The 53,557-nt window shown below is 45.2% G+C and carries 78 protein-coding genes and 1 tRNA gene (1 of these 79 cut by a window edge); 38 read left to right on the top strand and 41 right to left on the bottom strand.

The window, feature by feature from the left end; all coding sequences use genetic code 11:
- From IM509_RS05665 to IM509_RS05480, 38 genes are all read left to right on the top strand, one after another.
- Nucleotides 1-463: the 3' portion of a hypothetical protein gene (locus IM509_RS05665; RefSeq protein WP_287716658.1), read on the top strand. The gene continues 416 nt to the left of window position 1, outside the view; the window shows 463 of its 879 coding nt (coding positions 417-879); its start codon lies beyond the left edge, outside the window; the stop codon is at nucleotides 461-463.
- Nucleotides 460-717: a gamma-glutamyl-gamma-aminobutyrate hydrolase family protein gene (locus IM509_RS05660; RefSeq protein ID WP_287716656.1), complete on the top strand. Its 258-nt coding sequence runs from the start codon at nucleotides 460-462 to the stop codon at nucleotides 715-717. Before IM509_RS05665 ends, IM509_RS05660 begins: the two co-directional genes overlap by 4 nt.
- A 344-nt stretch (nucleotides 718-1,061) precedes the next feature.
- On the top strand, nucleotides 1,062-1,424 hold the full coding sequence (locus IM509_RS05655; RefSeq protein ID WP_287716655.1) for a hypothetical protein: 363 nt from the start codon (nucleotides 1,062-1,064) through the stop codon (nucleotides 1,422-1,424).
- A 3-nt stretch (nucleotides 1,425-1,427) separates the two neighbouring features.
- The gene (locus tag IM509_RS05650) at nucleotides 1,428-2,861 is read left to right on the top strand and encodes a class II glutamine amidotransferase (protein ID WP_287716653.1); all 1,434 of its coding nucleotides are present in this window, start codon (nucleotides 1,428-1,430) and stop codon (nucleotides 2,859-2,861) included.
- A 1-nt stretch (nucleotide 2,862) separates the two neighbouring features.
- A complete protein-coding gene (locus IM509_RS05645) occupies nucleotides 2,863-3,714 on the top strand; it encodes a putative amidoligase domain-containing protein (RefSeq protein ID WP_287716651.1) in 852 nt (283 codons plus the stop codon).
- Nucleotides 3,715-4,290 carry a hypothetical protein gene (locus IM509_RS05640; protein ID WP_287716649.1) on the top strand — a complete coding sequence of 192 codons (576 nt, stop codon included), beginning with the start codon at nucleotides 3,715-3,717 and terminating at the stop codon, nucleotides 4,288-4,290. It abuts the gene before it with no gap.
- The gene (locus tag IM509_RS05635; protein WP_287716648.1) at nucleotides 4,274-5,113 is read left to right on the top strand and encodes an amidoligase family protein; all 840 of its coding nucleotides are present in this window, start codon (nucleotides 4,274-4,276) and stop codon (nucleotides 5,111-5,113) included. The genes IM509_RS05640 and IM509_RS05635 overlap by 17 nt, the downstream gene beginning before the upstream one ends.
- Before the next feature lies 1 nt (nucleotide 5,114).
- Nucleotides 5,115-5,360, top strand: a complete 246-nt coding sequence (locus tag IM509_RS05630) for a hypothetical protein (RefSeq protein WP_287716647.1) — start codon at nucleotides 5,115-5,117, stop codon at nucleotides 5,358-5,360.
- Nucleotides 5,360-6,250 (top strand): RNA ligase family protein, encoded by an 891-nt coding sequence (locus tag IM509_RS05625; RefSeq protein WP_287716645.1) that lies wholly within the window; start codon nucleotides 5,360-5,362, stop codon nucleotides 6,248-6,250. Before IM509_RS05630 ends, IM509_RS05625 begins: the two co-directional genes overlap by 1 nt.
- A complete protein-coding gene (locus tag IM509_RS05620; RefSeq protein ID WP_287716644.1) occupies nucleotides 6,250-6,522 on the top strand; it encodes a hypothetical protein in 273 nt (90 codons plus the stop codon). Before IM509_RS05625 ends, IM509_RS05620 begins: the two co-directional genes overlap by 1 nt.
- Nucleotides 6,523-7,028: 506 nt before the next feature.
- Nucleotides 7,029-8,717 (top strand): DnaB-like helicase C-terminal domain-containing protein, encoded by a 1,689-nt coding sequence (locus tag IM509_RS05615; protein ID WP_287716642.1) that lies wholly within the window; start codon nucleotides 7,029-7,031, stop codon nucleotides 8,715-8,717.
- A complete protein-coding gene (locus IM509_RS05610) occupies nucleotides 8,714-9,025 on the top strand; it encodes a hypothetical protein (RefSeq protein WP_287716640.1) in 312 nt (103 codons plus the stop codon). The genes IM509_RS05615 and IM509_RS05610 overlap by 4 nt, the downstream gene beginning before the upstream one ends.
- Before the next feature lie 36 nt (nucleotides 9,026-9,061).
- The gene (locus IM509_RS05605) at nucleotides 9,062-9,553 is read left to right on the top strand and encodes an RNA polymerase sigma factor (protein WP_287716638.1); all 492 of its coding nucleotides are present in this window, start codon (nucleotides 9,062-9,064) and stop codon (nucleotides 9,551-9,553) included.
- Nucleotides 9,550-9,831, top strand: coding sequence for a hypothetical protein (locus tag IM509_RS05600; RefSeq protein WP_287716637.1), 282 nt, complete (start codon nucleotides 9,550-9,552; stop codon nucleotides 9,829-9,831). Before IM509_RS05605 ends, IM509_RS05600 begins: the two co-directional genes overlap by 4 nt.
- Nucleotides 9,831-10,058, top strand: a complete 228-nt coding sequence (locus IM509_RS05595; RefSeq protein WP_287716636.1) for a hypothetical protein — start codon at nucleotides 9,831-9,833, stop codon at nucleotides 10,056-10,058. The genes IM509_RS05600 and IM509_RS05595 overlap by 1 nt, the downstream gene beginning before the upstream one ends.
- Entirely contained in the window at nucleotides 10,058-10,345 is a 288-nt protein-coding gene (locus tag IM509_RS05590; protein ID WP_287716635.1) for a hypothetical protein, read from the top strand. Before IM509_RS05595 ends, IM509_RS05590 begins: the two co-directional genes overlap by 1 nt.
- 257 nt (nucleotides 10,346-10,602) lie before the next feature.
- Nucleotides 10,603-12,471, top strand: coding sequence for a DNA polymerase (locus tag IM509_RS05585; protein ID WP_287716633.1), 1,869 nt, complete (start codon nucleotides 10,603-10,605; stop codon nucleotides 12,469-12,471).
- 10 nt (nucleotides 12,472-12,481) lie between these two features.
- Nucleotides 12,482-13,198 carry a phage replication initiation protein, NGO0469 family gene (locus IM509_RS05580; RefSeq protein WP_287716631.1) on the top strand — a complete coding sequence of 239 codons (717 nt, stop codon included), beginning with the start codon at nucleotides 12,482-12,484 and terminating at the stop codon, nucleotides 13,196-13,198.
- Nucleotides 13,195-13,419, top strand: coding sequence for a hypothetical protein (locus tag IM509_RS05575; RefSeq protein WP_287716630.1), 225 nt, complete (start codon nucleotides 13,195-13,197; stop codon nucleotides 13,417-13,419). Before IM509_RS05580 ends, IM509_RS05575 begins: the two co-directional genes overlap by 4 nt.
- Before the next feature lie 18 nt (nucleotides 13,420-13,437).
- Nucleotides 13,438-14,307, top strand: a complete 870-nt coding sequence (locus IM509_RS05570) for a hypothetical protein (RefSeq protein ID WP_287716628.1) — start codon at nucleotides 13,438-13,440, stop codon at nucleotides 14,305-14,307.
- Between the two features lie 280 nt (nucleotides 14,308-14,587).
- On the top strand, nucleotides 14,588-15,103 hold the full coding sequence (locus tag IM509_RS05565) for a metallophosphoesterase family protein (RefSeq protein ID WP_353847197.1): 516 nt from the start codon (nucleotides 14,588-14,590) through the stop codon (nucleotides 15,101-15,103).
- A 138-nt stretch (nucleotides 15,104-15,241) separates the two neighbouring features.
- Nucleotides 15,242-15,364: a hypothetical protein gene (locus IM509_RS05560; protein WP_287716625.1), complete on the top strand. Its 123-nt coding sequence runs from the start codon at nucleotides 15,242-15,244 to the stop codon at nucleotides 15,362-15,364.
- Nucleotides 15,357-15,527, top strand: a complete 171-nt coding sequence (locus IM509_RS05555) for a hypothetical protein (protein WP_287716624.1) — start codon at nucleotides 15,357-15,359, stop codon at nucleotides 15,525-15,527. The genes IM509_RS05560 and IM509_RS05555 overlap by 8 nt, the downstream gene beginning before the upstream one ends.
- Nucleotides 15,524-15,715, top strand: a complete 192-nt coding sequence (locus tag IM509_RS05550; RefSeq protein ID WP_287716623.1) for a hypothetical protein — start codon at nucleotides 15,524-15,526, stop codon at nucleotides 15,713-15,715. The genes IM509_RS05555 and IM509_RS05550 overlap by 4 nt, the downstream gene beginning before the upstream one ends.
- A gap of 222 nt (nucleotides 15,716-15,937) precedes the next feature.
- Nucleotides 15,938-16,150, top strand: coding sequence for a hypothetical protein (locus tag IM509_RS05545; protein WP_287716622.1), 213 nt, complete (start codon nucleotides 15,938-15,940; stop codon nucleotides 16,148-16,150).
- Nucleotides 16,147-16,557, top strand: coding sequence for an HNH endonuclease signature motif containing protein (locus tag IM509_RS05540; RefSeq protein WP_287716621.1), 411 nt, complete (start codon nucleotides 16,147-16,149; stop codon nucleotides 16,555-16,557). Before IM509_RS05545 ends, IM509_RS05540 begins: the two co-directional genes overlap by 4 nt.
- The gene (locus IM509_RS05535; protein WP_287716620.1) at nucleotides 16,550-16,795 is read left to right on the top strand and encodes a hypothetical protein; all 246 of its coding nucleotides are present in this window, start codon (nucleotides 16,550-16,552) and stop codon (nucleotides 16,793-16,795) included. Before IM509_RS05540 ends, IM509_RS05535 begins: the two co-directional genes overlap by 8 nt.
- Nucleotides 16,788-16,988, top strand: coding sequence for a hypothetical protein (locus IM509_RS05530; RefSeq protein ID WP_287716618.1), 201 nt, complete (start codon nucleotides 16,788-16,790; stop codon nucleotides 16,986-16,988). Before IM509_RS05535 ends, IM509_RS05530 begins: the two co-directional genes overlap by 8 nt.
- The gene (locus IM509_RS05525) at nucleotides 16,988-17,761 is read left to right on the top strand and encodes a hypothetical protein (RefSeq protein ID WP_287716617.1); all 774 of its coding nucleotides are present in this window, start codon (nucleotides 16,988-16,990) and stop codon (nucleotides 17,759-17,761) included. Before IM509_RS05530 ends, IM509_RS05525 begins: the two co-directional genes overlap by 1 nt.
- A gap of 195 nt (nucleotides 17,762-17,956) precedes the next feature.
- The gene (thyX, locus tag IM509_RS05520) at nucleotides 17,957-18,655 is read left to right on the top strand and encodes an FAD-dependent thymidylate synthase (RefSeq protein WP_287716615.1); all 699 of its coding nucleotides are present in this window, start codon (nucleotides 17,957-17,959) and stop codon (nucleotides 18,653-18,655) included.
- Nucleotides 18,642-18,821, top strand: coding sequence for a hypothetical protein (locus IM509_RS05515; RefSeq protein WP_287716613.1), 180 nt, complete (start codon nucleotides 18,642-18,644; stop codon nucleotides 18,819-18,821). The genes thyX and IM509_RS05515 overlap by 14 nt, the downstream gene beginning before the upstream one ends.
- A 59-nt stretch (nucleotides 18,822-18,880) precedes the next feature.
- Entirely contained in the window at nucleotides 18,881-19,018 is a 138-nt protein-coding gene (locus IM509_RS05510; protein ID WP_287716611.1) for a hypothetical protein, read from the top strand.
- Nucleotides 19,002-19,250: a hypothetical protein gene (locus tag IM509_RS05505; protein ID WP_287716609.1), complete on the top strand. Its 249-nt coding sequence runs from the start codon at nucleotides 19,002-19,004 to the stop codon at nucleotides 19,248-19,250. The genes IM509_RS05510 and IM509_RS05505 overlap by 17 nt, the downstream gene beginning before the upstream one ends.
- A 40-nt stretch (nucleotides 19,251-19,290) precedes the next feature.
- Nucleotides 19,291-19,689, top strand: coding sequence for a pyrophosphohydrolase domain-containing protein (locus tag IM509_RS05500; protein ID WP_287716607.1), 399 nt, complete (start codon nucleotides 19,291-19,293; stop codon nucleotides 19,687-19,689).
- Between the two features lie 8 nt (nucleotides 19,690-19,697).
- A complete protein-coding gene (locus IM509_RS05495; protein WP_287716605.1) occupies nucleotides 19,698-20,009 on the top strand; it encodes a hypothetical protein in 312 nt (103 codons plus the stop codon).
- Between the two features lie 87 nt (nucleotides 20,010-20,096).
- Complete coding sequence (locus tag IM509_RS05490; RefSeq protein WP_287716603.1) at nucleotides 20,097-21,998, top strand: glycyl radical enzyme family protein; 1,902 nt, start codon at nucleotides 20,097-20,099, stop codon at nucleotides 21,996-21,998.
- 147 nt (nucleotides 21,999-22,145) lie between these two features.
- Nucleotides 22,146-22,577 (top strand): dATP/dGTP diphosphohydrolase domain-containing protein, encoded by a 432-nt coding sequence (locus IM509_RS05485; RefSeq protein WP_287716601.1) that lies wholly within the window; start codon nucleotides 22,146-22,148, stop codon nucleotides 22,575-22,577.
- 197 nt (nucleotides 22,578-22,774) lie between these two features.
- Complete coding sequence (locus tag IM509_RS05480) at nucleotides 22,775-22,963, top strand: hypothetical protein (protein WP_287716600.1); 189 nt, start codon at nucleotides 22,775-22,777, stop codon at nucleotides 22,961-22,963.
- Between the two features lie 54 nt (nucleotides 22,964-23,017).
- Here the strand turns inward: IM509_RS05480 and IM509_RS05475 are convergent, their stop codons facing one another.
- From IM509_RS05475 to IM509_RS05285, 41 genes are all read right to left on the bottom strand, one after another.
- Entirely contained in the window at nucleotides 23,018-26,605 is a 3,588-nt protein-coding gene (locus IM509_RS05475) for a hypothetical protein (protein ID WP_287716598.1), read from the bottom strand.
- A gap of 1 nt (nucleotide 26,606) precedes the next feature.
- Nucleotides 26,607-28,028: a hypothetical protein gene (locus IM509_RS05470; RefSeq protein WP_287716596.1), complete on the bottom strand. Its 1,422-nt coding sequence runs from the start codon at nucleotides 28,026-28,028 to the stop codon at nucleotides 26,607-26,609.
- The gene (locus IM509_RS05465; protein WP_287716594.1) at nucleotides 28,028-28,540 is read right to left on the bottom strand and encodes a hypothetical protein; all 513 of its coding nucleotides are present in this window, start codon (nucleotides 28,538-28,540) and stop codon (nucleotides 28,028-28,030) included. Before IM509_RS05465 ends, IM509_RS05470 begins: the two co-directional genes overlap by 1 nt.
- A 5-nt stretch (nucleotides 28,541-28,545) precedes the next feature.
- Entirely contained in the window at nucleotides 28,546-29,358 is an 813-nt protein-coding gene (locus IM509_RS05460; protein ID WP_287716592.1) for a hypothetical protein, read from the bottom strand.
- Between the two features lie 5 nt (nucleotides 29,359-29,363).
- Nucleotides 29,364-30,434, bottom strand: coding sequence for a hypothetical protein (locus IM509_RS05455; RefSeq protein WP_287716590.1), 1,071 nt, complete (start codon nucleotides 30,432-30,434; stop codon nucleotides 29,364-29,366).
- Nucleotides 30,434-30,628: a hypothetical protein gene (locus IM509_RS05450; RefSeq protein ID WP_287716588.1), complete on the bottom strand. Its 195-nt coding sequence runs from the start codon at nucleotides 30,626-30,628 to the stop codon at nucleotides 30,434-30,436. The genes IM509_RS05455 and IM509_RS05450 overlap by 1 nt, the downstream gene beginning before the upstream one ends.
- Nucleotides 30,629-30,814: 186 nt before the next feature.
- Nucleotides 30,815-31,060, bottom strand: a complete 246-nt coding sequence (locus IM509_RS05445) for a hypothetical protein (protein ID WP_287716587.1) — start codon at nucleotides 31,058-31,060, stop codon at nucleotides 30,815-30,817.
- A gap of 2 nt (nucleotides 31,061-31,062) precedes the next feature.
- Nucleotides 31,063-31,701 carry a hypothetical protein gene (locus tag IM509_RS05440; RefSeq protein WP_287716586.1) on the bottom strand — a complete coding sequence of 213 codons (639 nt, stop codon included), beginning with the start codon at nucleotides 31,699-31,701 and terminating at the stop codon, nucleotides 31,063-31,065.
- A 13-nt stretch (nucleotides 31,702-31,714) separates the two neighbouring features.
- Nucleotides 31,715-32,056: a hypothetical protein gene (locus IM509_RS05435; RefSeq protein WP_287716585.1), complete on the bottom strand. Its 342-nt coding sequence runs from the start codon at nucleotides 32,054-32,056 to the stop codon at nucleotides 31,715-31,717.
- A complete protein-coding gene (locus IM509_RS05430) occupies nucleotides 32,053-32,568 on the bottom strand; it encodes a hypothetical protein (protein WP_287716584.1) in 516 nt (171 codons plus the stop codon). Before IM509_RS05430 ends, IM509_RS05435 begins: the two co-directional genes overlap by 4 nt.
- Before the next feature lie 26 nt (nucleotides 32,569-32,594).
- A complete protein-coding gene (locus IM509_RS05425; RefSeq protein ID WP_287716583.1) occupies nucleotides 32,595-32,909 on the bottom strand; it encodes a hypothetical protein in 315 nt (104 codons plus the stop codon).
- Nucleotides 32,906-34,294, bottom strand: coding sequence for a hypothetical protein (locus IM509_RS05420; RefSeq protein ID WP_287716581.1), 1,389 nt, complete (start codon nucleotides 34,292-34,294; stop codon nucleotides 32,906-32,908). Before IM509_RS05420 ends, IM509_RS05425 begins: the two co-directional genes overlap by 4 nt.
- Before the next feature lie 2 nt (nucleotides 34,295-34,296).
- A complete protein-coding gene (locus tag IM509_RS05415) occupies nucleotides 34,297-35,766 on the bottom strand; it encodes a hypothetical protein (protein ID WP_287716580.1) in 1,470 nt (489 codons plus the stop codon).
- 47 nt (nucleotides 35,767-35,813) lie between these two features.
- Nucleotides 35,814-36,527 (bottom strand): phage adaptor protein, encoded by a 714-nt coding sequence (locus tag IM509_RS05410; RefSeq protein WP_287716579.1) that lies wholly within the window; start codon nucleotides 36,525-36,527, stop codon nucleotides 35,814-35,816.
- Nucleotides 36,528-36,583: 56 nt separating this feature from the next.
- Nucleotides 36,584-37,036: a hypothetical protein gene (locus IM509_RS05405; protein ID WP_287716577.1), complete on the bottom strand. Its 453-nt coding sequence runs from the start codon at nucleotides 37,034-37,036 to the stop codon at nucleotides 36,584-36,586.
- 14 nt (nucleotides 37,037-37,050) lie between these two features.
- Nucleotides 37,051-37,473: an endonuclease VII domain-containing protein gene (locus IM509_RS05400; RefSeq protein WP_287716575.1), complete on the bottom strand. Its 423-nt coding sequence runs from the start codon at nucleotides 37,471-37,473 to the stop codon at nucleotides 37,051-37,053.
- Nucleotides 37,474-37,502: 29 nt separating this feature from the next.
- Nucleotides 37,503-38,255: a phage major capsid protein gene (locus IM509_RS05395; protein WP_287716574.1), complete on the bottom strand. Its 753-nt coding sequence runs from the start codon at nucleotides 38,253-38,255 to the stop codon at nucleotides 37,503-37,505.
- 204 nt (nucleotides 38,256-38,459) lie between these two features.
- The gene (locus IM509_RS05390; RefSeq protein WP_287716573.1) at nucleotides 38,460-38,957 is read right to left on the bottom strand and encodes a hypothetical protein; all 498 of its coding nucleotides are present in this window, start codon (nucleotides 38,955-38,957) and stop codon (nucleotides 38,460-38,462) included.
- An 85-nt stretch (nucleotides 38,958-39,042) separates the two neighbouring features.
- Complete coding sequence (locus IM509_RS05385) at nucleotides 39,043-39,204, bottom strand: hypothetical protein (RefSeq protein ID WP_287716571.1); 162 nt, start codon at nucleotides 39,202-39,204, stop codon at nucleotides 39,043-39,045.
- Nucleotides 39,205-39,253: 49 nt separating this feature from the next.
- Nucleotides 39,254-39,952: a hypothetical protein gene (locus IM509_RS05380; protein ID WP_287716569.1), complete on the bottom strand. Its 699-nt coding sequence runs from the start codon at nucleotides 39,950-39,952 to the stop codon at nucleotides 39,254-39,256.
- Between the two features lie 165 nt (nucleotides 39,953-40,117).
- On the bottom strand, nucleotides 40,118-40,249 hold the full coding sequence (locus IM509_RS05375; RefSeq protein WP_287716567.1) for a hypothetical protein: 132 nt from the start codon (nucleotides 40,247-40,249) through the stop codon (nucleotides 40,118-40,120).
- 170 nt (nucleotides 40,250-40,419) lie between these two features.
- Complete coding sequence (locus IM509_RS05370) at nucleotides 40,420-41,262, bottom strand: hypothetical protein (protein WP_287716566.1); 843 nt, start codon at nucleotides 41,260-41,262, stop codon at nucleotides 40,420-40,422.
- A gap of 38 nt (nucleotides 41,263-41,300) precedes the next feature.
- Nucleotides 41,301-42,383, bottom strand: coding sequence for a hypothetical protein (locus tag IM509_RS05365; protein ID WP_287716565.1), 1,083 nt, complete (start codon nucleotides 42,381-42,383; stop codon nucleotides 41,301-41,303).
- A 10-nt stretch (nucleotides 42,384-42,393) separates the two neighbouring features.
- On the bottom strand, nucleotides 42,394-42,600 hold the full coding sequence (locus IM509_RS05360) for a hypothetical protein (RefSeq protein ID WP_287716564.1): 207 nt from the start codon (nucleotides 42,598-42,600) through the stop codon (nucleotides 42,394-42,396).
- Nucleotides 42,600-44,720 (bottom strand): portal protein, encoded by a 2,121-nt coding sequence (locus IM509_RS05355; RefSeq protein ID WP_287716563.1) that lies wholly within the window; start codon nucleotides 44,718-44,720, stop codon nucleotides 42,600-42,602. Before IM509_RS05355 ends, IM509_RS05360 begins: the two co-directional genes overlap by 1 nt.
- 8 nt (nucleotides 44,721-44,728) lie before the next feature.
- The gene (locus IM509_RS05350; protein ID WP_287716561.1) at nucleotides 44,729-46,210 is read right to left on the bottom strand and encodes a terminase large subunit domain-containing protein; all 1,482 of its coding nucleotides are present in this window, start codon (nucleotides 46,208-46,210) and stop codon (nucleotides 44,729-44,731) included.
- Nucleotides 46,164-46,595, bottom strand: coding sequence for a hypothetical protein (locus IM509_RS05345; RefSeq protein ID WP_287716559.1), 432 nt, complete (start codon nucleotides 46,593-46,595; stop codon nucleotides 46,164-46,166). The genes IM509_RS05350 and IM509_RS05345 overlap by 47 nt, the downstream gene beginning before the upstream one ends.
- A gap of 2 nt (nucleotides 46,596-46,597) precedes the next feature.
- Nucleotides 46,598-46,738 carry an HNH endonuclease gene (locus IM509_RS24030; protein WP_353847196.1) on the bottom strand — a complete coding sequence of 47 codons (141 nt, stop codon included), beginning with the start codon at nucleotides 46,736-46,738 and terminating at the stop codon, nucleotides 46,598-46,600.
- Nucleotides 46,739-46,842: 104 nt separating this feature from the next.
- Nucleotides 46,843-47,487, bottom strand: a complete 645-nt coding sequence (locus IM509_RS05340) for a hypothetical protein (protein ID WP_287716557.1) — start codon at nucleotides 47,485-47,487, stop codon at nucleotides 46,843-46,845.
- Nucleotides 47,488-47,520: 33 nt separating this feature from the next.
- Complete coding sequence (locus IM509_RS05335; protein WP_287716555.1) at nucleotides 47,521-47,913, bottom strand: hypothetical protein; 393 nt, start codon at nucleotides 47,911-47,913, stop codon at nucleotides 47,521-47,523.
- A gap of 234 nt (nucleotides 47,914-48,147) precedes the next feature.
- Nucleotides 48,148-48,840, bottom strand: coding sequence for a hypothetical protein (locus IM509_RS05330; RefSeq protein WP_287716554.1), 693 nt, complete (start codon nucleotides 48,838-48,840; stop codon nucleotides 48,148-48,150).
- A 32-nt stretch (nucleotides 48,841-48,872) separates the two neighbouring features.
- Entirely contained in the window at nucleotides 48,873-49,043 is a 171-nt protein-coding gene (locus IM509_RS05325; protein WP_287716552.1) for a hypothetical protein, read from the bottom strand.
- Entirely contained in the window at nucleotides 49,040-50,467 is a 1,428-nt protein-coding gene (locus IM509_RS05320) for a Kelch repeat-containing protein (RefSeq protein ID WP_287716549.1), read from the bottom strand. The genes IM509_RS05325 and IM509_RS05320 overlap by 4 nt, the downstream gene beginning before the upstream one ends.
- Nucleotide 50,468: 1 nt before the next feature.
- On the bottom strand, nucleotides 50,469-50,915 hold the full coding sequence (locus tag IM509_RS05315) for a hypothetical protein (RefSeq protein ID WP_287716547.1): 447 nt from the start codon (nucleotides 50,913-50,915) through the stop codon (nucleotides 50,469-50,471).
- Nucleotides 50,915-51,316, bottom strand: coding sequence for a hypothetical protein (locus tag IM509_RS05310; RefSeq protein ID WP_287716545.1), 402 nt, complete (start codon nucleotides 51,314-51,316; stop codon nucleotides 50,915-50,917). The genes IM509_RS05315 and IM509_RS05310 overlap by 1 nt, the downstream gene beginning before the upstream one ends.
- Nucleotides 51,317-51,331: 15 nt before the next feature.
- The gene (locus IM509_RS05305; RefSeq protein ID WP_287716544.1) at nucleotides 51,332-51,670 is read right to left on the bottom strand and encodes a hypothetical protein; all 339 of its coding nucleotides are present in this window, start codon (nucleotides 51,668-51,670) and stop codon (nucleotides 51,332-51,334) included.
- Between the two features lie 133 nt (nucleotides 51,671-51,803).
- A complete protein-coding gene (locus IM509_RS24025; protein ID WP_353847195.1) occupies nucleotides 51,804-52,064 on the bottom strand; it encodes a DUF6321 domain-containing protein in 261 nt (86 codons plus the stop codon).
- Nucleotides 52,065-52,178: 114 nt separating this feature from the next.
- Nucleotides 52,179-52,256: transfer RNA gene (locus IM509_RS05300), tRNA-Asn, on the bottom strand.
- A 4-nt stretch (nucleotides 52,257-52,260) separates the two neighbouring features.
- Nucleotides 52,261-52,536, bottom strand: coding sequence for a hypothetical protein (locus IM509_RS05295; RefSeq protein WP_287716541.1), 276 nt, complete (start codon nucleotides 52,534-52,536; stop codon nucleotides 52,261-52,263).
- On the bottom strand, nucleotides 52,529-52,702 hold the full coding sequence (locus IM509_RS05290) for a hypothetical protein (RefSeq protein WP_287716540.1): 174 nt from the start codon (nucleotides 52,700-52,702) through the stop codon (nucleotides 52,529-52,531). The genes IM509_RS05295 and IM509_RS05290 overlap by 8 nt, the downstream gene beginning before the upstream one ends.
- Before the next feature lie 15 nt (nucleotides 52,703-52,717).
- Nucleotides 52,718-52,960 (bottom strand): hypothetical protein, encoded by a 243-nt coding sequence (locus IM509_RS05285; RefSeq protein WP_287716537.1) that lies wholly within the window; start codon nucleotides 52,958-52,960, stop codon nucleotides 52,718-52,720.
- Nucleotides 52,961-53,557: the final 597 nt, after the last annotated feature.

Raw genomic sequence — 53,557 nt, 5'->3', positions numbered from 1 at the left:
TGCTGCAATTGGTAGCCGCCTCTTCTCAGAGTTCCCAAATAGATTTGCAGTGTGGGACCGCCTCACTAACCTAGGGGTAGGTGGCACAGAAGCCTACATGTATTCTCACTTTTTGTCAAAAGACCGATCTGGTTTTACCCTGCAAAGTAGTTATGGTCACGTACCTTTTCACACAGAAATTTCAAAAGTATACTGGAAAAACTTCATTAACAACACTCCACCAAATCCGGGGGTGAAATCTTACAATGAAAGCCCCACATACAGCGGAATTAGTAATGTTTGGGGAGGGTCTGGAAATATCGGGACTAACAGTTTTAGCAGGATTATTCCAAAAAGTTTGACAAAAGGGGCAAACCACGACATCTTTGACTACAAACCTGCGAGGAACTACGTGTACAAAACAGATGAAGATATTCTTGATCTGGTGCAAAATATGAAACTCATCATAGAGGGTGGTAAATGAAATCTAAAGTGTATGTCGTAGGAGCAGAGGCAGAGTATGAGCAAATGTTTCTACGTAATGGTTGGCAAGTGGTTAAGGATATTGAAGACAGTGATCTTATCCAGTTTACAGGTGGGTCTGACGTAGACCCCATGCTGTACGGTGAGCCATATCACCCAGCAACAGGTTCCTCTCCCATGCGGGATGCCAAAGAGGCCAACATCTTTAACAAATACAACTGGGACATCCCTATGGCTGGTATTTGTAGGGGTTAATTGTAGCCCAGCCTAAGAGTGATCTTAGGTAAAAAACACGGCGTGAATTCAGGGGAAGCCTGTGATGGTTATCCTGAGCCAAGCTTACTCCGCGAGGAGTTTGAAGGTGCAACGACTAGGGGTCGAGACTCTCTGAGTCAGTAATACCCCCAAGAGCGCGCTGGTTCTCTAACATGCTTAACATATTTTGACAAAACAAATGATGAAAATAAGTCAAAATAGTTTTCATTAGCCCTAAAGCATGTATGAGAATATGATATAGTCTGAGCTATAGTTAAGAAGAAGCTATAGAAGTGCGGATAAAGAGCCGCACGATAACACAACTGGCACAATTCCTCAATGTTATGAGTGGTGGTCGTATGTGGCAGCATGTTGATGGACATGCTGTTGGGGGTGGACATACAGTATATGATTTTGTCTCCGGCAAAGAGGTTTTTGTAAGTTCCACCCACCATCAGATGATGGACCCCACGACAGCCGACAACTACCTCATTCTCGCAACAGCAGGCCGTTCTACCTACAAACAAGATGGTTGGGCAAATTCTCTTAAACAAGATACAACGTATAGTGAACGTGATGTAGAGGCTGTATTCTTTCCTGAGACACAATGCTTGTCCTACCAACCTCACCCAGAATTTTTTAATGAGAACCACGAATGTCAAAAACTCTACTTTGAATACATTCGTGTATATCTTGGATTGGAATAATTAATGTGCGGACTTGTTGGCGTAGCTGGGACTATTTCCGGTAAGGAGAGGGAGGCATTTAAGTGGCTGTTACATCTCGATGTAATGCGCGGGCCTCACAGCACTGGTGTTGCAGCTATCTCGTTCAATCAAAAAGATAAGGTGTATGAGAATGCTGTCTACAAAGAGGTAGGACTTCCTGAAAATCTTTACAAAGCTAACCCAGCAAAATTTGTTGGGGCAGCATATGTCGGCAAGGTTGATGCCCTTATCGGCCACAATCGGTGGGCTACTCAAGGGGCTGTTACCAAAGAGAATGCTCACCCCTACGAATTTGAGCATGTTGTTGGTGCTCACAATGGCACTCTCAATCGTTGGAGTCTTCGAGATTTCCACAACTCCTCAAAATTCCCTGTAGACTCCCAGATTATCTATTCACAACTAAACAAAGACCCAAATGTTCAATGGGTGTGGGACCGAGCAGATGGAGCATTGGCTCTGTCTTGGTTTGATACAAGGGATGAGCAGCTTCACCTAGTGAGGAATGACCAACGGCCCCTATCATACGTGTACAGTAAAGATGATGGCACAGTGTTTTGGGCCTCAGAAGCATGGATGTTGTCGGGGGTTTTGGGCAAGCTTGGTATAGAGCATAATGACATTGTGTCCCTGAAGCCAAATACCCATTACGAATTTGACATTATGGCAATGAAAGTCTCTCATTTGGAGTATGCCCTAAACCCTTTTGTCGAACCAGTCGTCCAAAAAAAGCAAAACACTTACATGGGTTATGGAGGAGGTTGGTGGGACAACGATGACTACAATATGTGTCAGTATGGCACAAGTAGCCCAAAGGTTGTTCCCCTCGTAAATCCTCCCAAAGCCGCCGACTTTGCGAAGGGAGAGGATATAATTGTAGAAATCACAGAATTTCACCACACTGGCCCAAATGAATATGACGGAAAGTTTTTTGGGGCAACTGCTGATGGGGAAGAGGTGGCTATTAACGTATGTGGTGCTGGTGCTGCTGATTTTCACAAAACAGCTATGATCAGGGTTAACGGTAAAAAGCTTTATTACAAGTTTCGGAAGAACGTAAGCTATGTACTGCACAATGTTAGATGTGTTCAGTCTGTTAATGTTTCTCCAACGGAGGTTATAAAGATAAAAGACAAAACCCTTGATAATGACCCGGACTACCTTGCGATTAAATCTGATATTCAAGGTAAGCCAAGAGATGTTCGTAACTATTTTGATGGAAAAATAACTCGTAGGGAATGGGAAGCACAAGTTTGTAAGTGCAGCCTGTGTGAAAATGTTGTGACTTGGAGGAATGCAGACAAGATTGTGTGGTTAGACCCCGATACGTTTGTTTGTGAAGGTTGTAAAGATAGCACTCTTGTAAAAGAGTATTTGGATATTTTCGACAATACAGAAAAGGAGAATGTAATTGGTTAAGTTGAATAACGGTGTTCGTGACTTTGATATTCTCGTAGGGGCTGACCCAGAGTTTTTTGTAGCACAAGCAGGTAAGCCTGTCTCAGCACATGGCCTTATCCCCGGCGATAAGAAAAAACCTCATAAAGTGGGGTTTGGTGCTGTACAAGTGGACGGCATGGCCTTGGAGTTTAACATCAATCCTGCTGCTGGTGTAGATGGTTTCACTCGCAACTTGGATGCAGTGATGGCAACCATCCTCAATATGGTTCCGGGTTACGAGTATTTTGACAAACCTGTAGCTGACTTCGGGGCAGACTACATCGAACAACAACCGGATGTAGCCAAGATGCTCGGTTGTGAGCCAGATTTCAATGCCTACACTATGGAGCCAAACCCACGTCCTGATGTCAAGACACCCTTTAGGACAGCCTCTGGACACATCCACGTTGGCTGGACTGCGGATGTAGACCCGCTTGATCCGGGACATTTTAGTGCCTGTGCTCGGCTTGCTCGTCGTATGGATTTCACAGTGGGTGTTGCATCTCTCCTGTGGGACACAGATGCTCGTCGTCGTCAACTTTACGGGAAGGCAGGTTGCTTCCGTCCCAAGCCTTACGGGATGGAATATCGTACATTATCAAATGCTTGGCTCAACCCTCAGATGAAATATCTTCGTAAATATGTCTACCATCAGACAATTGCAGCAGTGAAGGATTTGTTTGACAATCCCGAAAAAGATAAGAGTAAAGTGGCGGGCCTCACTGCCAGAGAAATTATCGACAACAACGATCAAAAGTCTGCTATCTACGCTGCACAAGGAGGTAGTATTGTGAAGCCTAATGCGTACAAAATGGAGAAGGCTCCTTTTTAAATGTACAATGATAATGTAGAGTACGCCAGCCAACGACTCACTGGAACTATTGTAAGGGTGGGGGAAGTGCCTGTCTATGTTAGTTCAGTGACTAAAACTAGACAAGAAGGTATTATCTGCAAGATACACGATCTACAGGAGCCTGATGCAGATGGAGATGGCAAGTTTGTTAGCGTAGACACTCTTAATCTAAAGCCTGTCCCGTTGGGGTATATCAACTATGGGGTAAGTTGTTATTACCTGGTTCGTAAGCCAATGCGGAATGATTGGAGGCAGGGCTTACGCAGGGGTAACTCCGCCTTTGTTGGGGACGAAGGGTTCTTTGAGCTGCCTTACCAAGAACTTAGTCAGACTATCCTTGGTAAGTATCCCAAGGTTAGGGATGCTTTGGCTTTGGTAGAGACAAGACGTAAGGATAAGGTAGCTTTCTCCCGAGACTTTGCAGTGGGGCATTACAAGACCTTACATTACAAAGGTCGTTGTGTAGGCACTTTTGATAAACAACCAGCCCTGGACAAAAAATATTTCTATCTAAATGAGTATTTGCAGGAGACCCTAGATGCCCAAGATAATTGATGTTATCCCCGGACTTAAGCCCGCTAAGGGTGACATCGGTGTGGAGATTGAGGTTGAGGGTAGCAATCTTCCTCCCGGAACAATGACGTGGCGTAGAGAGCGTGACGCTTCCCTGCGAGGTGAGGAGAGCGGAGAATATGTCCTCAACAGGCCAGTTCCTTATGAAGAGCTTACAGAAGCTTTTAACGAACTAAAACAATCCTTTGTTGACTCTGGTGCTAGAGTTGACAAGACCTACCGGGCTGGCACCCATGTTCACGTCAATGTCCAGCAGCTTTCAATCATTGAACTGTTCAACTTCATCACCATCTTCCTTATCCTAGAAGAATGTATTGTAGATTTCTGCGAAGAGAGTCGTAGGGGCAATCATTTCTGTATGCGGGCAAAAGATGCAGGTTATCTTTCTGCTGTCCTGTGGAGGTGCGTGGAGGGAGGAAATCTCAAGCAGATGGATGACGAGAATATCCGATACAGTGCAATGAACCTATCATCATTGTTCAAATATGGGTCGGTGGAGTTTCGTTGTCTGGAAAGCACAGATGATTTCAGTCGTATCCAAACGTGGTGTGACATCATCTACACGCTCAAAGAGAGTTGCAAACAATTCAAAGACCCCATTGATGTGATGTCAAATGTAAGTATGGATGGGTATGAACAGTTTGTTAGTGTGGTTATGAAGCACAATAGCAAATACATTTTTAACTCGGCAGATTGGAAAAATAAGGTGAAAGAAGGTATTCGTCAGGCCCAAGACATTGCCTTTAGCCGCATTTGGGGTGCAGTAAATCTCGACATCTTTGATCAAAACAGGAAGGTCTTTTGACATGTATCCAGAAGGAACACTTGTCCGAGTGATAAATAATATAAACAATCACTGGTTTGAGATTGGTGAGATTATTGCTGTTGAGTTGAGGGGACACTCTCGCCAGTTCGTAGGTCGCCCCACAACCCGCAAGACAGAAGACGAAAGATATTATATTGGCGGTGGTCCTTGGGTTAAATGGGAAGAGGTAATTCTTGCAGACCCTGAATTATCTCTGGAAGAAATGCTTAAGGAGTGTTTAGAGTAATGTTTACAAAATACATGCACCTTGAACGTCTCGGTACGGAAGAGGTTGACGGCATTGAGTTTGGCACTACATATGTGTTTCCCAAACTTGACGGAACAAATGCCCAACTCTGGGTGAACAACGACCTAAAGTTGTGTGCTGGATCACGTAATCGTGAACTTTCTATTGAAAACGACAATGCGGGTTTTTACAATTGGGCTATTACACAAGAAATTTTTACCAATTTCTTCGATTGTCATTTTCATCTACACCTGTACGGAGAGTGGTTAGTCCCACATAGCCTTCAGACTTACAGAGACGATGCGTGGAGGCGCTTCTATGTATTTGACGTATGGGACAGCGTGAAGAAGAGATACCTGTCCTACGACGAATATAAGCCCATTCTGGACGAGTTTGAAATCACTCACCTTCCACCCCTAGCCATCATCAAAAACGGTACGCTTGATATGTACACAAAGATGTTGGAGAAAAACGTATTCCTAATTCAAGAAGGTAAGGGTGTTGGTGAAGGCATTGTCATCAAGAATTACGACTGGAAAAACAAATACGGGAATGTTGTCTGGGCCAAACTCATTACCAATGCCTTCAAGGAGAAACACTATGCAACAATGGGGGCACCTATTATTGGCTCAGACATTGTTGAAGAAAAGATTGTTGATAAGTATGTGACTATACATCTTGTTGAAAAAGTAAAAGCCAAGATTGAACTACAGCATGATGGTTGGCATTCTAAATGTATCCCGCAATTGCTACAGACTGTCTTCTATGATTTAGTGAAAGAGGAGATGTGGGACATCATTAAGCATTTCAAAAATCCTAAGATTGACTTCAACCTGCTAAACCGCTTCACTATCGCTCGTATTAAAACTCTTATGAAGGATGTGTTTTGATGACTAAAAAAATTATATATGGTGAAACTCGAATAGAGGAGTGTAGTTGGGAAGCGTTTAGAGCACAAGTAGAATCTGAAATTAAAAAAGTAACAACTTTTTTCCCAGATGCTTGTAATTTTACAATTGAAATAGCAACGAGTTTAGGCTACTACGACAGTATCGAGGCTGAAATCATACTGACTTACAAAAGGTTAGAGACAGACGAAGAATATAATGCTCGTCTCGAAGATGAGCGAAGCTCTGCCAATAAACGTACCGCCGCCCCTTGACTTTTGAAGAAAAAGATTTATGTTACGATGAACAGGTGGAGGGCATCTTGCAAGATTTGAGGTTTGTACAAGAAAAAGATGACTTTTTGTGCCATGAGCGAAGCGAATAACCCCTTCCTGAAAAAAATATTTTCAGTTACCCCTTGACAAACCCCTTGACAATACCCACTTTGTATTTAGGTAGGTAGGATAAAAAAGAATAAGAAATATATAAGAGTGAACGTAGTGAACCTTATACATACTAGGAATATATAAATGAAAAATAGAGAACAAAGGTTTCACGGGTACTACGTTGTTAGATGTACTCGTCTGAATAAAGAACACGGTGATTGGTCCGAGAGCAATATTCGTATTGAATACACTAATGAGATTGGGGATCAACAAAGAGCTTGGGAGAGGGCTATGACTCTATATGAAAAAAATATCGCAGAGGGACAGCACGCAATGGTACAAAGGTACACATCTGAGTACGAAGTAATTGTAGATAGTGACGACACGGAGGATTGATGTCGAGTAGGGTAGTAGAACGATCAAATCATACATGCGGAACGAAGCAAGGGAACGTCACATTTATTGATGAAGAAACAGGAAGAATCAGTAGCTATTGCTTTGCTTGTTCAAGTAAGACTACCCCAACTCTTGTAGCCTCTGATGTACAACCTGCTAAAGTAAAGACTGACGCTGAGATTAGGGCTGAGATTGCAGAAGTAGGTACATACCAATTCCTAGACCTTCCTGAACGAAAGCTTAGGGCTTCCACCCTCGAGAAGTTTGGTGTTCGTGTTTCTGTATCTGAACGTGATGGAAAGACCCCACAAGCCAGATACTTCCCGTACACTAAACAGGGTAAGCTCGTTGGCTACAAGGTCAAGAGTGGGGAGTACACCTATTCCCTTGGAGACATCAAGGGGGCTGATCTGTTCAATTGGGAACAAGCTAGCAAATCTGGTGCATACAGGCTGATTGTCACAGAAGGAGAGGAAGACGCCTGTGCTGTAGATCGTATTTACGAGATGTACGGTAAGGAAGAATATCTCCCTGCTATTGTATCCCTCCCTCGCGGGGCTGGGTGTGCCAGAGAAGCCTTGCAGCAACACGCTAAAGAGATTAAGCTGCTGTTCAAAGAAGTCATCTTTTGCTTCGACAACGACAAGGCTGGTAGGGAAGCTGTACAGAAAGCAATGCTTGTCCTGCCTAATGCAAAGAGTGTCCATCTTCCAGAGAAGGATGCAAATGATTGCTTGATTAAGGGGAAAGCTAAGGCAGCATACACCGCCCTCTCGTTTAATGCCACTAAGCCAAACAATACACGACTTGTATTTGGGGAAGAGGTACACGACAGCGCAAGGGGTCAGGCCCAATATGGGGAATTAACGTGGCCCTTTGAAAAACTTAACGCAAAGACAAGGGGCATTCGGTACGGAGAGACGATTTATGTTGGTGCGGGCGTCAAAATGGGGAAGTCAGAGTTTCTCAATGAACTTGCTGCTCATTTTATCGAACAGCACGGCGTAAAAGTTTTCATGGCCAAGCCGGAGGAAAGCAACAAAAAGACTTACAAATTACTCGCAGGCAAGATTGCACGTAAAGCTTTTCATGATCCTGACATTGAGTTCGACGATGAAGCATATGACAAAGCTGGTGTTGTCCTTAAAGAAAAACTTGTCATGGTCAATCTGTACCAACATCTTGGTTGGGAGAGTTTGAAAGACGACATTGTTGCAGCTAGTAGTTGGGGTGCTAAAGTAATTTTTATTGATCCTATCACAAACCTAACAAACGGTATTGATTCTGGGACAGCCAACACCTATCTTGCAGGAATTTCTCAAGAACTTTCTGCTATGGCCCTCGATCTAGACATTGTAATATTTATCTTCTGCCACTTGAAAGCACCAGAGGGAAACCTATCTAAAGATCAACGTATGAATGCCTACGCCAAAGGTAAGTATACAAGTCTGGGTAATGCACCCCATGAACTTGGTGGTGATGTACTGTCTGCACAGTTTGCAGGAAGTAGGGCGATGATGAGGTCATGTAACTATATGATTGGTATCGAGGGAAACAAAGACGAAGCACTGCCAGATGAAGTTAGAAACACTCGTGTAATCCGACTCTTGGAAGACAGGGAGTTTGGGGAAGTGGGTTCTTTTCCATTATACTGGAACCGAGCTACAACAAGGTTTTTAGAGCTATGAAATACATCGTAAAGTACGACAACGGCTGGGACTACGAAGACTATTACCAGTATAACTTTCTTATTGATGGGGATTCTATCGAGTCTGTCAGACAAAAAGTTGTAGATGCTTTTGCAGAAGCAATAAACACAGATCATTTTGATATGATTATAGATGGGTATCTCTATCCTATAGATGGGTATCTCTATCCTCTTCCATACTTAGGGGAAGAAAGGACAGTTGATCTTCTCGATTTTGAAGTTATAACTGTCGAAGATTACTTAAAAAATCATATGCCAGAGAAAGCATACGAAACAATAATTATCTAATGCCAGAGAAAGCATAACAATAGAAAGAATAATAATGTGTCAGACCTAATCACTCAACATTACAAAGAAAACTACGACAAACTATACAGACGAGCCTCTAGGTCTTTGCAGGATTATTCTCTGTCTGAAGATTGTGTTCAAGAAGCCTATGAACGTGCCTTGAAATATTACAAAAACTCAGAGAACGATAACTTTGAGGCTTGGTTTAATCGTGTATTCTTCAATACAACACTCAAGTATCTTGGGTTTATCCGGTCTAGGGGTGTTACAGAGGATGTTGTACTTACGGAAGACATCCCACTACCTATGGAGTTTATCTCGGATTACAAGGATTACATTGTAAATGAGATTAGCAAGTATTCATCAAAAGTTAAACTAAGGGAAGTATTAACTTTGTACGTCATTAAAGGTTATTCTGCGGATGAAGTTCACACGCTTACTGGTGTTGGTATTAGTTCTATTAAACAAAATGCCTTTCAATTCAAAAAAAGACTTAAAGAGTCCTGTACAATTGGAGAAGAAAATTGACTTTTGAGCAATGGTTTGACCAACAAAATCTCGGAGATTATCTAGAACTCAATTACGAGTTTTTAGAGAAATCCTTTAAGGACTTTGCAAGAGATGCTTGGGAAACAGCCTTTGAAATTGGGGAAAATGTGGCCTGTGAAGGGGCCTACAATGACGGATACAACGAAGGCTACCATGCGGGGAAAGACAGCACTGAAGAAGTAGAAAAAGCTTACAAAGATGGTCATTCTGAGGGGTTCAAAGAGGGTTTGAATTTTAAGATGGAAGATTTTGTATAATGGATTTTACCTCACCTATCGAGGTAGAAATAAGTTTCTACTCTAACGGCGATGCAGAACGTCATCTTGAATTAGTTAATGAGTTGAAAGGTACTGCTCCTAGTAGGTATATTCGCTACGATAAATTTCATGGCGTATGCGCCGAGAATAGTAAATTAGACCTAAAGCTAAAAGACGCAGAAGCTAAGATTAAAGAGCTGGAAAAAATTTTAGGGGATTTTGTATAATGAGAGAAGTTGTAATTAATAGGTGCTATGGTGGGTTTGACCTGAGCGAAGAGGCTCAAGAACTTTACCTAAAACTTAAGAACATCACTAGTTATTCCACAGTTGAGTATTTCTACGACCATCATCTAAACCGACACGACCCCATTCTTGTTTCCGTAGTCAAACAATTGGGGGATAGAGCCAATGGGTCTTTTGCTGACCTAAAAGTTGTAGAAGTTCAAGGTCGTTACCGCATCAACGAGTACGATGGATTTGAGACTATTGAAGAAGAAGGGAGATGGCTGTAAAAATGAAAATTTTACACATTGACTTCGGTGGTCCCATGAAACCCACGGTGTACGAAGTATCGAGTATTGAGGTAAAATCACAAGATTGTGATGATGGGTCTTCGTATGGGTATCTTACTTTTGTAACCGATAGTGGACTGATCTATGCAACTTGTGTATGGCTACCTCTTGCAGCCCCTCCAAAATATACACAAGGTCAAGATTTAACTAATATTGCTTTAGTCGCAATTTGTCCTGATAATTTCTAGGAGATTAACTTGCCTGTCTTTGACACAGAAGGAAATTCACTAAGACCAACTAAATTCCATGCAGTGTCATACCAAGACGGAGACTCAATCACTTCCATCACCACTCATGCAGGGATGAGAGAGTGGCTAGAAAGTCAAGACTTGCTAGTTGGGCATAATATTCAGGGTTGGGACATTCCAGAACTCACTCGTGTCCTCGGTTGCACAATCAAAGCACAGGTCATCGACACTCTTGCCCTCTCGTGGTACCTATTTCCAGAACGTGTAAGACATGGCTTGGAAAGCTGGGGAGAAGACTTCGGTGTACCTAAGCCCCCCATTACAGACTGGGAAAACCTCTCTCTTGAAGATTATGTACACAGATGCGAAGAAGATGTAAAAATTAACATCAAACTCTGGAACAAGCAACGTGAGTATCTCTCTAAGCTCTACCTTGTACCAGAAGAAGAGGTGGTCAATCTCCCCATTATCAAATATCTGTCCTTCAAGATGAACTGTGCTGCCATGCAGAAGAAAAGCAAATGGCGTCTTGATGTTGATTTCTGTAAGGAGACATTAGCAAAACTCATCCCGGCCAAACAAGAGAGGGAAGAAGCTCTCCGTCTTGTCCTTCCACCAACACCAATCTATGCTAAACGAGAGCCTCCTGCAAAGCCCTACAAGAAGGATGGGACGCCCTCCGTCACCGGAGCTAGGTGGTTGGAGCTTCTGAGGCAAGAAGGGCTTCCAGAGGGCCATACAGAGCCTGTGAAGGTCATTGTAGGGTATGAGCCACCTAAGCCCACGTCTCACGCCCAACTCAAGGACTGGCTATTCAGTCTTGGCTGGGAGCCTGCAACATTCAAATACGTTAGAGAGGATGATGGAACTCAACGTGCTATTCCACAAATACAAGCAGAAGATGAAGACAAGAATAAAATTCTATGTCCCTCTGTTGAACTCTTGGCTGAGAGAGAACCTGCTGTATCTGCTCTTACTGGCCTCTTTGTCATTAATCATAGAATCTCAATTCTAGAGGGATTTCTAGAGAACGAGAGGGATGGATTTCTAGAGGCTGATATTCAGGGACTGACAAATACACTAAGGTTCAAACACAAGGTGATTGTAAATCTCCCCGGTGTAGACAAGCCCTACGGTAAAGAAATTCGTGGATGTCTCATCGCTGGAGAGGGCTACGAACTTTGTGGTAGTGATATGAACTCTCTAGAAGATATGACTAAACGTCATTATATATTTCCATACGACCCAGACTACGTAAAGGAAATGTCAAAGCCAGGTTATGACCCGCACCTCGACCTAGTTAAAATTGCTGGCACAATTACACAAGAACAGATTGACCAACATAATCTAGATAAAGCTGCGGGTAAGGTTAGTGCTATTGCACATTTGAGAAAACCTGCAAAGATTGTTAACTACAGCAGTACATACGGAATTGGTGCCCCCAAACTTGCTCGATCTATGGGTGTGTCAGTAAAAGAGGCCAAGAGACTGTTAGATGCCTTTTGGAAAAGGAACTGGGCTATCGAAGCATTTGCCAAAAGTCTTACAGTAAAAACAATAAATGACCAATCGTGGTTATATAATCCAGTTTCTAAATTTTGGTATACACTTAGAAATGAGAAAGATCGGTTTAGTACAGCAAACCAGTCAACAGGTGTTTATTGCTTCGATACATGGATTAGATTTGTGCTAAAAGCACGACCACAACTAACTGCACAGTTTCACGACGAGGCTGTGTGGGAAATTAAGAAAGGTCATAGGGAAGACATGGAAAAAATTATTCTCTCAGCCCTTGACAAAACCAATAAAAAGCTTAAGTTAAACGTAACCCTTGGTGTAGACATTCAGTTTGGACAGTCTTACAGCCAAATTCATTAAAGGAAGATAAATGAGCGGATTTAACGCTAAAGAAGTCCCTATGGGGAATGACAACAACGACCGCCCCGAACCTATGGAACCCGGTACATATGGTGCCCGTCTGGTTCAAATTCTCATTCTTGGGGTGCAGCCCCAACGAGAATTTAAGGGAGAGGCCAAACCACCTAAACTTGAGATTATGCTCACTTATGAGTTTAACGACGAGTTTATGAAAGACGAAGACGGGGAAGATATTCTTGACAAACCTCGTTTGCTGTCAGAGACAATGCCCTTCAACAACCTTGCAGCAGAACTTGCCAAATCTACCAAACGCTATTACGCCTTTGACGCCAAGGGTGAATACGATGGCGACTGGTCTCAGTTGATTGGTGCCCCTTGTATGGTCACTGTAGTTGTTGACGAGGGCAAAGGTAAGAACGCAGGTAAGAAGTACGAGAACGTAGCTGCCGTCACTGCTATGCGTCCTAAAGAGGCTGCTAAGGCCCCTGCTCTTGTCAACCCAAGTAAACTGTTTGACTTCTACAATCCTGATATGGAAGTGTTTAATAAGCTTCCTCAGTGGTTGCAGGATAAGATGAAGGGTGCTGTTGACTTTGGTGGGTCTGCTCTTGAAGCGGCTCTTGGGGGGGAAGAAATCCCCCTGCCTGCGAAGACGCTTAAGAAAGCTGCTGTAAAAAAAGTTGTAGCAAACAATGACGACCTTGATGGGGATGATGTTGAGTGGTGAGCTTTGAAGAAAAGCTCTCTGCCAAACTTAAAGGGTTGGGCTATACATTGATTAGCTTTGAGGTCGGTGTAGACGGGTGTGATCGCGGGAAAGTGACTGATGGTAGTGATTATGCCTATTTTGCTTATCACTTTGCTGCTTCTAAAATAACCTATGGTGATTTTATAATTAATAAAATCATAGCTTGCGTCAAAGAACAGTTTAAATTAACTCACAAATAAGTTGTGAAGAAAGGTATCATGCAGCCTCTTGTAGATTCTGATGTCTTGTTGTATGAGATAGGGTTTTCCTCCCAGAGAGAAGAGGACGGAGTGATTGTCCCCTCTTCTTGGGAATTTACTCAAGACTTGTTTGACAAGAAGATTGCTCTTATATGTGATGAAGTGGGGGCTACACAACCCCCTCTTCTCTTTCTCACCAACACCCCACGTATTAACAAGCTTCTCAATCGTGAACGTAAGCGGCAAAATAAGCCTCCCGTAGAACACGTAGATAATTTCAGAAATGAGATTGCTAAAGAGAAGGTGTACAAGGGTACAAGAAAAGCAGATAAGCCATTCCATTTTTACAATCTGTTGGCTTATGTATTGGCTTCCTATCAAACACGTATTCACGAAGGGGGGTTAGAGGCTGACGATTTTATGTGTATTGAACAATTCTCTCGTCTAGACACTAGAGACACTGTTATCTGCTCTCGTGATAAGGATGTTCGTCAGTGTCCGGGACTTCATTATAGCTGGGAGTGTGGCAAGCAACCATCAATCGGGCCAATCTATGTGGAACCACTAGGCTTCTTAGAAAAGAAGGAAGACGGTAAAATATGGGGTGTAGGTCATAAGTTCTTCTACTACCAACTTATTGTGGGAGACACAGTTGACAACATTGGGGGTATTAAGGGGAAGGGTCCAGCCTTTGCTTTCAAGCTTATACATGACCTAGAGACAGAACGTCAATGCTATGAACATGTAGCAGAATTGTACATCAAAGCACATGGAGACGACTGGAAAGAGAAACTGTTAGAGCAGGCTCGATTGCTGCACATGGTAAGGGAACTTAACGAGGATCATTCGCCAAAAATGTGGCTGCCACCTAGAAAGGATAAAGAATGATTGGTAGTGAATATGTTACTTGGTCTATCGCTTGCCTGACCTGCGGTTTTACAGGCGAACACTCAGTACGAGGAACTGACGGACTACCAAAGGTAGATAAGTGTAGGTGTCCTAAATGCTCTAACTCAGCCTATGTTCTTCGCCCTTTGCGTGAAAGATTTGTTATAGAGGCTTTGTGTAAGGAAGTTGTTAAACTAAAACTAGATTTAATGGACTTGCAAAGTATGGGAGAGCAGATGGAAGAACTTCGTGTGTTGGTATATAATTTAAGGGGTAAAGAATGAGAGACATCTATCTTACTTCTGATACACATTTCTTTCATCACAACATCATCAAATATTGTAATAGGCCATTCGAGTCTGTCGCACACATGAATGAAATTCTAATCCAAAATTGGAATAGTGTTGTAAAACAAGGGGATATTGTCTACCATCTTGGTGATGTGGCTATGAGCTATCAACCGGAAGAGTTTAAGAAACTCTGGCCTCGACTAAATGGCCGAAAAAGACTTATCGTTGGTAATCACGACGATGTTAAATTCCTATCTTCTGGGGGGTTCTTTGACAAGGTAATGATGTGGCGTGTGTTTATGGATCAGAAACTTCTCCTCACTCACGTACCTGTACAGGAAGACAGCATTCATGAACGCATTGTGCGGGCCGGTGGCTACAATATTCATGGACACACTCACGACAACGGAAGTCCAAAAGGCCCCTACAAAAGTGTATGTGTAGAGTTAACTAATTACACACCCGTTAATATAGAGGAGTTAGTAAATGAGTCTAAAATTTCGTAAAAACCTGTTGTGATTGAAGCCGTACAACTAAGGCCAGATAATTTAGAAAAACTTCATAATTTTCTTGTCGGCGAGAAAACAACGTACACATATTCCCACATGAACAATAAATTAAGTATCCTTACATTGGAGGGCACAATGACCGCTTCCACAAATGATTGGATTATTCGGGGAGTAAATGGGGAACTTTATCCTTGTAAGCCTGATATTTTTGAAAAGACTTATGAACTTGTTAAAGATGAGGAGTTAACGAATGACTAAAATTACAATTCCAGACGCAGTCTGGATTACCAAAAAAGAATACGACCGACTAATGAAAGACAGTAGTGATCTTGCCAAACTTCATGCAGGTGGGGTAGATAATTGGGAGTGGTACGTTACGAAAGTCTTTGGTGACGAGGAAGAAGAAGAGGATGACAAATGACTAAAATTGTAAGACTTGTCTTTAACAATGCAGATGCAACACCTAAAAGTAGTGTGCTAGACGTGGCAGAAGAAAACGTATCAGATATTATGAATTGGTACGGAGCTTACTTTGCCGGAGACAGATATACGGTAACAGTTGACGGCAGAAATATCCGAATGGATGGTAATGGTGGGATGGCTAAGTGACACTTAGAGTAAGGATTTCTATTGTACCTTTCGGTGCTGAAGATCAAGAACGAGAGATTCATCAAATCAACATCTCTAATCTTGCATCGCTAGGTTTAGGTTTATGTGAATACGGAGTAGAGGTGGACAGATACAAAACAGATAGCTATGACTTTAAGATTACGCATCAAAGACAAGACGGACCCCTAGTTCTTGTAAATAAAGTTCTAACGGAGTTAAATAATGATTAAAGGTTTTATCTTATTGTTTCTTTTGAACGAGAACCCACTTGTCCTTGCCGCTCCCCACACATTTGACACTGTTCAAGAGTGTCTGCAAGAAGGTGATGCTGTTGCACCTGTTCTTGCTAAGGAACAAAAAGAGGGAGTTGTTGTGTCATATTTGGTTGTGTGTGGAGTGACGAGTGAGCTTGTTGAGGTAGGTGAAGAGGGGTGAGTGAAAAAGAACGCCCGTACAATGACGGCAAGTGGACACAAGGACAAATGAACAGTTTCATCAAGAGTCTCTTACGTAGTGGGACACGACGATGGGGGCCAAAAAATGAGACACTTAAGAAGGCTAGGGTAGAGAAAGGAAAATATCTCTGTAATGGGTGTAAAACAGTTGTGCCCGTTACTGTTGTTAAAGATGGAAAACGTGTTCGCTTTGTACAAGTGGATCATGTCATTCCCGTAGTGGATTCAGATACAGGATTTGTCTCTTGGGACAACTACATTAATAGAATGTTTTGCAACTCGGATAACTATCAGTTGCTCTGCTCTGACTGCCATTACAGCAAGACTTCAAGTGAACGTATGATTGCGACAGAACGCAAAAAGAGAGATAAAAATACAAATGGATAATTTTAACACCATTGAATACCAACCACTCCGTACCTATAATCGCTGTGTCATGATGTTTAACATTATGGAAGACAGTGGTATGCCTGCCGCAGTTGCATATCTCAAGCAATTCTCAGACAAAGAGAAAACAGAAATGCTCGACGTGTACAACCAAGTGAAGAAATACGGTGCAGAGGAAGTTAAGCGCAATCTAATTCGTACAATGCCCCTCCAAGATGAGGAAGAAGAGATTGAATGAAGAAGAAATCATCTATGTCATCCTTCATGACTGGCAAGACGAAACTGGATTTGGAAGTAGTGTAATGACTGCATTTAAGAACGAACTAGATGCAGATCGTTACCTGCTTCTGTTGGCTAAAGTAGATGCAAAGATTTCCTACGACCCAGAGTCTCAACAACGATACACTGTACAAAAAGTGAGACTCAACTGATGGGTAAAACAGTCATTGTTTATACTTGCAGCCACGCCGATCCGAGTTGCTCTAACGAACGATTTAACTGGCTTGGTGATTTGATTGAAGACGTTAAGCCTGATTATACAATTGATCTGGGGGATGGCGCAGACATGCGCTCCCTCAATACCTTCGACACTCGCTATCCGCAGGCCATTGTTGCTCAGTCTTACCAGAAAGATATTGAAGCCTACAATGACTCTCAAGATCGTCTGTGGAGTCGCTACAAGCTTTCTAAGAAGAAACGACCCTTCCGTATTGGGTTTGCCGGGAACCATGAATTTAGAATAAATAGAGCCGTAGCACATGATCCTCGTCTTGAGGGCGATAAATATGGCATCTCTTTCTCCCACCTTCAAACAGATCACTGGTTCGATGAGTATCACGAATACGTTAATTCCGCCCCCGCACTCGTTTCTTACGACGGTGTACTATACGGGCATTATGTTAGCACTGGGAATTTTGGTAGTGCTATGTCAACTAAGCATCATGGCTATTCTCTTACTGAAAAGCTGGCCTGCTCTGCTACTGTCGGTCATAGTCATAAATTCCATTATTTCCGTAAAGCTGACGCTCGACCTTCTCCGATTAATGGCCTCGTTGCGGGGTGTTTTAAGGGACAAGAAGAGGACTGGGCCGGGCAAGCAAATGGGGATTGGAGTAAAGGCGTGGTCATCAAAAGAGAAGTAGAAAAGGGCGACTACGACTTACAATGGATTTCTATGAAAGCATTGGAGCGTATGTATGGATAGTGCTATCTATTTTATCATTCTTGTTGTTTTTGTATTCTGGATGATTGGGGGGTTTAGAAAGTGATAGACCGTGCGCTAGAACTTTTGCTTTTTATTGGGGTAGGCTCTGGAATTATCTTGATGTTCTTGATTGGCCTTGATGTTTTGTTAAGGACTTGCGGATGACCGACATTACAATTATCGTGGAGTACAAAGATGTCTGAAGACCAGATTAAAGTGGAGCTACTCAGCTACATGGGAGACGACTTAAGTGTGGTTAACGCCGCACGAGTGAGTTTTAATAAACAAAGCTACTGGGATGTTTCTAATGAGTCATACGAGCTACCAGACAAAGACGCCAAGCTTATCCACTATCTTGCTAAACACAAACACTATTCTCCCTTCGGCCATTGCTTTGCCTCTTTCCGTATTACTGCTCCGATCTTTGTGTGTCGCCAACTTGTTAAGCATGAATACTTGCGTATGAATGAAGTGAGTAGGAGGTATGTAGATACGCCACCTGAGTTTTACACACCCGACATGTGGAGAGGTAAGGCTGTAGATAAGAAACAAGGTAGCAGTGAAGACGTTATCACTACTATGAATACAAAATCTGATCCTTTTATGTACCCTATCGACCTGTTTATCGATGAGCATCATCACGATTGTCTGTCCCTGTACAAAGGTATGTTAAAGGCTGGTGTGGCACCAGAACAAGCTAGGTCTGTGCTTCCCCTTTCGATAATGACTTCTTGGTGGTGGAGTGGGTCTATGGATGCTTTTGCCAACATGTGTAAGCTTAGGCTTAAAGAAGATACACAATACGAAACACGTCTTGTAGCACAACAAATTAGTGACTATATGTCTAATCTTTATCCTATTTCATGGGGAGCTTTGTTAAATGAAACTGACTAAAGAGTACCTATCACAATGGCTTGAAGCTATTCGAGATGGTTATGCAGTCACTGTTGTAGAGCCGGAAGAAGCTCTAGGTAATAAGTGGATTATCTGTGTAGAAAATCCAAAGTGGGACGGCAGTGATAACTACTTCCCTGTACTTGCTATTGAGGTGCCAGAATGACTCTTAAAGTACGTGTAGTTGATTTGCCCGAAGGTTGGTTATACGGCTTCCCCAAGCCTATGCCCGCAATCACTTTGTACAAAGACAGAGTGAAGTGGTTTTTGTTGCAAGGCTATCCGCAGGAACTTATCGACCAAGGAATGTTACAATATTGTCGCTATTGGGATGAGGAGATTGAAGATGTCAAAGACATTTAATGCTAAGATTGTAATGAACGATAAGCTTGACTGTTACCATGAAGAAGACATTGTTAAGCAAAACTGGCCATACCTTGTCCCTTTCCTCACCCGGCGTCATGGGGTTAACAAAGGGGAGATTAATCTAGAAGATGGTGCAATCATTATTACATGGTCGTACAAAGACACAGACGAAGATGAATACACAGGGGATGACGAGGGGTGGAACGAAGCTTATGATTACACAACTTGACCTTTTTGACTACTGGACCCCAGACGACCCAGAGGAATGTATGCCCAAAACTACACGAGAACAACTTGTTAAAGAGTTTCATGAAGCCTTCGGACATAAGGTGGCCCCTGCTGAGATTAAGCCTAAAGACATAGACCTGCGACAGAAACTTCTCCAAGAAGAGTTTATGGAGGTGATTGAGGCCATGTGGCAGTGGTCTAACGATGGAAGGAACCACAAAGCATACCGCCTAGCCCTTCTCAAAGAGATTTGTGACCTTCAATATGTTTTGTCTGGCCTAGCTGTAGAACTGGGCTTAGATGTAGAGAAAGCTTTTCGTAGGATTCACAAGAGTAATATGAGTAAGCTTGACGATAATGGCAAGCCTATCTATCGTGATGATGGAAAAGTGCTAAAGTCAAAGAACTACAAAGCACCTAATTTAGAGGACTTAATTTAATGTGTATAGTGAGTAATGTCGGGGATTATTGGAAGGATGACTTTTCAAAAAGATATCCACATATTGATCCCTATGCCCCACGCATTTGGCCTATCACTACAAATGGAACAACAGTTTTTAACCCACAAGAAGAGATTGCAAAGCTCCGTAAAGAGATGGAAGAACTTAAACTTCTTCTGTTGGCTGCTAAACGATACGACGAAAAGATGGGTGAACCTGATTGTGAGATGGATGCTAAGGTGATCCTGATTAAGCAGATTGCAAAACTTGTTGGGGTTGACATGAAAGATGTTTTTGGTGATGGATCAGGCGTTTCCTGAGCCTGTTGTAGGAGAAACATACGACAGTTACTATCGTCGAGTAGACAAATATCTAAAAGAACTTGCAAAAAGATTAGAGGAAAAACTTTGACAGAACTTAAAACAGACTATCAATCTTTTATACATACCTCTAGGTATGCTCGTTGGATGGAGAAAGAAAATCGCAGGGAAACTTGGTCAGAGACTGTAGGTCGTTACATTCAGAATGTTGTCTCTGGTAAGGTTGATGAAGACACCCAAAATCAACTCCAACAAGCTATTGAAAACACAGACATTATGCCCTCTATGCGAGCCTTGATGACCGCAGGAGAAGCCCTCAATCGTGACAACACATGTGCCTACAATTGTGCCTACCTCACTGTAGACAATGTTAAGTCATTCGATGAAGCTATGTTTATCCTTCTCTGTGGTACGGGAGTTGGTTTCTCTGTAGAACGACAGTATGTACAGAAGCTCCCAGAGGTTCCACAACTGTACAAGAGTGAAACAACGATTGTTGTACACGATAGCAAAGAGGGGTGGGCAAAGGGTCTACGTCAGCTTATTAGCCTCTTGTACGCTGGTGAGATTGCCAAGTATGACACAAGCAGGGTGAGGCCAGCAGGAGCTAAACTTAAGGTGTTTGGTGGTAGGGCATCTGGTCCCGGTCCTCTGGAAGAGTTGTTTAGGTTCATTATCAGTACATTCTCCGAGGCACAGGGTCGAAAGCTTTCTTCTATGGAATGCCACGACATTATGTGTAAGATTGGTGAAGTGGTGGTAGTTGGTGGAGTGCGTCGCTCTGCTATGATTAGCCTTAGCAATCTCTCTGATGATCGTCTACGCTATGCAAAGAGCGGACAATGGTGGGAGAACAATCCACAACGAGCATTGTCTAATAACTCTGTAGCATATACAGAACGACCAGAGATTGAGACATTCCTTCGTGAGTGGACTTCTCTCGTTGCAAGTAAAAGCGGGGAGCGTGGCATTGTTAACCGAGTTGCCCTTAAGAAGCAGGCTGCTCGTAACGGGAGACGTAAAACAGATTATGAATTTGGTGTTAACCCCTGTGCTGAAATTATCCTTCGTCCAAATTCTTTTTGCAATCTAACAGAGGTAGTTGTACGTAAAGAAGACACGGTACAAACGCTTAAAGAGAAGGTCCGTCTCGCTACTATTCTTGGTACAATTCAGTCAACCTACACTCACTTCCCGTACCTTCGTAAAATCTGGAAAGATAACACAGAAGAAGAACGTCTACTTGGTGTAAGCCTTACTGGCATTATGGATAATTTAGCTATGTCTGGTACAGGGGATAAAGTTGCTCTTGCAGGGAAGTTAAGTTGTCTAAAGACCGTCGCTATAGAAACAAATGCAGAGTGGGCTGATAAGCTAGGTATCGCACGATCTGTTGCTGTGACCACGGTAAAGCCCTCTGGTACGGTGAGCCAGCTTGTAGATAGTGCCAGTGGTATCCATGCCCGTCACAGTGATTATTACATCCGCACTGTTCGGGGAGATAACAAAGACCCGTTGACACAATTCATGAAAGATCAGGGTGTGCCTAGTGAACCTGATGTGATGAAACCTGCCAGTACAACAGTCTTTAGTTTTCCTATGAAGTCTCCTGTGGGTGCTGTAACTCGTAATGACATGACAGCCATTCAACAACTGGAACTGTGGCTGTTGTACCAACAGCATTGGTGTGAACATAAGCCCTCGATTACAGTGACTGTCCGGGATCATGAGTGGATGGAAGTTGGGGCTTGGGTGTATAAACACTTTGATGAAGTGAGTGGTGTAAGTTTCCTTCCTCATTCTGACCACACCTACCAACAGGCTCCATATCAAGAGGTTGGGCAGAGAGAGTATGAAGAACTTCTTAAGTTGATGCCCAAGAAAATTAATTGGGAAAAACTGTCGGATTACGAGAAAGAGGATAATACAAAATCAAGCCAGACATTTGCTTGCACCGGCGATATATGTGAAATTGTGGACATAACATGAAGTATGTAGTAGTTTGGGGTAAAATTTGGCCTCCTTAGTGGAACAAGTTAATGCGCTTGTTGCGCAGGGTTGGACCCTGCAGGGTGGTGTAGCTGTACTGACAGAACCCCATTTCTTTTACCAAGCAATGATTAAGCAGGAGTTAAAATGAGTGCATTAGATACGCAAGCTGGGTACAAGCACGATGCAGAAAAACTACGATATGATCTTATTCCCCCAGAAGCAATGGAAGAGCTTGCAAAAGTCCTGACTCACGGCGCTACTAAATACGAAGATCATAACTGGGCTAGGGGTATGAAGTGGGGCAGAGTATTTAGTGCCCTCATGAGGCATATGTGGTCTTGGTGGAAAGGGGAAAATGTAGACCCTGAAACTGGATACAGCCATCTTAGTCATGCCCTCTGTAACTTAGTATTTCTCGTTACATACGAACAACGCAAGATGGGGCAATTTGATGACCGTTTTGTTGGTCCTATGTATCGTGCTGAAATTAGACCTTGGGATAATGTAGTACAAAAGAAACAGGACTTAATGCCGGGACAAGTAGTGGTTGTGCCAAAAGGTGCAAAGTATCTTTAATGGATAACAATAAGATTTTGGAGAATACATAAAACGAACTCTTGAACAACTATTAGAACTGCGGGCTGATACAGAAGCTCGAATTGTAGAGGCTAAAAAAGATGACGAACCCCACCCAGATGAATAACTCTATGAGATGTTTCTTAAAGAGGGTTATGAAGAGACTTTAAGGCTAATTGACGAGAAGATTGCCTCCTATGGATGAAGAATGGACTTTTTCTTATAAGAACTCAAGAGGCAAAGTAGTTACTAGAACTATATCCGTAACTCCAAAGCAAATGGCCATGCTGGCCACACAAAAACTCATCCAAATCATGCAAAATTTTTCTGAAGATGAAGACTCAATGGATGAAGTTTTGTCTGTTTATGTAACTGTCAAAAAATAAACAATAAAAAAAGGACGGCCCCGGCAATCAAGCTGAGGTCGTCCTTCTTCATTTCTAGGGGCTGACAGCAGCCTTTGTTGCTGCTGTAGTTTCTTTAATCCAAAACTCCATCATCTCAATCTGAGGGATGGTAAGTTCATGGTCTTTGACACCACCAAGGTTAAATCTCTGTTTTGCCTGGATACGAAGGTCTTCGTCCTTAGAGAGCCATTTACGTTGAGCATTACGTGTTGCTCCGTCAAAGGTTTCTTTAGCGAGAATCTCCCGCATGTCTGCCTTAACCTGTTTCATCAATGCGCGGACTTGTCGTTGTCTTGTACGTTGATTACTCTCTTTCCAAAGAGGGCTATTGATAAGTCTTGTGGCCCTTGCTTCTAACATAGGAGTAATCTCCTTGTTCATCAAAGCATCCCATTCAGGAATACCTGTACGCTCCTGCTGAGTCCACAGTGGAAAGTTAACCATATTCAACATACGGTCAGCATTAGTCAGAGGTTGTTCTTCCCTAGTACCAGAGGTGATACGTCTAATAGGGTTAGCTTCCCGTTGATCTCCCGGCTTAGTGAGGGCTTGCAGGGGTGGTCCCATGCTCTTACGACCATTCTCGTCCGGCTCTGTGAAAAGATTAAAGAAACTGTCTAGGTACCTAAAGGTGTTAGCCAAAGCTAAGTCTGCCCCACGGAGTTGCTTACGGTCTATCAATACATCACTGTTCTGAGCAACTCCGACAGCAGTGTTAATAGGTTCAAAAGGACGAGTGAAGCCTGATACAATATCTCCACCAATAAAAGTAGCAAAGGTAGAGAGAATATCAGTGAACTCCCTTTGTTCTACCTCACTGTCTGTGATGGATAGCATGTATTTAGCAAGGTCCTCTACCCCACCCCCGACACCAGCCTGTCGATACAACTGTGCAATAACAAGCTGTGTACCAGCGTCACGAATTAGTTCCTTAGTAGCAGCCTTTTCTCCCCTCATCATAAGGGAAGCAATTCGTCCAAGAACTTGAAACGGAGCAATAGGAGAAAGGTTATCGTTGTTAACAATAGCCCCGGTAGAGTCCATGTCCTGATTCCAAGACAAGCCCTTTTTCTCTTTCTCTGTCTGTATATTAGCAAAGTGGGCAATGGCCAGCATACCTACAGTGACTTTAGCTAATGTTTGTTGTGCCTCGTCTGAACCAAGTTCATTGAGAGCACCCTTCGTCAGAAGACCCTTCTTAATCATACGATTGGCAAGGGGTACTACAGCAAATGGACTATACTCTAGAGTAAACGCGAGGGCGTTATTCATGAAACGTCCAAATGGGAAGATAAACCCAAGACCGGGGAGAGACGACAGACTTTCCACAGCCTTTGCAAAAGGAGACAACATGTATCCTCTGGTGTAGTCCATAGAGAATGTATCTTTAAGACCTTTCTCCACAGCACCTTGCCAGACATCATCAGAGATTTTATGAGCCTGCCCTTCATCAAGAAGTTGAGCAAGTCCCTTGTCATATTTTAAACGAACAAGACGATCTAGTTCAGTCATTACACTAATACTCTTAGTGTATGTGTCTTGAATATTCATGCCAGAGATAGTGGCAGCTTTATTAAGATAACCCTCTGTCCGCTTGACTACACGACCCTTGGGGTTAAGACCAAAATTCTCTGGACCCCCAGTCTCCAATCCAAAGGTACTCTCCCCAATCATCTTTTGATATTTCTTGGGAGCCTCTTTGAAGAGAGCTTCAGCAGCTTCCCTTGTGGTGTACGGGTCAAGCAAGGTACGAGCCTTATACACTTGTGCCGCCATCATCTGTCTTGAGCGACGCAGTGCTTCCTTAGAAGCAGCTTGTCCTGCCTTGGTTGGTATAAGGGCTGCCACAGCCCCGTAGCCGCCCACTGAGGCCGCTTGTATAACTTCGGCTAGGGAGGTAAAGGCATTTGCAGCCACCCACCCCTTGACGTTCACAGCCGTTGTGGCGGGGTGCGACACTAGGGCACGTCTCCACACATTCTGGATATAACCGATCACATCAGGGTCTGGTGCTTTGTCAGCAGCTTTTTCAGCAGCACCTTTCAGGATGGCATTATTAGCTTCAATACCAATCCTGACACTCTCTTTTAACTTCCTAGCAGTACGAGAGGCAAGCTCAAGAACCTGACCACCCTCGCTCATAGCAGTTGCTACAAGGTTAACTGTATCATCCCAGGATACACCGTAGGATTTCTTAAAAGCTACATCGAGCTCTGCTTTAGCTTTTACAGGGAGGTCAAGAGCAAACGACACCACTTGTTGCATAACAGGGGGAGCGTCCATACTGGTGTCGATTGCAATGCCTGCATCATCCATCATGCCTTTGAGCAATCCACCCTTGCCGTCTTCTGCGTCTCCAAGCAAGTTACGAGTGACATCCATACGGAATTTAGAACTATCGCTGACATCTTTACCAGCAGCAACAGCCTCTTCCCAAGGAGCCATACGCTCTTGAAACTTAGTGGCCATTGCCTGAGCAGCAGGGGCAGCCTTAGCTTGATTAACCCTACGTTCAGCGACACGCCCGGCTACAACTTTCTCCGACACCTTATCAAGGCCAGATGTACCACGGAGGGCGAAGGGAAGATAAGACACTCCCCCACCAATAATACCAGCCGCAGCTACAACCGCAGTCTGAAGGGGGTCATACTCTTCTTGATTGCCAACATCAATCTGAGCTTTTTGTACACCCAAGTTCTGACCAATACCCATACCAATATCAGTGGCAGCAGCAATGCCTGCCTTCTTCAGTTCAAGACTACGAGCAGCTCTAAATATTACATCATCAGCAGCTTTGACACCAGCAGCCTTAGCAATCTCTCTTGTAGCACCAACCTTCAATGCCTCTCGAATAGCGGCTTTCTTTGCAACTTCTACAGCAGATTTAGTGGCTGCATTAGCCGTAACCTTAGCACTACCCCCAAGAACAACTTTGCCAACACCCAGACCAAGCCAGCTAGAGGGGCTAGACAAGACAGCACCAGCGTAATCTGCTACACCATCTACAGCACCGTACAAACCGTCATTAACGAAGACATTACCAAGAGAGTCATACACCTGATATGCAGACCCTGCAATAGCTTTACCCTCGGGTTGTTGGTCTGAGAGCCAACGTAACTCCCCTACTGTCCACACTTCATTTGTGTTAAAATAACGCATGTGATTGATGAAATCATCGTACACTTCATCGTCTGGCAAGTCTTGAAATTGCTTACCTTTACGAGACATCATATAAGAACGAATCTTCAACATGTCTTCAGGGCTATTACGAATTTCATCAGCAGTCTTAGGGACAGGTTCAGCCTTTTTCCCAATGGGCCTTTTAGGCGCAACTTGGAGGATATTCCTAGGCTCTTTTGGAGCAACTTGAATTAGCGCAGATTTAGGTCTCTTGGGAGCAACTCGGATAATTTCAGGCTCTTGAGGAGATTCAGCCTCTGCTAGTTGTACTGTCTCTGGTTGTGGCTGAGGATTTAGAGGTCTTGCATTCTTAGGTACAGGATTTTTAGGGGTGTCTACAGACTTGATAAACCTTGGCTTAAAATCCCTTGGGTCTGATACGTCAATCGGAGCCTTGATTGGAGCTTTTGTATAAGCCGGTTTAAAGTCTGTAGTCGCCATTTCATTCCTCTTGAATTAGAACATATAGTTCTTTTCCGGTTTCATCTTCGTACACAGCATAAGTTTGATCTTGCAGTTCTTGTACACCCACAAAGTTGAAGAGCTTTCCTTCTGTGGTGAAGCTTTCCGGGGGGTCTTCTCCCGGATTAAGGCTTGGTACAGCACCAAAGGAGGGGTTAACATGTAAGTTAGATTCACCAGCCATTATAGAATCAAAGTCAGCTCCTAGACGTTGCGAGGCATCTGATGTAACCTCTTCTTCCACCACATCGGGGACAGACATTTCTTGTGGAGTTGACGTGTCAACCAGTCCCAACTCTTCTGCTGAGTATGCGTAGATATTGCCGAACTCATCTTCAAATGAGTATCCGTCAGCGCCCTCTTCTCCCGTAAAGACTAAGACTGAGTCACCCATCTGAATTTTATTTGGTACAGCGATCTGTGAAGTAATGGGTGGGTCGTTGGGTTCAATTGGAGTTGTAGTAACCCCCATCTCTTCGATTGGAGTTGTAGTGATCTCTGTTTCTGCAACAGGAAGATATTTAGCAATATTCGGTATGCGTTGGATGTCGTCAGGTCCAAATGTTGACAGCAATTCAGCAGCGGCGTTCCGTCTTGCTGCATCAGTTACTTCTTGGGTACGTTCAATACCCTCCCTCAAACCAGATTGTACTTGCTCTTCAACACTAGAGTTAAACAAATCCATGTACGACTTAACAGTGGAGGGGCTGAGAGGTTTTGCAGTTGCAGCCGATGTCGCTAAACCACCCACTTCAGCCTGCGCAGCAGCCTCTCTCCTAGAAATTTCCTCAAGGTCAACAGTAAGACCAGTGTCTCCAAGGGGTCTGGTAGAACCAGCATCAATCATAGCATTCAGTTCAGAGGCCGAGTATCCTCCTGCTACCTCTGTATTGCCAAGACGTTCGTTTGCTCGTTCCATAGCATTGTAACCAAAACCAGAGGCTACGAATGCAGAAAATGGATCACCTCCCTCCGACTTGGTAGATTGCAGGTTGGAGGGATACAGACCAACTGCTCTTTCCAAAAATACACTAAGTGGTTCATCGCTGGGTTTAATATCGTTGGAGAACTTATAAACATTCTTCCAGAAATCTTCATCAACTTTTACTCCATTAGCAACAGAGTCAGCATAGAGTTGGTAGGCTTGATTAAGGGTTTCAGGTCCTTCGTTAACTAATCCCCTTAACACATCGTCGGGCATGTTTGCTTGAACTTTAAGATTATTTGCCACAGAAGTAACTTGTCTGAGGGTGTCACGCCTAGCTTGCAGGGCTTTTACACCTGTCGTACCTGCACGTTCCATTTGTCTTGCAAAGTAGTCGTTGGCTGCATCTTTTCTCTTAGTGACACCCTCACCGAGAGCGTCAAAAAAGCCAGTGGCAAAATACTCAAAACCGGACATCAGACTTTCCTACTAATAAGTCCCTTTTTAGCTTTAGAAGCAGGGAGTTGTATTTGCACGTCGTTAGTGACGGCTTCTTTGACATTTGATTTTAATTCAGTGGCAACATCAGATGTGTACCTATCATCATCAAGCACAATTTGAAGGTCTCTAATCATCTTTTGTTTTTGTTTTTCAGACTTAGTTTCTCCCTGAAACTCCCTCACTGTCACCCCAGCAGCAGAAGCCATAGACAGAAAATATTCATGAAGGACGGGGCCAATTAAAAAAGATACATCGGCTGTATGCTTACCCTCCATCTCTCCGTACATAAGAATACTCTCTATAAAAAGATCAAGAGGAAAATCCTGATCCAAAATAAATAAAGCATCTTCTAGTGTTTCGTCGTCTTCAAACTTGTCCATGTAGAATTCAAGGGCTTCTTGTACAGTTGGAAACTGAGGGGGTTGCTCCCAAGGAGCATTGCCCGGCTCTCTCGTAAGAGACTCTCCGGGGATTGGTGCATTAAACATCAAAATTAACCCTCCCTATACCCACGACTAAAATTACTTACATAATCCTCAGCCTTCATATACCCGTCAGACCTACCTTTAGATTTACTAGCAGGTTGTCCGGTAAACCACACAGAAGCTGCGTCTTCTGCACTTCCATACTTATCAAAGGATTTAGTCATTTGGTCTAAGAAGATTGTATCTTGAATGACCTTGCTAGACATAAACTCATCTTCGGACACGACACGACCGAGGGCTGCTTTGGACCACTGGGGAAGGTTGCCGGGCATGACTTGATATGCGCCCATCGCACGTTGACCCTTGTATTGCCCAGATTCAACCACCGGCCCTCTGGCTGAGTAATTCCCACCACCACTCTCGATCTTCTTGATCGCCCTAGACAGGGCAAGCAAGTCAAGTCCATCACGTTTATAGGGTGAGGTGTCTGCGTACAACTCATCATCGGCAGGAGAACGCCCTGTGCCTTGCACAGGCATTGATTTTTCCTCTGACAATTCCCCCCTAGTTGTAGGGACTTCGGCAGGAGCTTTTGTCCTATATAGCATAGGAGGTTGTTCTGTAACCTCATCCTTTTCCTTGGCTTTTGCTAAGGATTTGGCTGTCCTCTCTTCAAACTGCATACGAGCATTTCTAATTTGTCTAAGTGTGCTCTCGATAAATGCGTTTGGATCGTTCTTTTGAGCCTGGACAGTGTTGGCTGGCTGAAACACGGTAGGACGACTAATAAGACTTTTCGGGGCCTCAATTTCAGGGGCTGTTTCCGTGGGGTCTTGCAGGAGTCGTTTGCGAAAATTCTCTAAAGACTTAGTGTAAGACATAATAATTACCCAAACAATTTTCCTACAAATTTACCTACTGCGCCAAACAACCCCTTTCTCCTTTCTTCTTTTCTGGCTCTACCAGCCTCGGCAGCAGTCATGTTAGCAAGCGTTAGCTCCAATGCCCTATTTTCTTTATTCTGTTGAGCAGTGAATGCGTAGCTAATTTTATCTCTGCGTTCTTGAGCGTTGTTATTGTATTCAGCCAAAGTCATGTTAGCGACAAGCTGTGCCCTAAGTCTGTTTGCCTCGTTAGCCTCAGCGTTCTCGGTGGTAGTGATTGATCTACGCCATGCAGCATTACTTTGGTCAATAACTAACCTGTTATTAGCGTTAAACTGTTGACGTTGATCCTCCATCTGAGCCTTAAACCTAGACGTAGCGTTCTCTTCGCCAGCATTGAACTGAGTCATAGCATTAGACTGAGCTTTATTGAATTGCTCTGTCTGGGACTTGAGATTAGTGTTAAACTGCTTAACTTGATTTTCATTTAAGGCGTTAAACTGTTTAGTAGCATTATCCATTGCTACATCAGTAAATAGGCTGTTTATCCGTGCTTCATTTTTCTGAAGATCAACTTGCAAGAAGGCATTGGCATCTTGTTGAGCAATGGGCAAAGCAGCCTCTAGAGCGGCCTGTGTGCGGGCAGCAGCGGCTATGGAGCTAGAGCCTAGGCCCCTTGCAGCAGCGGCATCCTCGGCACTCCTAAGAGCACCAGCAGCCCATGCAGGGGTCTTGCCGCCAACAAAACCAGCTTGGAGATTTTCCATCTGCCCTTGCACAGTTGCATTTTTACTTAACCCAACTTTATCAAGAACCCCCTCAATCTTGTCGCCAGTCTTAGTTGCCTCAACTGTACTGGTTGTGATTTCCGACGGAGTCTCTGCTTTTTGAGCAACTCCCGTGGTTGTGGAAACATTAGGGGTTGGCTGAGTTAACTGCCCGCTGTTGGGGTCAATCACACCATTATTTATCTGCTCTTGAGTAGCTTTTGTTACAGAGACTTGGGGTGCAGTTGGGGCGGGGATGGGATTTGGTGTGTTGTAAGTGTTTACCAATTCTTGAAATGTTGCCATTATTTAGGTCCACTTACTTTATCTATAATGTACAAGAGTTCCCCAACAGTTTGTATTGTTTGTGGGTGGTCTGTGCGAGAAAGTTTAACTAGGGAAGCTTTTTCTTGAATAGCTTTTAGGGACTCAATCTCGGAAATACCCGTTGTCGCGCAGCCAGCCAGAAATAAAATCAGGGGAAGACTTAATAGTTTCATTTGCTTTTTTTACCTTAGCTCTGGTGACTTCTTGTTTCTTTTGTTCTTGTTTGATTTGGACAAGCTCTTGTTGGGTGTTACCCAAGTTCAGTACGTAAAAGAAGGACCCTACAGCGATTAAGGCAATTATAACCCACTTAGATATTCCCAGACCCTTAAACCACGTCAAGAACATAAAAACACCTTTTACTTTTTAGCAATACTGGCAAGCACTGTTTCTCGGTTATACACCTGACCAGCTTTGATACCGATAGCAGCTAAACCACCGTTAATCAACGCCCAAGCAGGAATGTCCCCTACAAGACGAACAAAGATGTTAAGGAGCCAACTGAGGGATGGGAACTCAGGTAAGATTGCAAGAGCGAGACCTGCGACCAGCGGAATAAAACCCGCCCACCAAGTAAGGCTGTTAAGTTGAATATATCTGTTCATGACTACACCCTGCGTGTGCTAAAAATACTTTTTAATTTGTCCAGAAAAGAATTAGCAGATTGTGTTACAACCGAAAAATCTTTGTCAGATTCTTGCTCTGTCAAAGCCCTCTCAAACGTGCGGGCATACCCTGCAATCTGTTCAGCTTTATCTGTGCCGTTAACAACCCGACGCATGTTGACATAGTCGGGATAGTCTGAAAGTTTCTTTCCAGTGAACCATCCCTCAGTACATCCAACCACCAATATCTTTGCGGCAAGGGCTGCGTTCAACGCACGGTCTGGATAACCGATCAAGTCGCTTTCCAATTCCAGCGATGCCCTAGCATAGTTTTTTCGTCCGGTAATTTGCACATAACCACGGCCACGATACAGATATCCATCCCCAGACCTTGTGTTTCCAAGTTCTCGTCCAAGCTTTGTACCCGGCTCATATTTATCAAAATAACGGCGAGAACCTCGTTCTACAATTGGTTGCATTGTGAATGCAGTTTCGTGCCATGCTGTCGCCAAAAGATAGGCTCGGTGTTTTACGTCCAGCCCCTGTGTAGCAGCAAGCAAAGCATCTAAACCCCCCACTTGTCCGGGGGTTAATTTGCCACCTGCAAGATTTTCTCGTACTGTATCAAAGAAAGTTTTCAATTACAACCTCGACTTACTTAAGATCATTACGTTTTTCCAACAGAGTGACGACCCTATTGAGTTGCTCTTGGATATACTTCAGACGTTCATCATTCCTGCCAGTAACAACATCTTGTTTAGAGATACGGTCTTCTGCTACAGTGATACGAGCCTCTAACACAGATTTTGTTTCCATAAGCTTAGACTCCAACTGTCTCTCAAGATATTCGAGTCGTTTGTCAGCGTCTATGTTTCGTTCGATAATTGCGTTGAGCTTAAAATTGATAGTTGTCCAACCAGCCACCATTGCAAAGAGAATACCTGCAACGGTAATAAATTCCCCAAAGCTCACCGCGACACCAAAAATATTCATCATTCTCTTTCCTTTATATATTTTTGGATTGCGCGAGGCATGACATAAGTTGTGAGGGCAATTATCATAAAAATTAATATAGGCAAGGATGCTTTATAGTCCAGCACTAAGATGACGCCGTCCTTACCTGCCAAGACACTACTATCTGACAAATAGACAACTCCATTCTTTATGACACCAATCTCCGAGAGGGAGATGAAGGGAACAGCAGCCCCAGAACTAAAAAACATTGTGTCGTACATACTGTCTGCGCCATTCCACTTTTGTATGTAATACTCAATGACAACAGCGTAAATTCCACACAAGGTTAACCACATAGGTATCTTGTATGGCATTTCTCCCCAAGTGGCTGCCCATACTAAGCAGGTGGCCCACACAACAACGGCCCCTAAAGCAACGTGACTTAGTTGATTTGTGCCACCACCGTAGGGATCGTTGTAATAGTTCGAGGAGCTATTCACTTCTCCCCAAAACAATAACGAAGCTTTCCAGCATTCCTTGAAGTAGTTAATCATTTTTAAGAACTCCAAGGGAGTTAATTTTAAGCAGCAAAGAACGATTGGCGGAATGGTAGCCAGACAGCCATAAACGCCTGATAGTTTGACAGAGTGATGACTAGCTCGCTGCCATTATCAAAATAGAATCGTGTGGGGACAAAAGAAGCACCCTGAATTTGAATGGACAGAAACACTGCCATCAAACCATTCTGATCTGCCGCCGTTGCACTGCACATCACCCCACCAAACTCTACGCCGACAAGTTTGGGGTCGGGAGTCTTGGGGGCTAAGAAAATAGGTGGCGCATTTTCGTCAAGAATAGTCACTTCTCCGGTTTGTGCATCTATTTGAGTAATCATCTGTACCTCACGTTGATACTACCTAGGTCAAAAGTAGATACATTTGTAGTAGTGATTCTAAACCTGTCCAGCCTAGTTGTACTGAGATATTTACGACCAGAACCAAATGACATCGCCCCGCCGTGTTTCGTACCTATAAAAGTGTATTGCCACAGTAAGGGGGAAGACCCTCGCACAAGTCGCATAGTCCCAGTAACTACGTTATTAGGGCCATTCAGCTCAATTGAAAATCCGGAGAAGGAGTTAGAAGAAGATATAGTAACTTTATCAAGGTTTTCCAAGATGCAACTGTTATACGAGTATTCAGTAGTATCAAGCGAACCAACACCAAAAGCCCCTAGTTGAATCAATATATTGCCGATTATAGACCCGGTGAGAGAGACAAAATTAAACATGATTTCAATTTCTGTCACTAAATCAGGGATGTTAGTTATATCAAATGCACTACCAGATGTAGTGGCAAACTCACCAACCTCTGTCCAACCCGCTACACCAAGGTTAATTCTCGCTTGCGCGGCTGTAGAAGCCCCTGTGCCACCGTCTGCGATAGCTAAGTCGGTTATGCCAGAAATTGTACCGCCAGTAATCCCAACCGTGTTTTGGTTTTGAGTAGCCATTGTACCAAGGCCAAGGTTGGTCCGCGCTGTTGCAGCGTCAGAAGCACCAGTGCCACCATCTACAATGGCTAGGTCAGTGATGCCACTAATTGTACCTCCGTTAACCACGGGAGAGGTGAGGGTCTTGTTTGTGAGGGTGGCGGTGTTAGACCGCTCCGCAAACACATGGGCTGTAGTGGCAATCTGAGTGGTGTTCGTAGCTGCTGCGGCTGTAGGTGCAGTGGGAGTGCCCGTGAGAGCCGGAGACCCAGCAAATACACTAGCCCCAGTACCAGTTTCATCAGTCAGAGCTGCGGCTAACTGAGCAGAGGTCATTGTGACAGTGTTAGACCCGAGGTCGATAGTTTTACCAGTCAGGGTTTGTGTATTAGACGCAGTGGTAATTGCAGTCCCGCCGATAGTGCCTGTCGCAGCAGAAATAGAACCTGTAACAGATAAGTTCCCACCAACTGTCAAGGCCCCGGAAGCAGAGAGGGCTGCAACAGAAACAGTGCCGCTAAAATACCCATCCTTAAATCTAAAAGAAGACGAGCCAAGGTCATAGGTTGCTGTGATTTTTGGTCTAATCAAAAGGGGATCAAAGAGATAATCTTGACCTGCACCAGTCACAGTGATTGGCACACCTTCGCCAGTTGTGCCGTCATGTTTATGACCAGTCGTTGCGTTGAATGCAAGCTGTACTTGATCTAGCTCGGCTTTGACATCACTGGCGTTGCCGACCCCGCCATTAACGATATTGGCGTCTCGTTGCCTCACATATCCGGTCATTATTATTTCCTGTCGTTTTGTTTATACTCTAGCACTGCGGTATCTAGGGAAAAAGATGGAAGAGTACTAGACTCTGAATAAGAGAGGGCGATTGTAAAAGAACTTCCTACAATTTGATTTTCATACGTATCGCGTATAACACCACCCCAGATAAATGACCCCCAAGTGATAGCCCCCCAGATGGCGGAGCCACTTGTGTTATTCTGGATAGCAATAGTCTGGGGTTGGATACTATCGGGTGCATCAAAATCAAGAATGACACGCAAGTTAATATCGACTTCACCTTCACTTTTTAAGTAGAGTGTATGTTTGTAATAAGTCTTACGTGCCTGCGGGTCAGTTATCGGCATGAACGGAGTAGTGAATAGGCAACTTATAGCAGCGCCGTCAAAACTAAAGCCTTCTTCTGCTTGGTACACGTAGCCGTCTTCATTCAGAAAGAGGATAATCTCTGAGGAACCAAACTGTCTACTGTCTACAGAAAAGATTTTTATACCCTTTACTTGTCCCCAAGCAATACCAGACGGCTGCTGGTCTTCAAAACGAGTGCCCAGATAACCTACAGAATTTTCCCTTGTTGTAGCTAGATCGTATCTAAAAATGCGATACTGAGCCTTTTTACGGATGGTAAACGAAGAGTAGGAACTGCCCCCAACAAAAGTTGTAGTAATGTCCCTCTGGATAGACTCCGATGCACGGGCCAGCCCAAAATCGTCATTACGTTCTGTACCACTTAAGTATCTAATGCCGTCTGGGCCAAGATAAAGAATATCTCCACCTACCTCTTGAATAGTGTCTCCGTCAACACAACCAGTTTTCAGGGTGATCGTCCTGAGTACAAAATCAGAGGGACTGGAACCAACCAGTCGTTTGATCTTATCGTTACAAAAGATAATCAACTCATCCCGAAATACAATTAGCCCAGAGATTACATCTCCAACATTAATTACCCCAGCCCCATTGCCCGGCGTGTAGTCGGTCTCAGCAAACGGTGCTGTGTACACTAAGGTAGGGCCTTTAGCAAAGAACAACCTGTTCTTGTGTTCCACCACTCGGGAAGCTCCTAAGACATCAGAGGGAGCAGCGACATCTTGTACAATAGTGTCAGTTAAGCTCTCGTAGAACACAGGTCTGTGCAGACTGTCCACCATACAAACTTTAGGTGTACCGTTGAAGTTAAACAGAGTGTGTCGAATCTTTTGGCCAGACGTACTGGCAAGATCAAGTTTCTGTACCCAGTTAGCTTTTGCTAAGGACACATAATATTTCCCACCACGGACTGCGATGACATCATCGGCACTGGCAATAATTACGCCCTGTACATTTGTTGATCCCGGTACAACATCATTCACCCACCTATTGTAGCCTAAGATTTTTTTGTAACCACCTTCGATAGAAGGCTCGAAGTTGACAAGTTGAGAGGCACTCCCTGGGAAATGAATACCCTGTCGCAGGGGGCTACCATCGGTCATTAACCCGCCCCTAAATTCGATTGGAAAAGTCTCCCAAAAAGTCCTCATCACCAATAACCTCTACCAAGTCTTCCTTGAGAATCTCTTACTGTACTACGAACATACTCATAACGATTTTGGTAAAGCTTACGGAGGTCTTTCGTCCGTTGTTTAAATTTATCCCAAATTGCAGCAGCACCCTCTGGGTCTCCCCTGAAGATGAAGCAATCGTGCATAGCACCATCGACAATCATATGTCTGTATTGTTCTGGCAGAAGAGGTACATCATTGTACAACTCTAATTCTACCGGAAGCTTGTAATATTCGTATACAAGCTCATAATCTGTCTTAGGCGGGGGGTAAACTCCATAACCAACTGTCGGTGTTCTAAAAACAAAGCGGGGGATGTTTGCATAATCTCCGGGATTAAAATCCGCGTCTGCATACTTATCCAAATATTCTTCGTAATCCATTTGTACCAGACGTGTCGTCTGTACATTTTTACTTAAGTCACCCTTAAGCCGAAAGCTATCAAAATTGATGCTCTTAGTGTCAGTGGGTGATGTGTACCTAGCTTGATTGACAACTAGAGTGTCTGTCCTGACAACATTTGTAAACGGCCACTCAAAAGCATCTTGGTGAATTTCATTAAGAGCAGAGTTAATACCACTCTTGGCTTGCGAGTAGAAGCCAGTGGCGCTGGCAAAATTAGTCTGAGTTAGAGGCACTTCATTAAGACGCCCACAAATATCATTAACTAAACTTAGAAAGTTGTAGCTCATTCTGAACACCTCATGAGGAAAAGGGGAGAGGACACTTAAGCCCTCTCCCAGTAGTCTTAGCCGAGAGTCGTGTCACGCTGTGCAGATACAGTACGAGTGGGCTTAAGCCCCTCAACCACAACCCAGAATGCACGAACCACGCCGTCAGTACGAACAGCAGTAGCACCCAGCACGTTCAGGGTGGAGGCAGCGGTTACGATAACAGGGTTAATCGCAGCCCCGGCAGTTACCGTACCAACAGCCGCCGTAGAGGCAAGAGTGGCTGATACAGTGGTGGAACCAACACGGGCAACAAGAGTGCCCGTACCAGTACCTACAACGAGTTGCTCAAGGCCCCCTGCAAGAACAATAGTCCCGGCAGGTACGTCAGCGAGAACGACGTCGTCAGTGGCAGTACCCATCACTACATCAGTAGCGAGGTTCAGTTCAACATCGAGGATGCGAACTTCAGCAATGGGCGAAGCACCAAGACGAGCAACCCCCTTACGAGGGAATTGAAGAGTAGGCATATTTTATTCTCCTATTATGACTTAGTCAGATAGATTTTAATTTTGTCAAGTAAGTCAAGGTTATCCTTAAACATACCAAGACCTATATTACAAGGCCAACAAAGCAGTCCGCGAACTTTGCCTGTATTATGGCAGTGGTCTACAACAAACTTGCTCTTGTCTTCACCACTTCCACTGGACCCACAGATTGAACATTTGTTACCTTGTTCAATCAACATTTGATTGTAGTCTTCAATAGATAAGCCATACTTACGTGCTAGATGGTTCTTATTTTTCCAAATAGCATTGCAAGTTTTGCATCTAGGCAAAGATATATAGCCTGCATATCCCCTTGGGTTTTTATGTACTGGGGAAGCTTCTGGTGGATACTCTACCCCGCAATCAACACAATTTTTTAGTTTATTCATTGGATGATCGTGGGGCAGAATACTTGACATATTTACTAACCTATTGATTTTGTTATAAGTTACCCTGCAATGTTGTATTTTGCGGTCACGATAGCTTCTGGACGCAGAAGTTTGCGACCGTAGAGTTGCATCCCACGAACAACGTCAGCAAAGCTGTCCACGTCACGGTACTTTTCAGTCTTGCTAATCTGCTCCGCAGTGGCAACAGCCGAAGTGTGGCCTGCAACAACAACACCAAAGTTAGTGTTCTGGTTAGCCGTACCAGTCGTCTCCGGCCCCGTACCAATCTTGGGCAGGTTGTTGGAAACGTATACAGTGAACCCGTGCAGACGCTTGGTCACAAGGCCGTTACGGAGGCCACCAGACTCGCCAAAGTCTTCATTCATCAGACGAGAATCTTCGTCCTTCAGAATTTCCATCAGAACCGGGTCGATAACCAGCCAACGACCGTCTTGGTCTACGTTCTGACGGTCCATGAGACGAGCCATACGAGCAAACATAGTCAGCGGCGAGATGGTCGAAGTGGAGAGAGTCGTAGCACCGGGCAGACGAGCTGCCAGAGGAATCGAGTGGTCGGCAGACCCGGCAGTAGTAATGCTGGCAAAGTCACCCTTCTTCAGGATGTTGGAGGCCAGAAGTTCCGAAGCCGTTGCAGTAGCAATTGCACGAGTACCCGGAATGTCGGCAGCAACACGAGCGACCGAAGCAGGCTGGTGCTGGGCGGCTTGCTTATAACCCGAGATATAACCCAGAACTTCTTGGTCGAAGTTATCCTTCATGCGGTAGGCAGCACGGTTAGTAGCTGCGTCCATCCAACCAGTGTGCGAGTGAGCCTCTTCGATGTCGTCCAGTTTGCATTATATTCGAGTAAGGTCGTTAGGCTTACCCCGTTCTCTTATGAACTGCTGCATGTTTCCATGCAGAGTAGACTATATCATCACCCTCTTCTTAGAGGGGCTGAGCGCTTCCGCCCACTTGGGCGTACTCCCTTACGGGATAGTCGTTGAACCTTCCCCTTACGGGGCTTGGCTGCTGATTGCCTTGTGAATAGATTTAATCCAAAACTCAAACTCGTCCTCTGTTCTATCAGACTTCATCTGATTTACAGCCCAACACACCAATCGCACATTATCTAAAGTATAGCCTTTAGAAGAATCTATACGATCAACAGAGCACTTAAAAGGGTTGGCTTTCTTTCTCGACTGACTCTTAAAATCCATTAACAACCCAGTTACTGCACATTGCATATTTTGGACTTGCATAAGATTTAATAAATCTTCAGTTGTTAGAGAAAACTCAAAACCTTTTTTCAAAGCTCTGGTCTTACAATTGTGTATAGTTTGAGATACAAAACCTGTTTCTGTACTACGATAAGCCTGTTGGTCAAAGTAGTATTTATCTTTGTTTTGTTTTCTGTATTTTCTCGTCTGTTCAAGGTTACATTCCCGACAAATAAAAGACAAACCGTCTTTATGGCTTTTTTGTCTTGTTAAAGTCTTCGAGGGATTTGTCACACTTACAGCGAGAGCATCTTTTCATTTAGGGTTTCCAGCAATTCACACAGTTTAAGCGAGGGGATTACTCCCCAAGGCGTCCAAATTAGTTAAACGCAAAGTAGTTGGCTTGGTCGATGGTCAGGGTGAAGTCTTCATCGAGCAGGTCTTGCGCGACAATCTGCTGCCCACGAGCATACGGAGCAACCGAGACTTCAGGCTCTTTCATGATGCGAACCGAGTCACCGAAGTTGGAGATTTCGCCCATGTCAGGGCGATTTTATACGAGAGCATTTAACTCTCGTCTCTACGTATTTCTACGTAGCTAAGACTATATCATCACCCACAGCATTATCTGTTGGGGTGCTCAGCGCTCTTGTGATACGTTTACTTGGAAGTTTATACTCCATAAAAGGTATAATGTAAGGACTAATTAGTTCCTCTAATTTCCTACCTTCTGTGGTGTTAAAGATTAAATACCAAAGCTTAGTTTTCCTGTGTAACTTTTTAATTCCACAGACCCCCCATCTTTCTTTAAAGTAAAGTAAGATAAGGTCGGCTTGTTGCTCTGAACAATATGTTGATAGCACCATCTGACAAGAACTTACACTACCGTCTTTCCTAAAAGAGGGTTTTATGCCCCCATCATCCATGTACCAAAGGGCAATGGCTTGCGGATTAAGGTAATCTAATACCCGTCTGGTCAAAAACTTTTTATTATTGTTAGAGTATAGGTATTTATGCAGTAACCTAAAACTTTTGTGACACCTCGAAAATCTGACGCTACCTAAGTTCATAGCAGACTTTCCATAAGATAAGTTCGGAAGCTTTCCGCCCATGATCTTGTGGAAAAGGTCTCGCTTAAAAATTAAGTATTCTTCTTGTTTGATAGAGTGGTTAATGACATACTCGTAGTATGTACTCTTCTCCCCATCCCCACTTACATGGTGTTTTGTCTTAAGACAACCATCACCTATAAGCATACCCAAAAGAAGGGCGCGATCATTTTTATTCATTGTGTCTCCTTACCGGCATTAAGTCGGTGTCATTGAGTTTGTATCTTAGTCGTTGGACCGTCGCCTTGCGGCGCTTGGCTGCTGATTGCCCTCAACTAAATGGTAGGGTTTTCCAGCAATTCACTGAGTTTTCGATGAAGATTACTCTTCAAAGGACCACATGGTTTAGTCGGAGTTGGTGATAGCGTCTACAACCGACAGTTTGCGGAAAGCCAGTTGGGCTTTCTTGGAAAAGATTACGGGAGAGAAGTTACCAAGGGGCAGGTTGCCATAACCTGCGGCGGTAGGAAATGCCATTTTATGTATCCTATATGTGAATGTTAAGAGTAGTAACGCACATTACACACAGAGGCCATTATATCTGGGTGGGACGTGTTGTCCGGCCATATTTCATGGGTAGGTCTGTTCGTAGTTGTTTGTTTGTTTGTGAGGTAGGGGTGGCCTAAGCGGCCCTACACTCCCCGAGTTTAGCGAGCTTTCCGAGAGATGTCGTAGTGGAAACGGCCTTCTCGCTGAGCCTTCTCGATTTCTTCAGATTTTTGACTGAACTCCTTGTCAGACATTTTACTAATCTGAGACTCCGAATACCAAGAATCCTTTTCATTTTCTTGGGGTGTCACCCGCGCTCGGGTGTTGACAGAGAGGGCAGCATTTTTATCTGGGGAAATCTTCTTGATTCCTTTATCCAGCTTATAGAGGTCGATAGACCTCGCCACCGTCTTTGCATCTGCGTTGTCGTACAGAGAGTCTTGAATCCACTTTGGTTGGGTCTCTGCCCAAGTGTGGAACTCCTCTGATTGACTAATTTCCTTGAAATCCGGGTGAATCTTCAGAATAGCTGTTTCAGCTTTTTCAAGATCAATTTGATCCCGCATTTCTTCAATTTGACTCAGACGTGCTTCGAGGTCACTGTCTCGCTCTTTGGCCTTCTTGTCTGCCAGAGTTTCTACAATGGCTGCCACGTCAGGGAACCGACTTACCCAGTCTGCCACCTCTTCCTCAGTCTTGGGGAGAGAGGGGTTTTGAGCAATAGAATTTTTTAGGCTCTCAATTTCATCTCTAAGAGCTTTTTCCGTCTTCTGTTGATGGCGACGTAAATCGCTGTATCGCTTCTGATACGTCTTTTCTTCAGGAGAAAGGTTTTCCTCAGTTTCAGGAACTGTTGGCTCGCTCACTTCAGGCTGTACAGGATTTTCTTCCTGTTGATTAGTCTCAAGTTTCATAAGCTCTTCGAGTTCTTTTTCCGCTTGGTCAATTCGACGGTTGTTACGCTTGACAAGGGAAGAGGAAATTTCTTTTACTTCAGTCATTGTTTTTCCTTAACAGGGCCAGTGTATCTGGGTGGCCGTTATTTACGAGTGATTAGTCCGCCTTTAGCCATGTACGTAGGCATACGAACTTCGTCAGGACGAGTGATAAGTCCGCCAGCAGCAAAACGAGAGCTACCGGATTTACCTTTAGAATCGCTAGACTTGCCTTTAGGGTTATTAGATTTATCTTTCGTGCTCTCAGATTTAGCTGGGGTTTTATCTCTTTGAGCCGCCTCGCGTTGAGCACTTGCATTACTTTGAGAAGTATTTCCCGATTTTGTGTTTTGTCTTGTTTGAGCGGTGGTTGTGGTAGTGGGAGATTTATCTCTTTGACCCACCCCTAATGCCTGTTTCACACGACCTGCAAATCGCTCAATTCGTTCAAGCGGTTTTTCTTCTCGACGATTGGCCTGTTCAGCGTAGTGCTGAGTGACCTGTTGTCTGGCACCGCTTAGTCTAGCCCTTTGTTCGGGAGTTAAGGCGTTACCTTGCAAGTCCTTGCCTTCGGACAACATACGGTCCATAAGACTGGGGACGTTCTTCTTCATGTAATTTTCTTGTGCCCGTACAGCAACTGCCCCAAGGCCCATAGGTACAAAAGAAGAAACAGCAGCTTTAGCAACCTTTTCAGGCATGCCGCCGAGACGGCTGGCATAATCTACAAACTTGTCGGGAGTCCACCTATCGACACGCATGTTCTGGTTTTTGTCTGGCACTTTATCTTTTTGGCTGTAGTTAGACATGGGCTGGAAGGCTTCAGTAGTTTGTTCATCAATCGGAATGTAAATGATGTTACCAAACTGATCCCTAGACTGCTTCATACCTTGGGGAGTCACAAGACCGCCAGCAGCCATCATGGGTGCGGGAGACTCTTCAGGTGGCAGGGGTTGCACCTCTTGTTGGACAGGCTCCTTTGGGAGTTGCCCACCGATGCGACCATTCTCTTGAAGCTGCATGAGACCGTCTTTAGCCTTACCAATCATCTTCTCAATGTAGTCGAGGCCAAGGTAACGAACAACATCAGCCGGAATGATGTACTCGCCCTCTGATGCCTTAATGTCTTGTGTATCTGCCACTTCGTTAGGAAGTGCTCCCGGAGGTGGTGTGATTTCTGGGTCCATTTCCATTTCCTTATTTATCCGAAGCTAATACCTCATCTCGGAGGCTTTTGAGACGACGATAGGCTTTAATCATTCCCTGCTCCCTGTAAATCTGTACAGGGTCAGTGACATCTTCAAGCTGTTTGCTCTCACGGTCAATCCTAAAATCCAGATATTCCATGAGAGCATTATATTTTTGAGTGTCCAGCACCAGAGGCTTAAGCGATGATAAGTTCATTAAACTTGTCCCGTATTGGCGCTAAATCCAGACGTTCCGGGAGCAGGCACTGAGCCTGTACCGATAGAGCCTCCACCAGCCCCCGTGGGGTCGCTAGCTTGTGCTCCGGGTGGTAGGGTAGCCGACATGCCTTGTGGGCCTGTAGGTGGCCCCCCAGCGCCTGTAGGCTCATTGCCCATCATACCCTTGAGCATCTCTGCTTGAATGCCTGCATCAGCCAGACTATTAACAATCTTGTCTGGGTCAAGGTCGAGGGTTTTTGCAATGTCCCTTACAATGACATCCATCTTAGCAAATGGAGCAAGCATCGGGTTAGCAACAACACCAAGGAACTGAAGCAGACGTTGACTCCTGACTTCATTAGCCATCAAGCTTTCAGTGCCACGAGCTACAACCTTAAGATCACCCTTGATAGAGGGATCAAAGTCAAACTGCATGTTGAAGGCAAACAAGGCTTTACCGAGGGGTGCAAGGAGGTAGTCATCAATATTCTTAACAACAGTCTTGATACCGCTAGCAGCAGCATTCATAAACATAGAAATACCCGACGCAGTACGACCAATACCGTTGATGTTTGTCTGACCGTAACTGTACGAGGGAAGTCCTGTACTTTCATCTGCCAAGACACGGGCCTTGTCAAACAGCATCATATTCTGTTGCGATACGTTGGGGAACTCTGTACCAAAGATTGACTGTCCCGGAGCACCACCCTGACGTTTGAACACTTTACCCGGATAGATTTTAAGGTCTTGTCCCGGACTTAGGTTGTTTTCGTCAATCTCAAAGATCAAGTTACCAGAAAGAACAGCGTTATCGACAGCCATCCGCATAAAGCCATTCATAAGAATCTGTGTATCTTCCATGTTCTCTGCAATACCGACCCCAAAGAAGCTGTACGGATTAATTTCGTACGGGACAGCTTGGTAGGGAATGCGGGTTGGTTTGAACGGGTTCATGACACAGCGGATAACTTGTCCGTTGCACACCCAGATATTGACATTAAGTTGATCGTAGTCTTTAAGGCTTCGAGGAACTTCAATTCCGTTCTCTCGTAGCATCTTTGCGTCTACATACCCCCAAAACTCTAGGGCTTCAAACCTTTCAACTGTGCTGCTAGAGGACTCATCCTCCATCACCATCTCCCACCATTCACGCTGGTAGTCGGGGCCAAACTCGCAAGCTTTATCAATTACAGTGGGTCTGAAGAAGGGACGATTCTTAAGCTGTTTTAGGTCTTGTTTTGAAAGCTTGTGTCGCTGGATAGCATATTCACTCTCTTCCATATTTGCAGCATCTGGGTCTGGATAGAAATTCCAGACAGACACATACTCCACTACGGGGACAGTCTTAATCTCAGGATCATATTCTCCTGTATCCGACCACCGTGGGTATTCTTTCTCGACAGCAAACGGACCCTTCATAATGCCAGTGCCGAACAGAGCCATCTCAAAAGCTACAGAACGTAGGTGTTGATTGGCTGAACTCTCTTCTAACTGATCCTGAATCTTCTTTTCCATGCGCTTTGCAGCAAGCATGGCAGGTTCAATTGTAATTGCACTAGGGGTACGCCCCCGTCCTTCAACAAGCTTGTCTTCCAAAGGCTTCAGCTTTTCAGCCATAGCACCTGTACGAGCTATGTTAAATTGAGTGGCTCCGGGCGGCAAGGGAGGGCCGTCTCGTGTACCAAACAAGGGGGCTTGATTCACATAAGCCTTGGTCTCAGGAGAGTCAAAAGCTGGATCAAAACTCACTGCTTCCGCAATACCCTCGGGCAGACGGGAAGGCTCAATTGTCAACGGAAACTTATTGTTCCCAAAAAGGACATCGACAATCTGACCGTACGCAGCAAGAACTTTTGTCTTAGTCACTTTGACAAAGATGCGAGACTTTTCAGAGTCAGTGAAAACCGTATCAGCGCCGTACAAACCACGATAATTCCGGTACGACGTAATAAAACGTTGTTCATCCGTATATTTCTTAGTTTTAGCTCGGCTGTACCTTTGCCTGACAAAAGAAACTATCGGAGAAACTTTCTGTTCCTCTGATACGTTCTTGTCTACATCATCAAGAGCTTCTACTTGATCGGAGAGCACTTCAAACGGAGTTTCATCTTGATTCATTGTTCACCTTAATACCCAAAGATTCTACTTGATGGGTTAAATTCATCCCCACTAACTTCGGGATTAAAATCGAAAAGAGAAGATCGAGGTCTGCTACGCAAGCCATAACGAAGGGCATCGTACAAGTGATCGTGTGCGTAGTTTGTATCTACATCCTCTGGATTACTCTTATCTAGAGGAATAGCAGGAAGTTGTGCAATCAAGTTAACACAAGTGTCAAAGATTTGCATACGAGGTTCACCCGTAAATTCGTCCACCTGTAGCCGTCTGTGTATCTCATTCTTACCTGCTACACGGCTGCCTTTGCTGCGGTCAGCAGGTCTCCAACGGCATCCCCGACCAATCATCTGGTCTGCCAGAGAAGGGCCTGTATCACCTCGCTGGTGCCACAGGGAGCTGTCTAGCATCCCGTAACGGACTAAGCCATCGTATCTTTCTGCATCTAAAATCATATCCGCCAGATCAATAGCCAGCACTTTGGATACGTACAATTCTCTGTACACGATGATTTTGTCTGTCTTAGGTTCTATTGCAAACCATAGAACACCAGAATAACTTCCGTATCCGTAGTCGCAAGCCCTGAATTTAATCCAGTGATTTGGTACATCGAAAGGTTCAATGACATGAATCTTCCGATTCCACTCGGTGAAAGCACTGCCCTCTGCCACATCCCAATCACCGTACAGCAATTGCTTGCGTTGATGTTCTGGCATAGACAAAAGGGTTCTGCGATATTCTTTATCTCTTGTTAGATAGGGGTTATCTTTCAAAGCAGCAGGAATAAACCTACGTCTAAAGAGAGGACGACCGTAATCTTCGCTCTCTTCATCGTCGTCGATCATTACCTCGCCTGTCTCTATATTAGTGGCCCAAAAGGCTTTACCAGCAGGAGCAGGGTCGATAAACATTTTCTTAACCCACATATGCCCCGGTCCTCCGGGGTTAGTGGAAGCCCTCATGGAGAGGGGCAGATCAGGGGCAGTCGTACGAAGACGGCTGTACATGTAATTCCACGGGTAGGCTGTGGGCCACTGGGTAAGTTCGTCAAAACCAATCCACGTAAAGGCTTGCCCTTGGTATCTTAGAACATCATCATCTCTCTCAAGATAGGACATCCAGAGTTGAGCACCGGAGGGGAATGTCCAAGTCTTGTCTCGTTCACTCCACTTACCCCTTACTGTGGGGTTGTCGTACAAGGTCTTACTCTCACGAATAAGGTCACGCAGTTCTTCTGTTGTACGACGAACAAGAAGGCCACTAAACTTTGGGTGACTGAAATATCTTACGGGGTCGGCCAGCATAGCAAAGCTCTTGCCGCCACCTGCTGCACCTCCGTAGAGGATTTGACGCTCTGAGGCAGCAAGAAATACGCTTTGAGGGCCTTCATTTGGCTTAAAGATGACCCGTTCTTCTACAACAGGCTCTACACCCTCTTCTTCACTCTCAGTTACGAGCGGGGATTGGGGAGTCTGGATCGAGGGCGTCTTCAAGGTCGAAGGTGCTTTTGCCGAGCTTGTCTTCGTGGGCCTTGGCTTTTTGGTAAGCGTCCTTATAGACTTCGGCCCACTTTTTAAGAGTTTTAGCTTTATTTCCTCGGCTTCGGTCATACTCTACTCTTTTATGCAGGCCCATGTGCGAAATTGTACGTCCAGTTACGTCAGAAAGCCAACGGGATACAATACGATAGGAATAACCTTTTTTGAGATGTTTCTTGGCTTGTTCTAGAGCCTCAAGTTGAAAGACATCAGGCTCTAGCATCTTGCTATCAGTCTCACTGACTTTATAACCAAAAGGAATAACACGAGACAGCCGAGGCACAGATTTCCAGTCTTTACCGGAGAGGTTAAGAATGTCTTTTTGTGCAGGTTGCATCATGACTATTTCCTTTTAGGCTGGCGTCTAGAGTTGATTTTTTGACTAACAACACGAAGGTTGGAAGGGCTATTATTTCTGGGGTTAAAGTTTTTGTGGTCAACGTGGAGTCCATCACCTTTCCTCACCTTTCCAGCCTTTTCCATGATACGACGAGCTTTGTTACGTGCAGCCCTGTCGGCAATACCTTCTGGCGTACCTTGCGTGGCCTTATACTCTTTTACGGTAATCTCGCTTTTGCTGAGTCACCTTACACCTCCAATCTATCTTGGTTATTGTTAGCAACTGCTTTACACACACTAATAAAAAGGGAAAGCGGCATGTCAGACCTCCAAGAATTTACGGCACGACACACAAGTTGAATATTGTCTGGGGTGTACGAGGCACCAGCCTCTATACGGTCTACAGAAGCGTTCGACCAAAATTTAGTTCCAACCTCAAGATTACAGGTTAGCGGCAGTCCACTTATAGCACAATTATAATTTTGATTTTCCAGAATCTTAAAAAGCTCTTCTCGGGTTAGGTTGTCACGCTTTCTTCCGGCAGCATAAAGAAGCCTAGATAAATAGCGAGACCAGTTACCAGAAATCCCTTCGTACTGACTTTGAGTTGTAACATTACGGGTTATATATTTGTACGCACCCTTGCAGGCTGAACAACAAAATTTTTGCTGTCTCTGTAGTAATTCAAAAGGCTTACCGCAAGAAACACAGTCTTTGTACTCTACTGGGAGTAGCTCATAAGCTAACTGTCTTGCTTTGATAGCCTCTTCCGGCGTACTAAAAAACCCCAAATGTGTCTTTTTACCCTTGTAATTGGTAAAAGCGCCCCACTTACAACCCCTCACATAAACACCCCGTGGCAGATTACTTTCTTTTTTATAATCTCTGGGCATGTTTATCTTTTTTATAATCTCGAGGCTTGGCCATCACTCTTCCTCTTCGTCTTCGTCAACCTGCTCAGACTCTTTACTTGGCAAGTAGAATATTCCGCCAGAGGTTTTCATTTCAACTTTTTCAACTTTAGCAAGACCAGCACGATCAAGAACATCTTTAGCTGTAGCCAGAAGTTCTTTGTTACCAATGGCAACAGGGTTATCCAGAATACCAACAAGTTTAATAGCAGCCTTGGGTGCATTCTGAGAGATGTATTTCTTTGTAGCTTCGATAATGTCTTCTTCAAGACGTGCAATTAATTCACTAGTCTTGTAGCTCTCGCTATATCCGGCTAGCACCTTAGCTTTGGCTGCATTGCCATCGGCAGTAGAAAAGAGAAGCTCAATAAAAAGTTTCTCTCTTTCATTTAAACTTCTCTTTTCCAATTTATTTCCTTTAGCAGCTTTTCTTGCCCTTAACCATCCCGCCCTTTGCGTAGGCAGGCGAAGCCGATGCTGGCCGTGCGCGTGCCTTGCTAGCACTAACGACGGGGCGCTTGGCCCCGAAGGTGTCGCGCTGCATCCCTTTGGAGGGCCGGGGCGGTTTCTTGCCCGCCATCTCTGCAACCTTTTTACTCATCTTCATATTATTCATGTTGTAACCCTATTAAATTATCTTTGTCACAAGCTAAGAGCCAACGCTAATTTTGATGTTTTTCGTGCATCCAACACCGCTTGTCTGAGAGTCAGGCCCGGAGCAATTTCGGAGTTAAATATAATCTCTATAGCCTCGTCAATAGGTATATTGCCAAGAGTGGTAAAGACAGTCCCAACTGAGCTACCAGAGAGGCTAATCACCCCACTGACAGCACCATTAATCGGACCTGCTGCCGAGACAAGACCTGTAGAGGAGCCGGTAAGCCCCAGTGTTCCGTTGCCGGTGCCTGAAACCCCTACTACACCCGCTGAGGTGCCAGTAAGTGAGATAGCCCCACTACCAATTCCAGCAATAATAACAGAACCAAGCGAGGTTCCGGTGAAAGCTATTGTCCCACTAGCCGTACCGGTTATTGATCCAGCCGTTGCCACAGTGCCTGTGGAAACTCCCGTGATGGGCAGGGCACCACTGGACGTTGCGGCAATTGCTACAACGCCTGTCGATGACCCAGCAAGACCAAGTGTCCCAGAGACTACCCCGGCAATTGGAGTAACACCTGTGGAAGACCCTGTAAGGGCTAATGTACCACTAGCCGTGGCAGTGATTGGGACGTTGCCAATGGCACCCGTCGCGGTGCCCGTGATGTCCAGAACGCCACTGGCGTTGCCGGTGATGCCGCCGCCCGACGGGGTATGGTTCAGTAGAAGCAGCAGCATGGTTTGACCCTATCCGGCGTGGGTTGCGGCGATCATGCCAACAGCGTTTTGAGCTGGTTCAGCGTGGTTTGCGTTTCTTCCTTTTCGGCATCGATCCCTTGAACCTGTCGGATGTCGCCCAGCGATGTCGCCGAGGTGCGCCGCAGGTCGAGCTGAACTAGGCGCGCTTCGCACATGTCGATAATCTCTCTGATCGTCATCATATCACCATTTGCCGCAGAAGAATCTGCGATGAGTTTTGAAGCATGTAGACATAGAAGATGTCGGTCGCCCCATCTTCATAGATCACGTCGAAGGCGGTATCGCCGACAATCGCCGTGCCCTGGGGGTACAGCATCGGCCCCCACGGGAACAACTCGCTGCGGGCGAAATCATAGGCAAACCAGCGCCCCGTCGCGTCCCTCTGGATGTAAAGCTGGCCGTTATGCAGCGCGTACTTGCTGCCCGTGGTGAAGGTTTCAGAGGCGGGCGCATAGGTGATCGTGGCCCAAGTATTTGCCGCGATGTCATAGCGATGCAGAGCACCCGTGGCGGCCCCCTGAAACGAGTAGATGAAGCGCCCGTTCTGGATGGCGCTTTCGGCGTTCCAGTCGGTCTCTCTGGCCGTATGCACCCAATGGGCCGACATGCCCGCCCCCGGTGCCGCCGCACGGGCGGCGACGGGGGAAAGCGTGGTCCAGGTGTTTGCCGAAATGCTGTAGCGGTACATCGTGACCGCGTTGTTGCCCAGCAGGTACAGGAAATCGTCGTTGCCCTCGATGGCATATTGCGACGTGGCATCGGGCGTGATCGTCCATGCGGCAGAGACGGTCACAGTATCGGCGGTGTTGGCGCTGATCGTGCGGATCTGGCCCGCGCCCGTGCCCGCCGTGATGCGGACCTGGCTGTTGATCCACTGCGAAGCGCCCCAGGTCTTGCCGGTCTGCACCAGCGTCGTTGTGGTGGCCGAAGTGGCCGTCCCGGTGGCGAACTGCCTGAACGCACCATCCACAATCGAAGGCGTGGCCACCAGCTTTGCGTCGGTGCCGAACGAGGCGGGCATGTTCGCCAGCGTCGTCCAGGTGTTGGTGGCATAGTCGTACTTGCGGAACGACCCTGCCGCAACCGAGCCGTTGCAGCACACATACCAGGTCGGGGTGAGCAGCCGGTAGACGGTCGAGGCCGAGAAGGCCGATGCCTGCGCCGCAACCGTGATGGTCGCGTTGGCACCGATGGTGTTGCTCACGATGTCCAGCACGGCCCCGGCATTCGGCCCTGCCATGATGTGGACCTTGTAGCCCCGCAGGTCGCGTTGCAGGTTCTGGTTCGTGATGATCGTGCTGGTGGTGCCGCCCGTGGCGGTCAGGGATGCCACAGCGGTTGCGGCCCCCACCGAAAACGCGGCGGCGACACCGCAGGCACCGGCCCCGACTGCCGCCGCAAGCCCCGCCGCAGGCAGCGCGACCCAGCCGTCTTCCGAAGGGTTGTAGATGTAGCTTTCGTTCTGACCGCGCAGGTACAGTTGCTGTTGCCGGAAGTGGCGCGAAGACGCGATGAACGATCCCGCAACCGACGCCGCCGGAGCCGGGGCGCAGAACTCCCAGCGCTTAAGGTCAAGGATTTTTCTGTTTCCATTGGTCGTGGGCATGTCATGTCACCTGAATGTTGGCGCGCAGGCCGTCCGCCTGCATGTGCAGAATTGCAGGGATGAAATCCTGCATGGCGTAGCCGCCCGCCTGGGCCTGGTTTGTCACCGACGAAACCGTGGTCAGTGTTCCCGAAGAAATCGTTGTCGATGCAAGCGCGACGTTGAGGTTCGCCGCCGTCGCCTGCCGGACCTCCATGATCGGCTGGCCCTGCGCGTTCGGCAGGGCATAACCGATGGATTTTGCAAGCCCGTTGATGGCCATGCGCATCGCTTCGACGGCTTCGATCAGTTCGCCGAGGACCTCCACCGGAAGCGGGGTTGCGGGCGATACGTCAAGGGCCACGCCGTCTGCGCCATGATTCATCTTCACGCGCTGGAAGTGACGACCCCCCACCTCATCGGTGGCAACAACCTCGGCGGTTGCGGGAAGAGTTACATCATCAGCCATCAGGCACCGCCAGCGGTCAAGGTAAACGCCGTGACAGTCACCTGCTGCCCCAAGGCAATCGACGTGTTATCCAGTGTCATATCACCGCCACCGCCTGTACCAGTCACCGTGCCTTGAATGTGGCAAGTAGCCCCTTGGTCGATACTGAAGTGGGCTGCCGTACCTGCGGCATCTGCCGAAATGTCCTGCCATGTACCAGAAATAGCTTTAGTACCACCAGACGCATCCGCAAGCCAGTTTGATGGAAGCACCAGCGTTGCCAACACGGTGCCGCTACGTGTGGCTGCACAGTTGGCAGGAACAGAGCCTGTACGGATAGTCAGAGTGGGGGCTGTACCAGCCGCCGTTTCGATTGCGTCGAGGGCTGCGTTGCGTGCAGCAGTGGAAAATTGAAAAGCCATCTATGTTTCCTGTATTTACGAGTAAGTAATGGCTGATATATTGCCACCAGAATAAGAATATGTTTTTGTCAGGGAAATCCCACCCGGAGTTGAGCCGGACAGTGTAATAGAGATCAGGTCATCGCCAGAAAAACTGAAGGTTCTTGTTATGCCATTAGCATATACAGTGGTAGTAAAATTACCACCAGAAAAAGAGAGTGTTGCGTTTTGGCCTTGTAGGTTCTTCGACACTGTTTCAAAACTTGCACCGAGTACATCATCAAGAAGAACTTGAGCGGGAGATGTCCCACGAGCTACAATGAATCTATCGCCAGCCTGCTTGGTAGTGGGAGTAATGTTACCAATCTCAACCATACCAAGTTACCTCTGCATTAAACCAAAGCGCCGCTATCCCGTAAAAATTCACTGCGGAGTCAACAACAGGCGGAGGTGGCCTATAAAGTTTTATAACTCTGTAGCCAGTGTTACGAGACTGGGCGTACAACATTTAGCAATTCCATGCTCTTAGGGAAAGGGCCTTACGAGTGGGTCTACCCTTTTCGTCCTTCATAGGACCAGCCATGCCCGTCATCCTAGCGCAGAAACTTTTCCTACGTGCGGCATCTTTCTTAGTTTTGGGATTGGGGGCAGGGGGCTTAAGGCCGGGCTTTCCCGGATTAGCTTTATTGTAGGAGGCTCTGCCCTTGGCATTGAGTCCGCCTTTTGGGTCTTTGCCCTCTTTTCGGGTCCAAGCTGCTGTCTTTGCCATAGCTACCTCGTACATGAAAATAGAAGCCGTTGCCCACTAAGGACAAGCTTTACATCCGACACGGCTATACATCGGAGCTTCACGCAGATTGCTTTTATACGCAGTGCTGCTTATTGGCTGCTTGTCTAGGACTCGAACCTAGCTCATTCTCGGTTAACAGCCGAGTGCTTTCACCAGGAAAGCTAACAAGCAATAATTATCTGTACTTACCCGAAAGCACCGCATCGCGGTATTTTGCCGTTTTCTCGGCAATCTTCTTAGGTTGTTTTACAAACTGTTTTCCTGCCTTCATCCCCCTGCGTTTAGCAGCAGAGGTGGCAGCGTATTCTTTATCCGACAGGGCTTCACGAGCTTTCTTGGGCAGGTAACGCTCTCCTGTGGCTTCGGGGCCTTGTGTAGAGGGCTTACCACTTTTGGTGCCCCATTTTTCTCGTCCCCATTTAATCAAAGAGTCTTGGGGCTTCTTAGTCACGATACCCACCCCCGGCAGCTTTATATTGTTTGGCTAACATCTGCGCTTTTCTGGCGCTCCATTGCCCCGGCCTACCACCAGCACTCCCGGCTTTAATTTTCTCAAAGAGGTTCTTTCGCATGGTGGGCTTAGTGTAGTTACCTGCTTCGTTTACCTTTGAGGCCATAATTTTTCCTGAAGACTAGTGTGCGTAGCACCACAAATCAAAACCGTCTCCACGCAAGTCAAATGAAACATCATTTGAAGCGGTCAACTCAAACTTCTTTGCCTTACGACTAAACTCGGCACGAATGGATTCCCAGTCTAAAGCTTCTTCGGCAGTCTTGACATGAGGAGACCCTTCACGATATGCACCTACCACAGGACGTGCCCATTCTGGCATCACTGCAATCCCTGCTGCGATTGCTTTGTCATCCTCTCGCATAGCAGCTACAATGTTTTTCAGGCAGATTAATTCTCATAGTAAGTCGGGCCTGTTTGACAGTAGCCCTAGTCGCTGTGATTTTCATGTCGTTACCTCAAAACTTCTAGGAGATGACCCCTATATACTTTCTTCTTATACCTATAACAGCTAAACCTTTAGGTTTCTGTTATAGGACACCTAATTATTCCTAGTATGTATAATGTTCACTAACGTTCACTATTATATACCTAGAATATTCCTAAAGAACCCTTACTTATATAAATCGAAAAAGTAGAAAAAAAGTTAGCATTTTTCATGAAAATAAATAAAAATAAATATTCTAACTTTTTGTACATTTTTGAGATAACACCCATTAAGTTTACATAATTTACAAGATTTTCCCCCTAAAATTTACAGAATTTACAAGTGTTGCCTTACAACGGAGTTGTACAGGTTTTATAGTTTACACTTGGGGCGGTAGCCCCCCTTTTTAAGGGGTTTTGCAAGCAAAACCAGTATTCGCTACGCTCATAGTACAATAAAGGAAGAAGAGTTCTTACAGCTTGCTGTACTATAGCACATTATTCGTATTATTTAGCGAAAACAAGGGCTTATGAC

This window comes from Microcystis sp. M31BS1 (genome assembly GCF_020245285.1).
Lineage (GTDB): Bacteria > Cyanobacteriota > Cyanobacteriia > Cyanobacteriales > Microcystaceae > Microcystis > Microcystis panniformis.
Note: the sequence above shows the minus strand (reverse complement) of the source record. Positions and strands in the feature narration are given on the sequence as shown.

Excerpts from the sequence above, each read along its gene's own strand:
- IM509_RS05660 (WP_287716656.1), top strand. The coding sequence starts at position 460 with ATGAAATCTAAAGTGTATGTCGTAGGAGCAGAGGCAGAGTATGAGCAA.
- IM509_RS05655 (WP_287716655.1), top strand. The coding sequence starts at position 1,062 with ATGAGTGGTGGTCGTATGTGGCAGCATGTTGATGGACATGCTGTTGGG.
- IM509_RS05650 (WP_287716653.1), top strand. The coding sequence starts at position 1,428 with ATGTGCGGACTTGTTGGCGTAGCTGGGACTATTTCCGGTAAGGAGAGG.
- IM509_RS05640 (WP_287716649.1), top strand. The coding sequence starts at position 3,715 with ATGTACAATGATAATGTAGAGTACGCCAGCCAACGACTCACTGGAACT.
- IM509_RS05635 (WP_287716648.1), top strand. The coding sequence starts at position 4,274 with ATGCCCAAGATAATTGATGTTATCCCCGGACTTAAGCCCGCTAAGGGT.
- IM509_RS05630 (WP_287716647.1), top strand. The coding sequence starts at position 5,115 with ATGTATCCAGAAGGAACACTTGTCCGAGTGATAAATAATATAAACAAT.
- IM509_RS05625 (WP_287716645.1), top strand. The coding sequence starts at position 5,360 with ATGTTTACAAAATACATGCACCTTGAACGTCTCGGTACGGAAGAGGTT.
- IM509_RS05620 (WP_287716644.1), top strand. The coding sequence starts at position 6,250 with ATGACTAAAAAAATTATATATGGTGAAACTCGAATAGAGGAGTGTAGT.
- IM509_RS05615 (WP_287716642.1), top strand. The coding sequence starts at position 7,029 with ATGTCGAGTAGGGTAGTAGAACGATCAAATCATACATGCGGAACGAAG.
- IM509_RS05610 (WP_287716640.1), top strand. The coding sequence starts at position 8,714 with ATGAAATACATCGTAAAGTACGACAACGGCTGGGACTACGAAGACTAT.
- IM509_RS05595 (WP_287716636.1), top strand. The coding sequence starts at position 9,831 with ATGGATTTTACCTCACCTATCGAGGTAGAAATAAGTTTCTACTCTAAC.
- IM509_RS05590 (WP_287716635.1), top strand. The coding sequence starts at position 10,058 with ATGAGAGAAGTTGTAATTAATAGGTGCTATGGTGGGTTTGACCTGAGC.
- IM509_RS05580 (WP_287716631.1), top strand. The coding sequence starts at position 12,482 with ATGAGCGGATTTAACGCTAAAGAAGTCCCTATGGGGAATGACAACAAC.
- IM509_RS05570 (WP_287716628.1), top strand. The coding sequence starts at position 13,438 with ATGCAGCCTCTTGTAGATTCTGATGTCTTGTTGTATGAGATAGGGTTT.
- IM509_RS05565 (WP_353847197.1), top strand. The coding sequence starts at position 14,588 with ATGAGAGACATCTATCTTACTTCTGATACACATTTCTTTCATCACAAC.
- IM509_RS05560 (WP_287716625.1), top strand. The coding sequence starts at position 15,242 with ATGACCGCTTCCACAAATGATTGGATTATTCGGGGAGTAAATGGGGAA.
- IM509_RS05555 (WP_287716624.1), top strand. The coding sequence starts at position 15,357 with ATGACTAAAATTACAATTCCAGACGCAGTCTGGATTACCAAAAAAGAA.
- IM509_RS05550 (WP_287716623.1), top strand. The coding sequence starts at position 15,524 with ATGACTAAAATTGTAAGACTTGTCTTTAACAATGCAGATGCAACACCT.
- IM509_RS05545 (WP_287716622.1), top strand. The coding sequence starts at position 15,938 with ATGATTAAAGGTTTTATCTTATTGTTTCTTTTGAACGAGAACCCACTT.
- IM509_RS05535 (WP_287716620.1), top strand. The coding sequence starts at position 16,550 with ATGGATAATTTTAACACCATTGAATACCAACCACTCCGTACCTATAAT.
- IM509_RS05525 (WP_287716617.1), top strand. The coding sequence starts at position 16,988 with ATGGGTAAAACAGTCATTGTTTATACTTGCAGCCACGCCGATCCGAGT.
- thyX (WP_287716615.1), top strand. The coding sequence starts at position 17,957 with ATGTCTGAAGACCAGATTAAAGTGGAGCTACTCAGCTACATGGGAGAC.
- IM509_RS05515 (WP_287716613.1), top strand. The coding sequence starts at position 18,642 with ATGAAACTGACTAAAGAGTACCTATCACAATGGCTTGAAGCTATTCGA.
- IM509_RS05510 (WP_287716611.1), top strand. The coding sequence starts at position 18,881 with ATGCCCGCAATCACTTTGTACAAAGACAGAGTGAAGTGGTTTTTGTTG.
- IM509_RS05505 (WP_287716609.1), top strand. The coding sequence starts at position 19,002 with ATGTCAAAGACATTTAATGCTAAGATTGTAATGAACGATAAGCTTGAC.
- IM509_RS05500 (WP_287716607.1), top strand. The coding sequence starts at position 19,291 with ATGCCCAAAACTACACGAGAACAACTTGTTAAAGAGTTTCATGAAGCC.
- IM509_RS05485 (WP_287716601.1), top strand. The coding sequence starts at position 22,146 with ATGAGTGCATTAGATACGCAAGCTGGGTACAAGCACGATGCAGAAAAA.
- IM509_RS05480 (WP_287716600.1), top strand. The coding sequence starts at position 22,775 with ATGGATGAAGAATGGACTTTTTCTTATAAGAACTCAAGAGGCAAAGTA.
- IM509_RS05475 (WP_287716598.1), bottom strand. The coding sequence starts at position 26,605 with ATGGCGACTACAGACTTTAAACCGGCTTATACAAAAGCTCCAATCAAG.
- IM509_RS05470 (WP_287716596.1), bottom strand. The coding sequence starts at position 28,028 with ATGTCCGGTTTTGAGTATTTTGCCACTGGCTTTTTTGACGCTCTCGGT.
- IM509_RS05465 (WP_287716594.1), bottom strand. The coding sequence starts at position 28,540 with ATGTTTAATGCACCAATCCCCGGAGAGTCTCTTACGAGAGAGCCGGGC.
- IM509_RS05460 (WP_287716592.1), bottom strand. The coding sequence starts at position 29,358 with ATGTCTTACACTAAGTCTTTAGAGAATTTTCGCAAACGACTCCTGCAA.
- IM509_RS05455 (WP_287716590.1), bottom strand. The coding sequence starts at position 30,434 with ATGGCAACATTTCAAGAATTGGTAAACACTTACAACACACCAAATCCC.
- IM509_RS05450 (WP_287716588.1), bottom strand. The coding sequence starts at position 30,628 with ATGAAACTATTAAGTCTTCCCCTGATTTTATTTCTGGCTGGCTGCGCG.
- IM509_RS05445 (WP_287716587.1), bottom strand. The coding sequence starts at position 31,060 with ATGAACAGATATATTCAACTTAACAGCCTTACTTGGTGGGCGGGTTTT.
- IM509_RS05435 (WP_287716585.1), bottom strand. The coding sequence starts at position 32,056 with ATGATGAATATTTTTGGTGTCGCGGTGAGCTTTGGGGAATTTATTACC.
- IM509_RS05430 (WP_287716584.1), bottom strand. The coding sequence starts at position 32,568 with ATGATTAACTACTTCAAGGAATGCTGGAAAGCTTCGTTATTGTTTTGG.
- IM509_RS05425 (WP_287716583.1), bottom strand. The coding sequence starts at position 32,909 with ATGATTACTCAAATAGATGCACAAACCGGAGAAGTGACTATTCTTGAC.
- IM509_RS05420 (WP_287716581.1), bottom strand. The coding sequence starts at position 34,294 with ATGACCGGATATGTGAGGCAACGAGACGCCAATATCGTTAATGGCGGG.
- IM509_RS05415 (WP_287716580.1), bottom strand. The coding sequence starts at position 35,766 with ATGACCGATGGTAGCCCCCTGCGACAGGGTATTCATTTCCCAGGGAGT.
- IM509_RS05410 (WP_287716579.1), bottom strand. The coding sequence starts at position 36,527 with ATGAGCTACAACTTTCTAAGTTTAGTTAATGATATTTGTGGGCGTCTT.
- IM509_RS05405 (WP_287716577.1), bottom strand. The coding sequence starts at position 37,036 with ATGCCTACTCTTCAATTCCCTCGTAAGGGGGTTGCTCGTCTTGGTGCT.
- IM509_RS05400 (WP_287716575.1), bottom strand. The coding sequence starts at position 37,473 with ATGTCAAGTATTCTGCCCCACGATCATCCAATGAATAAACTAAAAAAT.
- IM509_RS05395 (WP_287716574.1), bottom strand. The coding sequence starts at position 38,255 with ATGGACGCAGCTACTAACCGTGCTGCCTACCGCATGAAGGATAACTTC.
- IM509_RS05385 (WP_287716571.1), bottom strand. The coding sequence starts at position 39,204 with ATGGGCGAAATCTCCAACTTCGGTGACTCGGTTCGCATCATGAAAGAG.
- IM509_RS05380 (WP_287716569.1), bottom strand. The coding sequence starts at position 39,952 with ATGAATAAAAATGATCGCGCCCTTCTTTTGGGTATGCTTATAGGTGAT.
- IM509_RS05375 (WP_287716567.1), bottom strand. The coding sequence starts at position 40,249 with ATGGCATTTCCTACCGCCGCAGGTTATGGCAACCTGCCCCTTGGTAAC.
- IM509_RS05370 (WP_287716566.1), bottom strand. The coding sequence starts at position 41,262 with ATGACTGAAGTAAAAGAAATTTCCTCTTCCCTTGTCAAGCGTAACAAC.
- IM509_RS05365 (WP_287716565.1), bottom strand. The coding sequence starts at position 42,383 with ATGGACCCAGAAATCACACCACCTCCGGGAGCACTTCCTAACGAAGTG.
- IM509_RS05360 (WP_287716564.1), bottom strand. The coding sequence starts at position 42,600 with ATGAACTTATCATCGCTTAAGCCTCTGGTGCTGGACACTCAAAAATAT.
- IM509_RS05355 (WP_287716563.1), bottom strand. The coding sequence starts at position 44,720 with ATGAATCAAGATGAAACTCCGTTTGAAGTGCTCTCCGATCAAGTAGAA.
- IM509_RS05345 (WP_287716559.1), bottom strand. The coding sequence starts at position 46,595 with ATGATGCAACCTGCACAAAAAGACATTCTTAACCTCTCCGGTAAAGAC.
- IM509_RS24030 (WP_353847196.1), bottom strand. The coding sequence starts at position 46,738 with ATGGAAAAGGCTGGAAAGGTGAGGAAAGGTGATGGACTCCACGTTGAC.
- IM509_RS05340 (WP_287716557.1), bottom strand. The coding sequence starts at position 47,487 with ATGCCCAGAGATTATAAAAAAGAAAGTAATCTGCCACGGGGTGTTTAT.
- IM509_RS05330 (WP_287716554.1), bottom strand. The coding sequence starts at position 48,840 with ATGCTGCTGCTTCTACTGAACCATACCCCGTCGGGCGGCGGCATCACC.
- IM509_RS05325 (WP_287716552.1), bottom strand. The coding sequence starts at position 49,043 with ATGATGACGATCAGAGAGATTATCGACATGTGCGAAGCGCGCCTAGTT.
- IM509_RS05320 (WP_287716549.1), bottom strand. The coding sequence starts at position 50,467 with ATGCCCACGACCAATGGAAACAGAAAAATCCTTGACCTTAAGCGCTGG.
- IM509_RS05315 (WP_287716547.1), bottom strand. The coding sequence starts at position 50,915 with ATGGCTGATGATGTAACTCTTCCCGCAACCGCCGAGGTTGTTGCCACC.
- IM509_RS05310 (WP_287716545.1), bottom strand. The coding sequence starts at position 51,316 with ATGGCTTTTCAATTTTCCACTGCTGCACGCAACGCAGCCCTCGACGCA.
- IM509_RS05305 (WP_287716544.1), bottom strand. The coding sequence starts at position 51,670 with ATGGTTGAGATTGGTAACATTACTCCCACTACCAAGCAGGCTGGCGAT.
- IM509_RS24025 (WP_353847195.1), bottom strand. The coding sequence starts at position 52,064 with ATGGCAAAGACAGCAGCTTGGACCCGAAAAGAGGGCAAAGACCCAAAA.
- IM509_RS05290 (WP_287716540.1), bottom strand. The coding sequence starts at position 52,702 with ATGGCCTCAAAGGTAAACGAAGCAGGTAACTACACTAAGCCCACCATG.
- IM509_RS05285 (WP_287716537.1), bottom strand. The coding sequence starts at position 52,960 with ATGCGAGAGGATGACAAAGCAATCGCAGCAGGGATTGCAGTGATGCCA.